At 36.0% G+C, this 57,671-nt stretch carries 41 protein-coding genes and 1 tRNA gene (2 of these 42 only partly in view); 21 read left to right on the top strand and 21 right to left on the bottom strand.

Features of this window, described 5'->3' with window-relative positions:
- Positions 1-303 carry the 3' portion of a lipocalin-like domain-containing protein gene (locus RHP76_RS05770; protein ID WP_280210581.1) on the top strand. It extends 153 nt beyond the left edge of the window, so the window shows 303 of its 456 coding nt (coding positions 154-456); the start codon falls outside the window, past its left edge; its stop codon occupies positions 301-303.
- A 24-nt stretch (positions 304-327) separates the two neighbouring features.
- Positions 328-792: a hypothetical protein gene (locus tag RHP76_RS05765; RefSeq protein WP_062675237.1), complete on the top strand. Its 465-nt coding sequence runs from the start codon at positions 328-330 to the stop codon at positions 790-792.
- 335 nt (positions 793-1,127) lie between these two features.
- Here RHP76_RS05765 and RHP76_RS05760 read toward each other — a convergent pair whose 3' ends face one another.
- The 5 genes from RHP76_RS05760 to RHP76_RS05740 all read right to left on the bottom strand — a co-directional run bounded on the left by RHP76_RS05760 (position 1,128) and on the right by RHP76_RS05740 (position 8,095).
- A complete protein-coding gene (locus RHP76_RS05760) occupies positions 1,128-1,466 on the bottom strand; it encodes an Mpo1-like protein (protein WP_311229696.1) in 339 nt (112 codons plus the stop codon).
- 157 nt (positions 1,467-1,623) lie between these two features.
- A complete protein-coding gene (locus tag RHP76_RS05755; protein ID WP_277695015.1) occupies positions 1,624-3,306 on the bottom strand; it encodes an APC family permease in 1,683 nt (560 codons plus the stop codon).
- 104 nt (positions 3,307-3,410) lie between these two features.
- Positions 3,411-5,675: a CocE/NonD family hydrolase gene (locus RHP76_RS05750; protein ID WP_311229695.1), complete on the bottom strand. Its 2,265-nt coding sequence runs from the start codon at positions 5,673-5,675 to the stop codon at positions 3,411-3,413.
- Between the two features lie 181 nt (positions 5,676-5,856).
- Complete coding sequence (locus RHP76_RS05745; RefSeq protein WP_311229694.1) at positions 5,857-7,509, bottom strand: CocE/NonD family hydrolase; 1,653 nt, start codon at positions 7,507-7,509, stop codon at positions 5,857-5,859.
- 28 nt (positions 7,510-7,537) lie between these two features.
- On the bottom strand, positions 7,538-8,095 hold the full coding sequence (locus tag RHP76_RS05740) for a hypothetical protein (protein ID WP_311229693.1): 558 nt from the start codon (positions 8,093-8,095) through the stop codon (positions 7,538-7,540).
- Between the two features lie 257 nt (positions 8,096-8,352).
- Between RHP76_RS05740 and RHP76_RS05735 the strand changes: the two genes are divergently transcribed.
- The 10 genes from RHP76_RS05735 to RHP76_RS05690 all read left to right on the top strand — a co-directional run bounded on the left by RHP76_RS05735 (position 8,353) and on the right by RHP76_RS05690 (position 18,610).
- Positions 8,353-11,316 (top strand): tetratricopeptide repeat protein, encoded by a 2,964-nt coding sequence (locus RHP76_RS05735; RefSeq protein WP_216444402.1) that lies wholly within the window; start codon positions 8,353-8,355, stop codon positions 11,314-11,316.
- 3 nt (positions 11,317-11,319) lie between these two features.
- Entirely contained in the window at positions 11,320-11,811 is a 492-nt protein-coding gene (locus RHP76_RS05730) for a hypothetical protein (RefSeq protein WP_311229692.1), read from the top strand.
- A gap of 35 nt (positions 11,812-11,846) precedes the next feature.
- Positions 11,847-13,610 (top strand): TonB-dependent receptor, encoded by a 1,764-nt coding sequence (locus tag RHP76_RS05725; RefSeq protein ID WP_120231554.1) that lies wholly within the window; start codon positions 11,847-11,849, stop codon positions 13,608-13,610.
- Between the two features lie 69 nt (positions 13,611-13,679).
- Positions 13,680-13,751: transfer RNA gene (locus tag RHP76_RS05720), tRNA-Arg, on the top strand.
- 700 nt (positions 13,752-14,451) lie between these two features.
- A complete protein-coding gene (locus tag RHP76_RS05715) occupies positions 14,452-14,724 on the top strand; it encodes a hypothetical protein (protein ID WP_131797530.1) in 273 nt (90 codons plus the stop codon).
- A gap of 88 nt (positions 14,725-14,812) precedes the next feature.
- The gene (locus RHP76_RS05710; RefSeq protein ID WP_311229691.1) at positions 14,813-16,081 is read left to right on the top strand and encodes a phage tail-like protein; all 1,269 of its coding nucleotides are present in this window, start codon (positions 14,813-14,815) and stop codon (positions 16,079-16,081) included.
- 121 nt (positions 16,082-16,202) lie between these two features.
- Positions 16,203-16,643 (top strand): transposase, encoded by a 441-nt coding sequence (locus RHP76_RS05705; RefSeq protein WP_123277698.1) that lies wholly within the window; start codon positions 16,203-16,205, stop codon positions 16,641-16,643.
- A gap of 10 nt (positions 16,644-16,653) precedes the next feature.
- On the top strand, positions 16,654-16,980 hold the full coding sequence (locus RHP76_RS05700; RefSeq protein WP_062675227.1) for a hypothetical protein: 327 nt from the start codon (positions 16,654-16,656) through the stop codon (positions 16,978-16,980).
- Between the two features lie 225 nt (positions 16,981-17,205).
- A complete protein-coding gene (locus tag RHP76_RS05695; RefSeq protein ID WP_311229690.1) occupies positions 17,206-18,135 on the top strand; it encodes a helix-turn-helix transcriptional regulator in 930 nt (309 codons plus the stop codon).
- Positions 18,136-18,277: 142 nt separating this feature from the next.
- Positions 18,278-18,610 (top strand): hypothetical protein, encoded by a 333-nt coding sequence (locus RHP76_RS05690; RefSeq protein ID WP_062675214.1) that lies wholly within the window; start codon positions 18,278-18,280, stop codon positions 18,608-18,610.
- 321 nt (positions 18,611-18,931) lie between these two features.
- Here RHP76_RS05690 and RHP76_RS05685 read toward each other — a convergent pair whose 3' ends face one another.
- Positions 18,932-19,417, bottom strand: a complete 486-nt coding sequence (locus RHP76_RS05685; protein WP_311229689.1) for a hypothetical protein — start codon at positions 19,415-19,417, stop codon at positions 18,932-18,934.
- A gap of 297 nt (positions 19,418-19,714) precedes the next feature.
- The gene (locus RHP76_RS05680; protein WP_311229688.1) at positions 19,715-22,108 is read right to left on the bottom strand and encodes a DEAD/DEAH box helicase; all 2,394 of its coding nucleotides are present in this window, start codon (positions 22,106-22,108) and stop codon (positions 19,715-19,717) included.
- A 793-nt stretch (positions 22,109-22,901) separates the two neighbouring features.
- On the opposite strand from RHP76_RS05680, the gene RHP76_RS05675 reads away from it, so the two are divergent.
- Positions 22,902-24,701 carry a BamA/TamA family outer membrane protein gene (locus tag RHP76_RS05675; RefSeq protein WP_120231538.1) on the top strand — a complete coding sequence of 600 codons (1,800 nt, stop codon included), beginning with the start codon at positions 22,902-22,904 and terminating at the stop codon, positions 24,699-24,701.
- A 208-nt stretch (positions 24,702-24,909) separates the two neighbouring features.
- Positions 24,910-25,479, top strand: coding sequence for a hypothetical protein (locus RHP76_RS05670; RefSeq protein WP_311229687.1), 570 nt, complete (start codon positions 24,910-24,912; stop codon positions 25,477-25,479).
- Between the two features lie 80 nt (positions 25,480-25,559).
- On the opposite strand, the gene RHP76_RS05665 is transcribed toward RHP76_RS05670, so the two are convergent.
- From RHP76_RS05665 to RHP76_RS05635, 7 genes are all read right to left on the bottom strand, one after another.
- Entirely contained in the window at positions 25,560-26,018 is a 459-nt protein-coding gene (locus RHP76_RS05665) for an organic hydroperoxide resistance protein (protein ID WP_062675208.1), read from the bottom strand.
- Between the two features lie 48 nt (positions 26,019-26,066).
- Positions 26,067-27,365, bottom strand: a complete 1,299-nt coding sequence (locus RHP76_RS05660) for an epoxide hydrolase family protein (RefSeq protein ID WP_311229686.1) — start codon at positions 27,363-27,365, stop codon at positions 26,067-26,069.
- Positions 27,366-27,636: 271 nt separating this feature from the next.
- Positions 27,637-28,443: an SDR family NAD(P)-dependent oxidoreductase gene (locus tag RHP76_RS05655; RefSeq protein WP_311229685.1), complete on the bottom strand. Its 807-nt coding sequence runs from the start codon at positions 28,441-28,443 to the stop codon at positions 27,637-27,639.
- A gap of 91 nt (positions 28,444-28,534) precedes the next feature.
- A complete protein-coding gene (locus tag RHP76_RS05650; protein WP_311229684.1) occupies positions 28,535-29,122 on the bottom strand; it encodes a TetR/AcrR family transcriptional regulator in 588 nt (195 codons plus the stop codon).
- Between the two features lie 242 nt (positions 29,123-29,364).
- Complete coding sequence (locus RHP76_RS05645; protein WP_288441619.1) at positions 29,365-29,958, bottom strand: outer membrane beta-barrel protein; 594 nt, start codon at positions 29,956-29,958, stop codon at positions 29,365-29,367.
- Positions 29,959-29,965: 7 nt separating this feature from the next.
- Positions 29,966-31,198, bottom strand: a complete 1,233-nt coding sequence (locus tag RHP76_RS05640; protein ID WP_311229683.1) for a PKD domain-containing protein — start codon at positions 31,196-31,198, stop codon at positions 29,966-29,968.
- A gap of 353 nt (positions 31,199-31,551) precedes the next feature.
- Complete coding sequence (locus RHP76_RS05635; RefSeq protein WP_311229682.1) at positions 31,552-34,551, bottom strand: reprolysin-like metallopeptidase; 3,000 nt, start codon at positions 34,549-34,551, stop codon at positions 31,552-31,554.
- Between the two features lie 195 nt (positions 34,552-34,746).
- On the opposite strand from RHP76_RS05635, the gene RHP76_RS05630 reads away from it, so the two are divergent.
- Positions 34,747-36,186 carry a helix-turn-helix transcriptional regulator gene (locus RHP76_RS05630; RefSeq protein ID WP_216444416.1) on the top strand — a complete coding sequence of 480 codons (1,440 nt, stop codon included), beginning with the start codon at positions 34,747-34,749 and terminating at the stop codon, positions 36,184-36,186.
- Positions 36,187-36,968: 782 nt separating this feature from the next.
- Here the strand turns inward: RHP76_RS05630 and RHP76_RS05625 are convergent.
- Genes RHP76_RS05625 through RHP76_RS05615 form a run of 3 tightly spaced genes read right to left on the bottom strand, consistent with a single transcriptional unit; the run spans position 36,969 to position 44,815 of the window.
- The gene (locus RHP76_RS05625; RefSeq protein WP_311229681.1) at positions 36,969-37,406 is read right to left on the bottom strand and encodes a hypothetical protein; all 438 of its coding nucleotides are present in this window, start codon (positions 37,404-37,406) and stop codon (positions 36,969-36,971) included.
- 27 nt (positions 37,407-37,433) lie between these two features.
- A complete protein-coding gene (locus tag RHP76_RS05620; RefSeq protein ID WP_311229680.1) occupies positions 37,434-40,256 on the bottom strand; it encodes a T9SS type B sorting domain-containing protein in 2,823 nt (940 codons plus the stop codon).
- A 50-nt stretch (positions 40,257-40,306) separates the two neighbouring features.
- Complete coding sequence (locus RHP76_RS05615; protein WP_311229679.1) at positions 40,307-44,815, bottom strand: GEVED domain-containing protein; 4,509 nt, start codon at positions 44,813-44,815, stop codon at positions 40,307-40,309.
- 776 nt (positions 44,816-45,591) lie between these two features.
- Between RHP76_RS05615 and RHP76_RS05610 the strand changes: the two genes are divergently transcribed.
- Complete coding sequence (locus tag RHP76_RS05610; RefSeq protein ID WP_216444421.1) at positions 45,592-46,317, top strand: response regulator transcription factor; 726 nt, start codon at positions 45,592-45,594, stop codon at positions 46,315-46,317.
- Between the two features lie 161 nt (positions 46,318-46,478).
- Here RHP76_RS05610 and RHP76_RS05605 read toward each other — a convergent pair whose 3' ends face one another.
- Positions 46,479-46,838 carry a hypothetical protein gene (locus RHP76_RS05605; RefSeq protein ID WP_034696561.1) on the bottom strand — a complete coding sequence of 120 codons (360 nt, stop codon included), beginning with the start codon at positions 46,836-46,838 and terminating at the stop codon, positions 46,479-46,481.
- Positions 46,839-47,090: 252 nt separating this feature from the next.
- Here RHP76_RS05605 and gndA point away from each other — a divergent pair, with 252 nt between their 5' ends.
- From gndA to RHP76_RS05580, 5 genes are all read left to right on the top strand, one after another.
- Entirely contained in the window at positions 47,091-48,509 is a 1,419-nt protein-coding gene (gene gndA, locus RHP76_RS05600; protein WP_311229678.1) for an NADP-dependent phosphogluconate dehydrogenase, read from the top strand.
- Positions 48,510-48,522: 13 nt separating this feature from the next.
- Entirely contained in the window at positions 48,523-50,004 is a 1,482-nt protein-coding gene (gene zwf / locus RHP76_RS05595; RefSeq protein WP_120232218.1) for a glucose-6-phosphate dehydrogenase, read from the top strand.
- 27 nt (positions 50,005-50,031) lie between these two features.
- Positions 50,032-50,742, top strand: coding sequence for a 6-phosphogluconolactonase (gene pgl / locus RHP76_RS05590; protein ID WP_311229677.1), 711 nt, complete (start codon positions 50,032-50,034; stop codon positions 50,740-50,742).
- A gap of 690 nt (positions 50,743-51,432) precedes the next feature.
- Positions 51,433-52,071, top strand: a complete 639-nt coding sequence (locus RHP76_RS05585; protein ID WP_120231525.1) for a TetR/AcrR family transcriptional regulator — start codon at positions 51,433-51,435, stop codon at positions 52,069-52,071.
- A gap of 716 nt (positions 52,072-52,787) precedes the next feature.
- Positions 52,788-53,426, top strand: a complete 639-nt coding sequence (locus RHP76_RS05580) for a TetR/AcrR family transcriptional regulator (protein ID WP_123279956.1) — start codon at positions 52,788-52,790, stop codon at positions 53,424-53,426.
- 64 nt (positions 53,427-53,490) lie between these two features.
- Here RHP76_RS05580 and RHP76_RS05575 read toward each other — a convergent pair whose 3' ends face one another.
- The 3 genes in view from RHP76_RS05575 to RHP76_RS05565 are tightly spaced (at most 18 nt apart) and all read right to left on the bottom strand, a layout consistent with a single transcriptional unit that may run on beyond the window.
- On the bottom strand, positions 53,491-55,017 hold the full coding sequence (locus RHP76_RS05575) for a peroxidase, FMP-type (RefSeq protein WP_120231524.1): 1,527 nt from the start codon (positions 55,015-55,017) through the stop codon (positions 53,491-53,493).
- 18 nt (positions 55,018-55,035) lie between these two features.
- Positions 55,036-56,490: a ferritin-like domain-containing protein gene (locus tag RHP76_RS05570; protein WP_311229676.1), complete on the bottom strand. Its 1,455-nt coding sequence runs from the start codon at positions 56,488-56,490 to the stop codon at positions 55,036-55,038.
- Between the two features lie 4 nt (positions 56,491-56,494).
- Positions 56,495-57,671 carry the 3' portion of a GMC oxidoreductase gene (locus tag RHP76_RS05565; protein ID WP_311229675.1) on the bottom strand. It continues 899 nt past the right edge of the window, so 1,177 of the gene's 2,076 nt are visible here — the last part of the coding sequence; the start codon falls outside the window, past its right edge; its stop codon occupies positions 56,495-56,497.

Raw genomic sequence — 57,671 nt, 5'->3', positions numbered from 1 at the left:
CGCCTGATGAGAAATTATGCGATCAGGGAAGATGGTTTCGCCATTTATAATTATGTAGAAGGGAAGTCGGGTGACTGCAGTCCATCTGAACCAAGACTTTCTTTCTGGAGAGTTGTAGAAAACAGGATCCAGTTTTATGTAGATGATAAAAATATCCTTGAAGAAGTGGAAGTAACAATCAATAAAGATCATACGATAACCTTTTCAAGCTATATTCCTGAACGGAAAAAAGTAGATGGAGACATCCTTGCAGAGAAGATAGTAAACACGGTTCATTACGACATATTTGAAAAACAATACTAACCGTAAACACAAAATTTTTAAGGTATGAATTATGTAACGGTCATCTATCTCGGAAATCTGGTATTGTATGCCATGTATTTCTTTGGAAGAATGGGTAGTGAAGTTGATGTTTCAGGACTGGATTATGCCGTTTCCGGAATTTTATCTTTATTTCTGATCTTCGCCGGATATCTGAATGCAAAAAAAGGAATGATCTACAGAACCGTCCTATGGATGTTTTTTGTGAATGTCTTCTTATTCGTTTGCTCCGGTTTGTTTGATCAGTTTGGAAGCGATTTTAATATTCTTTCTACAGGTAATAGTGACAGTTTTCTTTTTACATTGGCACTGCTTGTTTATAACGGATATCTTTTTCCTTTAACGATTATCCTTGACGGATCAGGTCTGGCTTTGATAGTTCCGGTTGTATTATCATGCATTCTGCCTTCATTGGGTTATCTGATTGGGAAGAAACTCCCTCAGAATAAACAGAATTCTACCAACATATAGTCATTGCGAACCGAAGGTGAAGCAATCTCAATCTAAAAGTAAAGGTCGGAAAACGCAAAGGCGCAAGTATTATTAGAAGGAATGCTTTTAAGGCGCAAAGATTTTATCTCCGATAAAATTTCAAAACTCTGTTTTGTCATTCCGGGCAAAGCAAGGAATCTAAACTTTAATATCCTCTACAGCTCTTGAAAACTAGGCAGATATTATTAAAAAAAATCTGCGAAATCTCCACAATCTGCGAGAAAAATAATATCATCATTTGCTGAAAATCTCACATTGTGCTAAGTCGAAATGCTCTTGCGTCTTCAAAATTAAGAAAGAAAAGAAACTAAAGGCTATTCCTGATTTTGAGGCTGGTTATTGGACGTAAAGAATTTCTGCTTCCCGATTAATAGTTCAAAAAACAGTCTGAAATCTGAGATTAAAGACCATAAAGGATATTTAAAAGTAGCCGGCTTATTCTTCTCAATCACGGCGTGGCTGAACCAGGCAAATCCGTAGCCTACAATTGGAATATACCATAGAAATCTTTCTTTTCCGGAACTGATGACATACCATAATACGAAAAATACGAGAAACGTTCCGATAAAATGGAAAATGCGTGTGCCTGTTTTACTATGCTCAGTAAGATAAAACTGGTAAAACTCTCTGTATGTTTTGATTCTTTCGGCCATGGCGATATAGTTTGTTGATTCTGTTGAAGTCAAAGCAATAATGCTGCCGATTTTTAAACGAGCCTGAAAAAGAAAAAGGCAAAACAGCGAATCAGTATTTCCAACGGGATTAACCTCTTTGCTATTTTGCCTTTTCGCAATTTTATTAAGAGCTTACTTAACTGTCTTTTAATTCTTTTCCAAGCTTGCTATTTTTATATCCGTAGCAGAAATAAATTACCATACCGATCAGGAACCACATTCCGAACCAGAACCAGTTCTCATGGCTCATTCCTGTAAGAAGATACAGGCATGAACTTAAACCAATCAATGGAATTAATGATAAATTCTTGATAAAAGCTACGACACATAGAATCAGGTTGATGATAATAAAAAAGAAAATAGAAGCTCTGAATTCTCCTTCATTAGGGTCTGACCAGTTCATAAGGTTATCAAAAAACTCAGGCTGCCACTGGTAGAAAGCCAGTAAACCACCAATGAAAATAACAGGGAAAATGATTTTTCCGTTCACATAAGGAAGGTGGAATCTGCCTTTAATTTTTTCTTTAGCTGGAAGCATTAGTACCCCGGCACATACCAGTACAAAAGCGAAAATAGTTCCGATACTGGTAAAGTCAAGAATAAAAGTTTTATCTGTAAACAGGATAGGAATACCTACCACAATCCCAGTAACGATAGTTGCGTATGATGGTGTTTTATACTTAGGATGTACTTTTTGAAATCTTGCAGGCATCAGTCCGTCACGGCTCATGGCATACCATATTCTTGGCTGTCCCATCTGGAAAACCAATAATACAGTGGTAATGGCAACAATTGCAACGAAAGAAACTACAAGTTCCATCCAGGCTACATTAGCATTTGTTTTTTCAAATATAAAAGAAAGAGGATCTCCAACACCGTCAAATTTCTTGTAATCTACCATACCTGTCAATACAAGCGTTAATGCAATATAGATCACAGTACACAGCACAAGAGAGATGATCATTCCTTTTGGTAAAGTCTTTTGTGGGTCTTTAGTCTCTTCAGAAAGAACACTTAAAGCATCAAATCCGATATAAGCAAAGAATACTCCGGATACGGCACTCATTACCCCGGCAAAGCCATTTGGCATAAAGGATGGTGTTCCCGTTGTAGGACTTACCGGAGTCCAGTTTTCAGTATTGATATACGCAAAACCAACCAGTATAACCAATATAATTACTCCAAGCTTTAAGATAACCAGAGAGTTATTGAAGTTTTTACTTTCTTTTACTCCTACATAACAAAGCCATGTAATTAAACCATTGATCACCAACGCCGGAATATCTACAATGAATTTCAAACTTCCGATTAATGGAGCGGTCTTCCATGCATTTAAGAGTTCCTTGTTTTCTGAACCATATTGAACGGCTTTTCTGGCTTCGGTATAGCTGCAGGTAAGATAATCAGGGATATGCATTCCGAGACGTCCTAAGAAACTGGTGAAATAATCTGACCAGGAAAAGGCTACGTAAATATTCCCGAAAGAATATTCCATGATCAGAGCCCAGCCGATAACCCATGCAATCAATTCCCCAAAACTGGCATAAGCATATGTGTAGGCAGAACCTGCCGTAGGAATTCTGCTGGCAAATTCAGCGTAGCATAAAGCGGTAAACCCACAGGCAAAGCCACAAATCAAATAGAGTAGTATTACACCGGGACCGCCTCTGAAAACGGCTTCTCCCAAACTGCTGAAACTCCCAGCTCCAATAATGGCCGCAATACCAAAAAATACAATGTCCCATACCCCTAAGACTCTTAAAAGCCCTGTTGATGTATCTGTATCTGAATAGATTTTTCTTCTAAAAAGTTGACTCATTCAATAACTATATTTGATTTGAAAAAAAGCAAATGTAATGATTTTTTATTTTGATGTTAACAGTTGTTAAAAACATTTGGGGAAAAATGCGCAAACAAAAGAATTTACTCTTTATAAATGGGAATTTCCACATAACTGTCGTTGTACCATTTTATTTCCAAAGGCTCACCTGCATCTTTTATAGTTTCATCACTTACATTTTTTCCTGTGCCATAATTGACCTGCCAGTTCTTATTTTTATTAACTCCTACCAGTAAGACCAGTTTACTTCCTTTTTCTATTTTTTTGCTGATGAAAAATGAATTTTTGATTGGGATCTGCTCCTTTTTGCCAGGTTTAAGCAGATGACGTTTGGAATTGTTTTTTGCATAGCTGGCTCGGGTAAGATGTGTAGACAGTAAAAATATCTTACCATCAGGCTGTACCTGATATAATAGGGTTTTGGGATCAAAATCCTTTTTGTTGATGGAAACGTTGAATATTCCAGATAAATTTCCGCTTATTGTAATATCCTTTTCCAGAATTTCACTTTCAAAATAAATAGAATTGGTTACATACACACTATCCTGTTTGCTTACTGTATGATAAAGATATTTCGGATTTCTGTCTTTAAAGTCAACCGTCTGTTGGGTAAATTGTTTAGTTCCGGGTTTCTCAAAAACTGAAGAACCGTTTTTACGATCCTGAAGATAAAATTTAAGAGAAGATGAGTGCATTTTATCAAGAGTAGGAACATGTTTCCATGTATTACTGTTCATGATCTGAAAATTGACTTTATCTTTCAGAAGTTCCGGTTTTTTGCCATCCTTCAGAATATAATCGAACCATGAAAAAGCAAGTTTATCAATACTTATTCTGGCTACAGGATCTATGAGTAGATTCCCATAACCGAAAACATAAACATAATTATTTCCATAGCTTTGAGCTGCTGCATGATCATAAGGTCCTATCACTAAATAATGGTTAGGATTTTTGTTGTATTTGTGATGTTCTTTATAATAATACAATGCTCCGATCTGATCAGCATCATTATAGCCTGTAGTCGTTAAAACAGGAATGTTTATTTTGGCAAATTCTTTTTTGTAAGGGACCATGTTTTGCCAGTATTTATCATAACCGGGATGATCCAGCCATCGTTGGAATATTGTATTGGGTTTCCCGCTTAAAGAATCAAGGGCTCTGAATGATCTGCCGCTTTTGTACCATGCTGTATTGATAGAGTCCCATTTTGTATCATTATTAAAGCTTGCTTCATCAGTCAGCTTATTATTGGTGACATACTGAATCCACTGGAGCATATAGCCCTTGAAGACATTATTCTGAGAAGGATAATCTATTCCGATTCCTACCGAAACCTGAGGCACAATGGTTTTCAAAGCCGGGTGCAGCTTTTTGGCAGCTGCCCATTGGCTGAATCCTAAATAACTTCCGCCTATCATTCCTACTTTACCATTGCTCCACGGTTGCTTGCTTACCCAGTCTATGACTTCATAAAGATCCTGCGCTTCATCTTCAAATGGATGATTGGGGTCATTGCTGTCTCTCTTTCCACGAGTATTAACCACAGCTCCTACATAATTGTAAACAGCTGCTCTTTTCCCCATCCCTGCATCTACAAATTCTCCGGCATAAATATTATTGGTAAGTATAACGGGAAGAGGAGAGGTGTTTTCTTTTTTTCGTACAATTGTAATGGTGAGTTTTGTTCCTTTTTTTAAAGTAAGGATTTTGGATTCGATGATGAATTTCTCCTGCTCCTTTACTTTAAAAAGCTGCATAATCTGGGGTTTGATGCTTGAGTAGGTCTTATAATTGACATAGTTTTTACATAAAGCCAGAGCGGAAGCATAGTCTATACTATCCTTATCTTTTTGTTTGTCAAGTGCTGCTTTCAGCCTTTTTTTATGATCCCTTACATCTGAATCAATATCCAGGGTAGGTCCTACTTTGGCAGTCAGTGGCTCGGATAAACTTTCATATCTTGTAGTAAAAGCCGCTTGAAGAGCATCTGGAAACGGAATATTTTTATCCTTTTCCATCAGCCTGGCCATACTATAGATTTCATGAACAAGATGTTTGTTCCCTGCCATGTTATGATCTGCATATTCCTTGCGGTAAGCGGTTACACTTGCAATTGAACTTTTGTAATCCTTTGCCGCGAGCTGTAAACGAAACAGGTTATCTAAAAATGTGAGTACATACTTCGGTTTGTTCTTAGGAGACTGATATTCAGTGATCACCTTTAAAGCGAGTTCGGGAATTTGTTTTTCCAAAATCACAGAATCTGTTGTTGCTGCTTTCGGAAAGTAAAACTTCTGTGCCTGCATTATATTGACAAAAAATAATGCTAAGAGTATCTTAAATTTCATTAATGGTATTTTTTGAGCTGGTGATGAAAAGTATCACATCAAAAAATGTTCTTAATCATCGTATTGCTCAATTGGTTATTTTTTAGCGGGCTAAATTAAGAATTTTTATCAGTAAAGAATGAAATGATCTTATTATTATTGTATTGCATATAGCCCGCTGAAATATATTTAGAAAAGGTTTTTAGTCTTTATAAACAGGAATTTCCACATAGCTGTCATTGTACCATTTTATCTCCATGGGTTCACCGGAATCCTTTACTGTTTCATCACTTACATCTTTACCGGAACCATAATTGATCTGCCAGTTAGGACTTTTATTCACTCCGACCAATAAAAGAAGTTTGCTTCCTTTCTCTATCTTTTTACTCATGAAATAGGAATTGTTAATCGGGATTTGTTCCATTTTATTCGGTTCAAGAAGCTGTCGTTTTTCATTGTTCTTCGCATAGCTGGCCCTCACAATGTGAGTGGAGAGTAACGAAGACTTTCCATCCGGTTGAATTTGATATAAGGAAGTATCCGTATCAAAATCTCTTTTATTGATAGAAACATTGAAGACTCCGGAAAGGTTTCCACTCATGATGATATCCTTGTCAAGAACTTCACTTTCAAAAGCGACAGAATTTGTCATTTTTATGCTGTCTTTTTTACTGACTTTATAATAAGTGTCTTTCTGGTCTCTGTTTTTAAGATCAACAATTTGTGTTGTGAAATTTTTGGTTTCAGGCTTATTAAATACAGAAGATGTGTTTTTTTTGTCCTGAAGGTAGAATTTCAAAGACGAATTATGCATTTTATCAAGATCGGCTACATGCTTCCATGTATTGGTGTTCATTACCTGAAAATTGATTCTGTCTTTTAAAATTTCTGGTTTTTTACCGCCTTTAAGAATATAGTCAAACCATGAGAATGCAAGATCATCAATACTTATTCTCGCCACAGGATCAATAGAGTTTCCATTCACGTAAGTAAATCCGAAACTTTGGGCTCCTCCATGATTATAAGGACCTATGACCAGATAATGGTTCGCATTTTTATTATACAGATGATGCTGTTTAAAATAATACAGCGCACCAATCTGATCATCATCATAATATCCCGTTGTAGTCAGAATAGGAATGTTGATTTTAGAAAAATCCTCCCTGTAAGGAACCATTTTCTGCCAGTATCCATCATATCCCGGGTGATCCAGCCATCGTTGGAATATTTTGCTTGGTTTACCACTTATTGTGTCTAAAGACCTGAATGCTTTCCCGCTCTTGTACCACTTTGTATAAATAGAATCCCATTTTACAGCATTGGCAAAATCAGCTTCATCTGTAAATTTGTTATTGGTCACATATTGTATCCACTGCAGCATATAGCTCATAAAGATATTATTCTGAGCCGGATAATCAATCCCGATTCCCACGGCAACCTGAGGAACAATCGTCTTTAATGCCGGATGCACTTTTTTTACGGCTGCCCACTGGCTGAAGCCTAAATAACTTCCTCCGATCATTCCTACTTTCCCGTTGCACCAGGGCTGTTTGCTGACCCAGTCTATCACTTCATAAATATCTTGCGATTCATGCTCAAAAGGATTGTTCACATCATTGCTGTTTCTCTTGCCTCTCGTATTCACAACAACCCCTACGTAATTGTATGTAGCGGCTCTCTTTCCAAAGAAACCATCAATGGGACCTGCATAGATATTATTGGTTAAAATAACAGGAAGTGGAGATGTGTTTTCCTTTCTGCGAACAATAGTGACTGATAAGGTATTTCCATTGATCTTAAGATCTTTCGTTTCAATAATGAATCTTTCCTTGTCTTTTGAAGCCAGCAGCTGCATGACCTGAGGTTTGATGCTGGAGTAGGTTTTATAATTCAGATAATTTTTTACATAGAGCCAGTGCCGTTTTGTAATCGATGCTGTCCTTATCTTTTTGTTTATCAAGAAGATTCTTCAACAGTTTTCTGGATGCGTTCACATCTCCGTTAAGAGCGAGTTCCAGTCTTGGAATCAGTTTTTCCGGAAGGCTTTCGTATTTTTGATTAAATACTTTTTGAAGGGCATTGGAAAATGAGGTATCGTTTTCTTCTTGCTCCATTTTTGCAAGGGCATACAGTTCAAATCCGATGTATCTGTAGTCTCCCATATTGTGATCCGCAAAGAGCTTACGGTTTTCGAAAAGGGAGGCCAATGAATTTTTATAATCATGAGCCACCAGCTGCAAGCGGAAAAGATTATCCATAAGGTCAACTGTATTTTCAGGTTTATACTTTGCAGACTGAAGGAGGGGAATCACTTGTTGCGAAAGTCCTGGAATCTGTTTTTCCAATATAACAGAGTCATTTACAGCTGTCTTTGGAAAATAAAACTTTTGTGCCTGCAGAAGGTTTACAAAAATTAATGCTAAAAGAATCTTAAATTTCATGAGATGGTGTGTTTATGGTATGTTTTTAGCTGCTGTTGAAAAAGTATCAAATTAAAATGTGTTTTTGATAACTGTTTATTAAAATTGTTTACATTTTATCAAACGAAAGTAGTAAATTTTATCATTGTATGGTGAGAAAATTTACATTGTTATCAAATAAGAATTAACTGTCATTAACACTGTTAAAACTTGCTTAAACAATAAGTTTTTAATATTTTCGTTAACTTATTTAGACTAATTTTCTTATATCAAGAAGAATGAAATCAAAAAAAATACTTTTAGCGGCTGCTGTAATTTATTTCGGAATCTCCGATGCTCAACAGTCCCAATATTTTACCCAGAAAGAAAATTACAGGTTCAATCTAGCCGAAAATCTTTATCAGACCAAAATATACAATGCTTCTCAATACGAATATGCAAGACAATATTTCTACAATCAGAATTTGTCCCGTTCGAAAAAGGAAGGCGCCCAGTTTTTTGATAATGTGATCGGTGTGATTCTTCAGAAAAATCATGCTGAAGAAGGGTTAACGGCTTTCATGAAAGAATATCCTAATTCTGCTTATTTTGCTCAGGCTAATCTTCCACTGGCAGATTACTATTTAGCAAAAAAAGATTTCGATAAAGCGCTGGAGACTTTGAAAAAAGTAAACCAGTATCAGCTTTCTAAAGAGGAGAATACCGAGTATATTCTGAAGCTTGGATATGCAAAATTCATGACGGGTGATTCCAAGGGAGCTACTGATGCCCTTGAAGAAGCTTATAAATCAGCAGATCAGTCCCAAAAAGGTGATATTGCTTATATGCTTGGGCATTTGTATTACAGCAACAGACAGAATGATAAAGCTTTCCAGTATTTTGATTCGATAAAGGATCAGGATAAGTTCTCCAAACTGGTACGTCCTTATTATGTACAGATGTATTACAATGATAAGAACTACGATCAGGCTATTACAGAAGGAACAGCTTTGTTGAACGAAAATATTTCAGATTCTTATAAAGCAGAAGTTCATAAGATCATTGGGGAGAGTTATTTCATGAAGAATGATTACACTTCTGCCTATCCACATTTAAAAGATTATCTGAGTGTACAGCAGAATCCATCTGAAAACGATTTGTATGAGATGGGATTTGTGGCTGCACAGCTGAAGAAATATGATGAAGCGGTTTCTTATTACAACCAGCTTCTGAACAGTAATTCTGCTTTAGCTCAAAATGCTTATTATCAGTTAGGAAATGCTTATCTGGCCGTAGATAAAAAACAGGAGGCTCTTTCTGCATTCCGTTCTTCTTATCAGATGGATTATGATGCGAAAGTGAAAAAACTGGCTCATGAGCAGTACGCTAAATTAAGTTACGATATCGGTAACCCGTTTGAAAGTCCTTCGGCGGTAATTCAAAGTTATATCAACGAAAATCAGAACGGAGCCAATGCCGCAGAAATGAGGTCATTATTGGTGAAATCTTATCTGTATTCCGGAAACTATAAAGAAACGCTGAATGCAATTGACAGATTACAGAGTTCAACTCCTGAGATCAACAAAGTAGACCAGGAGGTTTCTTATCTATTAGGAACGGAGGAATTCAACAAAGGAAACTATGACGAAGCTGAGAAATATTTCTTAAGAAGTCTTGGTTTTAATATTAATAAAGAATTCAACAGCAGAGCTTTGTACTGGCTGGCACAGGTGTATTACCAAAAAGGAAATTATCCTTCTGCCATTGTACGTTATGAAAAGCTTCTTACTGAAAACTTCCCTGAAAAACAGCAGCTGCCTTATGATTTGGGATATGCCTATTTTAAATCTAAGAAATTTGATCAGGCGGCTACTTATTTCAAACAATATCTTGCCAATCCGAAACCGGAATTTAAAAATGATGCAGAACTTCGTCTAGCAGATATTCATTATGCCAATAATGATCTGAACGAAGCCATTGCTATCTATGATAAAAATGAAGATGCTACGGATTATACTTTGTATCAAAAAGCAATGGCTCTGGGATTCAAAGGAGATACACAGGCGAAGATTAACAACCTTAAAAATCTTTTATCAAAATATCCGGATTCCGAATATTATGATGATGCTCAATACGAAATAGGAACAGCCTACGCTGCTCAGGATGATTTTGCCAACTCCAATGATTATTTCGGAAAAGTAATCAAAGGTTCTTCTGACAAAGATCTGATTGCTAACGCATCTATTTACAGAGCACAAAATTATATAGACCAGAATCAGAATGATAAAGCTCTTTCTGAACTGAAATCTCTGGGTGAGCAGTATAAAAATACGGCCTATGCTCAGAAAGTAGTTCAGGCTGCAAAACCTATCTTTACGAAAAACGGAGACGTTTCAGGTTATGAGACTTTTGCTAGAAATGTTGGGGTAAATGTAGATGCTGCTGAAATTGATGAGATCAATTTATCTACAGGGAAGCAGTTGTTCGCGAAGAAAGATTATAAGAATGCAATTTCTTACTACGAAAAGTATCTGACACAGAATCCTACAGGTGAAGGATTGTACCAGGCTAAGTACGAATTAGGAGAAAGTTATTATCAGACTAACAATTCAACTAAAGCTTTACTTGTTCTTCAGGAAGTTGCTGTAATTCAGAATGATTACCAGGATGATGCACAAACTCGTTTAGCTCAGATCTTCCTTGCACAGGGGAATACTACAGAAGCTAAAAAGTACCTTGAAGGCATTAAAAATTCTTCCAACATCAGCATTAAAAACTATGCGAATGTGGAATTGATGAAACTGTATGCAGAAGAAAATAATTTCTCTGAAGCGGAAAAATTAGCCAATGCAGTGATTGCTAATTCTAAAAACTCGGCAGCCGTTATTGAAACTGCGAAAGTGATCAAAGCAAGAAGTCTGATGAACTCAGGAAAAGATAAAGATGCACAGACTGCCTATTCTTCTCTTGAAAAATCATCCAATACTTCAGTAGCTGCAGAAGCTCTGTATGCAAAAGCCTATTATCAAAATAAAGGAAAAGCTTTCAAGTCTTCTAATGAGACGATCTTTAAGCTTGCCAACAACTATGCTTCAGAAGAATTCTGGGGAGCAAAAGCGTTGGTATTGATGGCTAAAAACTATATCGGCCTGAAAGATAACTACCAGGCAAGCTATACCTGTGATCAGATCATTGCAAACTATAAGGACTTCCCTGAAATTGTTGCAGAAGCAAAAGAAGTTAAAAAACAGATTAAGAAATAGTACATGAAGGTTTTTAAAATTACCATATATTCTTTTTTAATTTCTGCTTCACTCTGGAGCTGCATTCCTTCGTACAGTGCCTATCCAAAAGAGTATAACCACGCAAAAGCTGACTTCCAAAAACAAAAGGCTTTTGTAGTGAATAAGGATCTTAAGAAAGAATTTGAGATTTTAAAACATTCTGATATTTATGAAATTGTAGAAGACAGTACCAATGTATCTAAGATAACACTGCATCCGATGAAAACCTATACTCCTCCTTGCGGAAACCCAATGATTGGAAGTATGATTACAGTCGGGTTACTGCCTTCAACATTTCCTTATGATATTGTTTACAGTTATGATGTAGCTGAGAATAGTGCAACAAAAAATTATCAATACAAATTACAAGTTTATCAAAGCCTTTGGCTGTTTAATATATTCAGACTGGGGAGAACTTTTTCAAAACAGTCGGGGAAAGCTTTATTAGGCAGTTATATTGCTTCCAATAAATAAAAGCCCGTTATATATTTTTTTCAAATAAAGAAAATATGAACAAGAAAATTCAATTATTATCCATATTATTTTTAGGGTTCTCGTCGGTGGCGTTTTCCCAGATCAAGGAGGAAAAGCTGGTTCTTAACAAAAAAAGAGAGCCGGAAGTGAAGAAGATCGAGAAGAAAAAAACTTCTGTGGAAACCATCAAGAATTATCCGCCGGAAGAGAAATCGCAGACTCCTGTGAAGTATACCATCACGGATGTTCCTGCTGTTTCAGATTTTAAAACTTCAACTATTCAGGGAGAAGATGTAGCACCCAAATTTGACGGAACCGCTCAGAATAACTATTTTCAGTTTGGAATGGGTAATTATGGAAAAGTTCTGGTAGACGGAAACGTTTCAAAAACCCTTGAAAATAAGCTTGAAGTAGGAGCTGATGTTCATGTTTTGTCTACGAATGGTCTTAAAAAAGATTATGACTGGAAATCCGGGCAGACTTCTGCTAATATCGGAGCTTTCTTAAACTCTTACGGAGAAAAAGGGAAGTTTAACCTTAACGCTGAATATGGTTTAGACAGCTATAATTATTATGGAATCTACGCCATGCAGCCTACGGGAGAGCTTGATCTTAAACAAAAAGTAAATCAGTTTAAAGTAAACGGGTACTATGATTTTTATTCCAATGAAATCTTAAATGATGTAAGGGTAAAATCATCATTCCTGAAAGATCATTTTGATGCTTCGGAAAACCAGGTTTCCATTCTTGCAAACTTCTCCAAGCATGCTGTTGAATTAGGAAAATCAGGAATCAACCTGAATGCAGATTTGGGAGTAGGATTGGATGCTGTGAAGACAGATTTTGCCATCAGAGATAAAAACTCTTCCAACTTCTTCAATACCAGCCTGACCCCGAAAGTAACATTCAGCAAAGGAGATTCTTATTTGATGTTAGGATCTTCATTCTCTTTCCTGAATGCTAAAAATTCAGCAGAACTGGTTTCTCAGCAGAAAAACAATAAAACGTATTGGTTCCCGCAGGCGGAGTTCCAGTTTGCAGCTGCCAAAGAATTTAAATTCTACGGAGGGGTAGACGGAGGTCTGAAGCTGAATACCTATGGAGATATGTTGCAGACGAATCCATTCATCCTTTCTGACCAGTTTTTAAAGCCAACGGAGACGAAATATCATTTTTATGTAGGATTGAGAGGAGATATTGATGAAACGTTGAAATACGACTTCTCTGCAGGTTATGGAAAGATGAGAGATATTATGTTCTTCAAGGGCAACGGTCTTTTCGATAATACATCTGTAAACCGTTCTGCATATAATTTTGCCAATACATTCTCTGCAGTGTATGATGATGGAAACGTAAGTGATATCAAAGGGAGTGTACAATATTTCCCATTGGCCAATCTTATTATTGATGGAGAGTTAAGGTTTACAAAGTATGATCTTAAGAACTATGAAAATATTTATAACGTTCCTTTATTCAATGCAAGCATCGGGGCAAAATATACAATGCTTGACAAAAAGCTACTGTTAGGATTTAAAGGAATCTTTGCAAGTGACAGAACGACAAACTCTTATGCGATTGAAGGAGTAGGTGCTCCGAATGTAATTTACCAATCTACGGAGAATACAAACGATAAAGTAGGTGGATATGCTGATTTAAATCTTTCTGCAGAGTATAAAATTCACAAAAATTTCAGTATTTTCGCACTCGGAAATAATCTTCTGAGCTCAAAATACCAGACGTACAAAGGATATAAAGTCCTGGGTGCACAGATTCTGGGAGGAGTGAAAATTACTTTCTAAAACATGAAAGGCAATGATGATAAGTAATCAGGTATTACTTATTACTTATCATTCATTACTTATGAATACGGCTGCATAGTTTAATGGATAGAACTTCGGATTTCGGCTCCGACAGTGAGGGTTCGAATCCTTCTGCGGTCACAAAGCTCCTTTTTTAGGAGCTTTTTTTTATATTATGCCCTACACAACCCCTACTTACTATTTAATATAGATACCCTCAGAATTAGGGTGCTTTTGGTAATCCAGCCTGTTACTATTTTTATTGCTATTATTTCATCGTTATCTCTAATTCCTTTGTCTTTTATAGGTTTACCATTTCAACAACCGCTATGAACATCAAACAGTATTGAGAAACATGACAAACAAAATTTACACGACTGTAATTTATATCTACAGAATTGCTTTGTTATTGTTAGCATATCATTATAAATTGCACCATACAACAGACTCATTTTTATTTGAGTTTTCATGGTTATTAGTTTTTTTTCCTCAGAGAGATCTGAGGATTTTTTTACGGGTTATTTTCAATATAGAATTAGACGTTTTGTAATGTATTGTCAGATCATTGTAGGAATTGACAAGAGAACTTCTGTTGTTTATATCATCTTTAAGAGTGTATTAAATATTCAGAATTAAAAATGAATCTTACTGTTTTAATGGTTTAAAAATCAGCTTTTTATATTTGTTTTGTTGATGTTGATGGTATCTATGTCGTATGCTACAGCATACTGATGAGGTATCTGTAGCGTATATAATTTCTTTATTTCAACTTAAAATAAGATCAATTTTACCACATAATTCCAATGAGGTGAAAATGTATTTTAAGAACATCCGTTACACTATGGCAAAGGCATCAGGTATGTTTCTTTTGCTATGTTGTTTTTCTAATATGTATGCTCAGTTATACTTTGGGAAAGGTTATGATCTCAATATCAAAGACAGTGGTTCTTTCAAAGAAAATCAGGGCATATTACGAACTAAAGATAAGATGCTTGTCCCATTCAAAAATAAAATTTATCCAGAACAATCTCTCAAATTAAAGGAATTGGAAATGGCTTCTCTAATAGGAATGCAAATTCGGTCTCCTCCTTCTTTCAAATATATTTTATACTAAAATAATATAAACACAAATTTAAAATATAGTAACTCAGGAAAAGAGTAATTATAAGACTCTTTTCCTTTTTTCCAAATTATTGAACAAAATGAAAAGTAAATTTTACACAATTTTTGCCTTGGCAATTGGTACATTATCCTTCGCTCAAGTAGGCATTAATACACAAAATCCACAAGGAGTATTTAATATCGATGGTGGAAAAAACAATGCAGTAACAGGAGTTCCAACGGCAGCACAGTTAGCTGATGATTTTATTGTCACGACATCAGGATCTGCAGGCATTGGTGCAATTCCCGACGCTTCTGCTATTTTAGAGCTTAATGTAAGCCAGCTTGCATCAGGGAGCCAAAAGGGATTTTTAGGTCCAAGAGTAGCTTTAACAGCGTATAATGATGTGTCTACAATTCCCAATCCTGCACTTGGTTTATTAGTCTATAATCTGGGAACTCAGGCTACCTTTACTTTTAAGGGATATGTTTATTGGGACGGAACCCAATGGAGACCTTTGGACGGCCGTTCGTTACAGACGGGAACAATAAGCAGTTTGAGATGTACTGACGCAACACTAAGCCCACTTACCTATACTGCCGGAACTCCTTACCAAGGTACCATGTCGATTCCTTATTCAGGAGGCAATGCAGGAGTATATGGTTCACAAACGATAGGACCTGTAAACGGTCTTACTGCAACACTTCCACAGGGTAATTTTGCGCAAGGATCAGGTACTTTAAACTATACTGTTTCCGGAACACCAACAGTATCCAGTCCCACTACAACAACATTTCCCATTTCGATAGGAGGGCAGAGTTGTAGTGCAACAGTAGGCGTTGGGAAAGTGCTTGCACCTGGAGAATATCAGTTCTTTAATTATACATTACCAGCGACGTATGTAGGATTGCTGAGCACACAGGTTGGCGGAACTTATGATGCTATTTTAGGTGGAAAATTAAAATTAGACCTTAATTTTAATGCAAGTTCCAATCAGGGTTCAGGAGCTGTTACCTACAATCCTCGTTTGGTAAATGCCTCCAGTTCTAATATTAAAGTATGGTATTCTGCATTATCAAGTGTAGACCGCTTCCGCCGTTCGAACGTTTTATTAGCACCCGGAGGTTATATGGAAACGGATAACGGAATTTATCTTAACTGGGGAGACAATATGAATAGTAGTTCTACTTCTGTAGCAGCTACCAGTTCCAGTGATGATTCTCAGGAGATCGAAACGGTAGATGTGATTGTTGATGGAATCTGGTATAGAATAATCGTTTTTGTTTCTGTAGATAATTTAAATGATACTGATCCCAGCAATAATATCCGACGTGTTTTTATGACAGCACAAAGAATGTCTGCTTATTGATTTGATATGAGAGTATAAAATAGAACAGATGAATGCTCCTTAAATCATTATATCCGGCAGATGATTCTGTCTGCCGGTTTATAAAATATCCTCAATTCAACGATTCTAACAATACAGACTAATGAATTTTAAAGAGATTCCAATAGGACCATTAATTGAAAAAGAAGTTGCAGAGTGTGATATAGAACTATCCCGTATCTGTAGCTTTATGAAATGTACAGAGCAGGAAATACGAAGAATGTACAAGGCTACAAGCATAGAAACAGAAAATCTGTTGAAATGGAGTAAATTATTAGAATATGATTTTTTCAGACTATATTCACAACATCTGATATTATATGCTCCTGCAATAGCAGGTAAAAACACAGAATATAAACAGAACAAAAAAACAGGTTTACCCCAGTTTCGTAAAAATATTTATACGAAAGAAATCATTGATTTTATTCTGAGACAAATAGAGTCGGGAGAAATGTCAAAAACAGAAGTAATAGAACATTATAAAATTCCGAAAACAACACTGTATAAATGGATATGGAAGTATAAAGGCGAAGAAAATAAATAATAAACATCTTATGGGAAAATTAATACCTGATTATAAAAGAATCTATAATGATATCATTGTAAAAGAATTTCCGGAAAAAAAAGATTCCTGTCAACGGTTATTACAAAAAGAAAGCTTATCAGTTGTGGATATTATGGAACTGAATGAAAAAATTTTTGGAACTCCGGATAGGGAAGCTTTTGCTGCCAGCCAGAGACATCGGTCATTTAGAAAAAAGGATATACTTAAAATACTTGATTATCAGAAAAAAAATAAACTCAACAATATCCAGCTTGCCTCTCACTTTAAATTAAGTCGTAACACAGTAACTAAATGGAGAAAAAATTTTCTAATCTAGAAATGTGTTATAACAATAGATCAACCCAAAATATGTTAGCTTTTTAGCTATGAGAGATATAAAAGATAATAATAGGAGGTCTGAAAAGGAGCTCCTTTTCTGTATACCTAAAAACTTATCGTTTGTTTTTTTTGTTGTTTTTAAGAGTAATTAAAAAATATTAATTTTTATATGGATAATTATTATCTTTTGAGTAATTATTTATTAGTAATGTTGCGTAAAATATTGAATTATATAAAAGACCTGCATATTGATCCTGATACGGACATGCTTAAGCGTATTGATGCTCAGAGATTAAATTTGTTTGCATTTTCTATCGGAGTTGTTTTGCTTCTGAGTGGATTAAGAGATTTGTTATTTGGCTTCAAAGCTTTTTTTGGAGGACTATTTGTGCTCGGTGGAATTTTTCTTCTTCTTTTCTTTTTTACGAAAGCACGCCAGAATATTTTGATATGCTTTACTGTTATTGAGCTTTCTATGATATTGGTTTTTTATTTTTCATCCACATCAGGCTTCGAAAATGGTTTGTCTTTATATTATTTTTTGCTTCTTAATACTTCATTATTTGTTTTTAATACAAGGGAAAACTCGAAGTATATCGTCGTGGTTTTTGCTACTGCATTTATTCTTTTTCTGATAAGCCATTATTATGATTTTAGGATATTCAGGGTTGCAGGAACGGAAAATTTAGAGTTTTCAAAAAATCAGAGATTCTTTACTTTTATCAATATGTTTGTATGGTTTGGAATTCTTGGCTATTTTATCCTGTCAAAGCACTTTATGATTTTGAAATTATACCAGAAGGTCCTTCATGGTGAAAAAATAATGGCGGGTATGCGTGAAAAGCTCAACAGAAAAGATGATATAGATTTGGAAAACCTGGTGAAATTTGCCATGAATGATGATATCGCTTTTATACCCAAAATGAAATCTTCATTTCCCAACTTATATGATAGCCTTACTGAGATAAACCCGGATATTACAGCAGATGAGTTCAAACTATGTGCTCTTCTTAAGCTGGGTTTCACTACAAAAGATATAGCGGAATACAATTGTATTTCGGTGCGGACAGTTCAGACGAGAAAAAGCAGACTTAGGAAATCATTCAGAATATCTTCTGATACAGATCTTTATAAATGGATAGATACTTTATAGTGGGAAATATATCAGTAATTTATAAAATCATAATGGAATGAAAAAAGAAAGATAAGCATATGCTGGAGCTCCTCGAAAATAAACAGAAGACTCAAGTTGAAATCATTAATCATTACGGAATTCCCAAATCAACATTGAATAAATGGATAAGCAAGTACAAGCAATAAATACGGGACCTAATTATAAAAGAATTTACCATGATTTCATAGAATCTAAATGTCCGGATAAAAGAGAATATGTAAAGAAATATCTATCAAAAGATACCCTGTCTTTATCCGATGTTTTGAAGATTAATAATATTATCTTTTTTGATGGATTCTCTGAAAGTCAGAAATTCAAATCCTATGATAGACAGACTATTTTTGAAATTCTTGATTATCAGAAAACACATAAATTAAATAATAGCCAGCTAGCCAAACATTTTAAATTAAGCAGAAATACGGTTACAAAATGGAAGAGGATATTTTTAGTATAATCTGCATTTTTCCATTATAAAAAAGTAGTAAGGGGAGTATTACTTCGTTTTTTTTCTAAGTTTTTAAGAGTATATCCATCGGATATACTCTTTTTCCTCTTAATTCCCAAAAGTTTGATATAGAATGCTTTCTGTGGAATGTAGTTTTTTATCTACAAATATTGGTTTTTATTATATCTGTGGTCTTTTATCTTTGCGAACTATTTTTATCTACGGTAATAATTATGGGAAGTTTAAATCCGATTTATTCTTTAGAGATTAAAGCATTTCTGAAACAAAAGGTGAACGTTTTTTTATGAGTAAAAAATAAAGCTAAAGTCTCTATTTCTTTGCCTGTAGATAAAAGTTATCCATATAAACCGCCTGATGTACTCCATTTAGCATAACTTTCAAACCTAAATGTGAATCTTTTTTCAAAGAAACAGTAAATGTTTTTTTGTCACCTGTTATTTTGGAAGGTTTAGTAATTGAAACATAGGTTTTTACATCAGAAGGGTTGTCTACTGAAAAAAGTTCTATGGTAGTTTCTCCTCCATTATCAGAAAGATCAAGAGACAGTGTATAGATTCCAGCTTTGATTTCCGGTGTTACCAGATACATGTTTTCTCCAGGATTGTTCATTGAATAGAATATAATTCTTTTATCACTTGCATAAAGCATAGCTTTTCCGGATTGAGCCATCCAGCATTTATTGATGTCTTTCCAGGTATCAAAACTTTCTCTAAGAGTGGCTACAGGTTTACATTGTGCATGTGCTGTTAGAAACCCTCCTATAACTGCTATTCCCGTAAGTACAATTTTTCTCATGTGTTATTTTTATTTATAATGAGTAAAAATAATTAAAAAAGCTTAGACCGGATGCTATTCTTTTATGATTTAAGTTAGCTTCCACTAATAATTGGTGCAGAGAAAATTAAAATAAAATCATAAAATACTGTAAAATAGTTTGATAGAGGGGTGGTGTGCATTTTGCAGAATTTATGATTTAAAATTAAAATAAGCTTTCCGATGGCAGAAAGCTTATTCAGTTTTAAGCAAAATATAATTATAAACAAGACTTAAAAATAAAATAATTCTATTCCTTCGGTTATGAGTGAGATCATATTAATTTTTTATCTCTTTTCCGCAATTGATAAGTTCGGTGACAAGCTGCCCACTTTGCACTGCCCAATAATTTTTGTCACACACTACAATTAAATTCCGTTTAGCTCTACTCACAGCAGTATTAACCAGATTAAGGCCTTTGGAAACAGGAATAGTAGTGTCAACAAACCATTTATCATAGGTGTCAACAATACTTAAAATTACAGTATCCCATTCTCTGCCCTGAGAACCGTGAACAGTGAGGATTTTCAAATCATTTCTTTCTTGTGGCAAAGAATTGTTGAGTAATCTTATTTGTTTTTTATACGGGGTTAAAATGACAAAATCCTCCGTTCCATTTTTTTTAAGGTTATGAACAAGCTTGCTTATTTCTGAAACTTCATTCATTGATACTCTTGATTTTGGTCCTTCATTTTTTTTAGCATTAATATACTGTATCTGGGTTTCTCCTTCCGGATTATTGGAGCTAAAGTTGTTTTCATAAACATATTTAGATAGAATCTGAGCCAGATTATTTCCGAACCTATAGGTAGCATTTAAAGAAGTCTTGGAAATATGTTCAGATTTGAATTCCGAATTGTCCAGGTACTGATTTCTGGAGAAATCCTTTGATTTCGAAAAAAGAGTGTCCAGGAAAATGGCTGACTGAGCCCATAAAAACATATTATAAAACTTGCCATCCCTTTCAATACTGCTGTCGTTAATTTCACAAACCGGAGGTAATTGCTTGTGATCCCCCAGAAATGAAATGGGCGTTGAATGATTAAACAATGTCAAAGCTTTAATAATATTGGCATATCCTGCTTCATCCAGAAAAATATGCTCAACATTTAACTTTGATTCTGTGTAACGTCCAATATAGCCATCTAAAGTGCATCCAATGATATTGACGGACTTCAAACGTTCTTCAGTAGAGGAAATAGCTAGTTTAGCTCTTAAATCAACATATCTTTCCAATTCAGATTCTATTACGCCCGGGCTGTGATTTTTGTATTCTGAAAATAGATGCGTGTCAACTTCTAACTTATCTCTTTTTTGAAGGAGTATGGTATCTGCCTTTTTTTTAGTTTTTTTTATATTTGTGACAGACAGTTTAGAAAGAACAGACTGAACTTCCGGAAGAAATTTGGTCTGGTTAATCAGATTAGTGATTTTTATAGATACTTTTTTCTGAATCTCAGCTAAATCTCTCTCTTGAACCGTTCTTTTCTCACTGATTTCAGAGAGTTCATATTTCAAATATTCCAGATCTTTATTGAAATCATAAATTCTCTTTCTACTCTCATAAACTTCCTTTTCTGCACGCGTTGGTTTACTGCTGAATGCTTTGATAATCTTATGGGAAATAGAATTTATTTTAGCAATATTTTTTTCCAGCTGTTGAGTTTCTTTAATGCTGTTTTCAGAGAGTAACTTAACCTCTATCTCCTTTTTTCTGAATATGATATTCACCTCAGCCAATGAGTCTGTATCTCGTTTTATACGCGCAGAAAATTCAATTAAATCATCAAATTCAGGAGTTAAGTCTATAAATCTGTCAATGGCTTGCTGCTGATTTTTAAAATTTAGCATTCGTTCCAGAATATCAATTTGTTTATCTATTTCAGCCAGCTTTTTTTGAACCCCTTTTTCTTCACAGACTTCGGGAAATTCTTCCGCAAATTTTTTGGAGGGCGTTCCCAGGCGTATAATTTTTTTTCTGTCGATCCCAGCCTTATCAGTCATTTTAATGATCCCTTTTAAAACTTGCTCAATCGCATTATTGGTGGGAGCTAAAATGGCAATTGTATCCCCTTTTCTGATATAATGGAGCACTGCATAGGCAAGAACAAATTGGGTTTTCCCTGTGCCGGGAGCTCCCCAAACATAAGAAAAGGGATTCGTGAAAATATTTTTTAATGACTGTTTTTGGTTTTCGGAAGGCAGAAGATTTTTCTCAGGAAAAAAGTCAATATTCTGAAAGTCCTCTGAGTATTTCGAAGTTCTCGTAGGTAGGGAGAGATTGCTTCCATTATGTACGTACCAGTATTTCACTCTTTCAACCAGGAACTTCAGATCAGAGACCACTTTAAGGTCATTTCTTTGTAGCCCAATGAAATCCGGGGATATTTTGTCAGAAGGTTTAATTAAAAGTATATTTTTATCATTGTCGTATTCAATAATTTTAATTTCTGTGGAATCATAATCTTTACCATTGCGGAAATTCCTGAAAAAAACAGCTTCTGTATCAAAAAGCTTTGCAGACAAACGAAGCTTAATCACAGTATACCTGCCTGGCAAATATTCTAAATCAAAAACATCAACTTCCTGGATGCCTTTATTGTTATTCTGTAGATATTCATAATAGTTTTGGCAACTGTCTATTGCTATTTCTCTTATTTCTTCTGCTGTCATTTATTTGACATTTATAAATATTATTCTGCTATTTGCGGGTTGGTGTTTGTAAAATTAACTTGTAATGGGGTTATCTCATTATGGTTTTCCGTAAAAACAAAACTAATGATCTTCTTAAAAGTAAGAATAAGTATTACTATATTTATTAAGGTTCTGGAGTTTTTTAAAAGAATTTGAACGAGTTAAAAAAAAGAAATAGAAAAAATAATATTCTTTATAATCACGGTTACAGAAAGATTGGGTGGCAGTGATTTATTTCTTTTTTAAGCTATAGAAGGAAAATTTTTATAATTTTAGCTTATTATTTTATAATCTGAATGGAATACACCTATAAAACAAACACTTTTTTTCTTTTAAAAACTGTAATTTATACCATTGGATTTCTAAGTTTAATAGCAATGTCAAGACTTTGGATAAGGTCAAATGAAAATTGGAATCAAATAATAGAAAATGATTTTATTCCGGCATTAATAGTCAGAAGTATTTTTTTGACATTGGCAGGATTACTATTTTTAGGATTATCTTCAATAGTAAACAAAATTTACAGGAAAGAAAGCCCTTTTTTGAAAGAACTGGTTATTCTGCTGTTGTTTTCTTTCACGCTGAATGTAATACTGATGTTAGGCTTAATCTGACATGAATTTATAATAAAATACAGACACTCTTTTATTTATAAAATGAGACTATCGAATAAAGTGGGCTTTATATCGAAAAATTTCTGAAATGTGGTAGGTATTGAAGCTTTATTGGCGTATTAATTGATACAAGAAACTTTATTGAATTTTGATGACTAATGGCTAGAACGACTGTAACTCTGATTTTCCTTTTAAGTGGTTTTTTCTTTTTAAATGCACAGGAAAAGAAAGATTCGCTGTATTACAAAATAGAAGAATTTTCAGATAAGAGAAAAGTTACTAAATTCATTCACCGTTTTATATTTCGTAGAGAGCCGGATTCCACTTCCGTGAAGTCCAATACTGAAAAGCTTTTACAAAATACTTATAACAAAAAAATTATCAGAAATGTCAGGATAGAAACCATTGACCCTTTTGGATACAGTTCTAAAGACGGTAAGGAAATAGGCAAATGGTATGATTGGGTAAAGGATCACCTTCATTCCAGTACCAGAAGATCAACAATCAATAATTTTTTGCTTTTTGAAGAAGGAGAAGAATATAACGCACAAAAGCTCTATGAATCAGAGCGTTTGTTGAGAACAATGCCTTTTATCAACAGAGTTAATATCAGTGTGTCCGACAGCACTTCCAGTAAAGATTCTATAGATGTTGTCGTAAAGGTATTGGATTCCTGGAGTCTGAAGCCGAGAATCAGTTATTCCGGAAGTAAAATTGGTTTGGGAGTTACTGAAGAGAATGTACTGGGACTGGGACACACCCTGGATTTCCTTTACAGAAATGATTCAAAAGAAAAGCAGGATTATCTCTTAGGAAGCTATACCACTTATAATCTTTTTGGTACTTATATCAATGCCCAGATTCTTGGAGAACGGGACTTTTCGAGAAATGAGAGAATTAATTTCAGCCTCAGAAGAGACTTTTTCTCTCCTTTAACGAAATGGGCGGGAGGTTTTACATTTGAATATTTTATGCGAAAGGTTTTACTTCCGACAGAAACGGATACTGCTTTCCCTGAAGTTCAGATTAAAGTATACAGTCAGGATTTATGGGGAGGTTATCAGATTCCGGTTTCATCTGATCCCCGTGAGAAGGTATCCAGCAATATTGCCATCATAGGAAGATTTCAGAACTATCAGTACAAAGACAGTCCGGGAATTGATCAGTATCAATATTTCAGCTCTTACAACAGTTTTCTGATGTCTGTCGGATTTATTCAGAGAAACTTTTCAGTTCAGAAGAATATTTTCCAATATGATTTGCCGGAGGATGTTGCTTATGGCAATTCTGTAAACGTCATTGCCGGAGGATTATCAAGAAATAAAGAAGTGAATCCGTATGTGGGAATTTCAGCATCTTATGGGCGTTTTACAAAACTGGGATATTTTACAGTGAAAGCACAGTTTGGAAGGTTTTTTAATGAAGACAGTCAGAACAGGGAATCTTTCCGCTTTGATGGAACTTATTTCACCAACCTTATGGACTGGAAATTTGCCAAAGCAAGACATTTCTTTTCTCCAACATTAGCCTTGGGAAATCCACAGCATAATTACTCGTATAAGGATAGGATCAACCTTTCTTCTGCAGATGAATTTCCTGTTTATAATTCTGATTATATTGGCACAAAAAAAATAGTGTTAAGATATCAGCTTCAATTGTTTATCAATAAAACCTGGAAGAATTTCCATTTCAGCCCTTATTTAACTACTGCAGTGGGTTGGCTGGGAATGCCCGATGATAAACTATTGAAGACCAAAGCCAATACAAAAATCGGAATAGGTGTTTTAATTAATAATCCCTATCTTGTTTTCAACAGGATTCAGATTTCTTTCATGTATTATCCACGTGTTCCTTTTGATAATAATTCTGTTTTTGATTTTAACAGTAACAGAAATAATCTTTTACCAATGAACAGTTTTGCAACGGATGTTCCTCATTTTGTCAATTTTGGAAATTAATAATAGAAGATCAATTGGTGCTTAATATCCTGGAAATAAGTCGTTTTTCAGATATTATATACGATTATTCTTTTTGATATAATATTACCCATTTGGGTAATTGACAGGTTGTTATATTATCACAAAATTTGTGATAAATAGACTGTATGCTGTAAAGTATATTCAGATGTAGTTTAAAAAAATCATAACAACTTCAAAACTAACCCCTATGAGACCTTTGAATTTTTTTTTATTATTGACCGCACTCTTTACATCTGTTGTGATGTATGGACAGCAGACTAACACGATACCGACTGTACCAAAGCCAATTCCTATAACCGATGCTGAAAAATGGATTGCAATTTCTCCTATTCTGCTCTTCCTTTTAATTACCTGTCTTGTCTTTTTTAAACTTAAAAAAGATAAAGTCTCTTTAAAAGATCTCCTTTTGGATAAGGATGCGAATGTTCAGATAGAGGTAGAAAAAACAAAACAAAGAGTGGCTTTTTTATCTGCTTCTACTGAAAGTCAGCAGGCAATGAAGGCCGCAGATGCAACAGCTGGCAATGGTGAAGATCCCAATGCCTCAAAACCTAATACGAGTGTAAGCCGTTTTCTTGCATTTATAAGCGGTTTGGTGTCTGTAGGTCTGGCATGTGTTCTCACCACCTTTGCCATCTGGAACTATTTTGATGTAAGCAATTTTCCCAACCTGAATAATCTCGTTGGTGTTTTACTGACCCTGGGGATTGGAGTGGTGCCTTATGCGTTTAACAAAATCACTACAGCAGCTAAATAGACAGATTTTAAAACAATAAAAAACCTTCCTTGCTTTTGACAGGGAAGGTTTTAATCAAAATGCAATAAACATTCTGAAAACTAAACTACTACATCTATTTTTACATTGATATTTCCACGGGTTGCTTTTGAATAAGGACATGTTGCATGGGCTGTTTCCACAACTTTTCTGGCTTCGTCTATTGCAAATCCCGGTAAAAGTACCTGTAAATGGGCTTGCAGGAAAAATCCATCATCATTGGTGGCCAGATCTACAGAGGTATTGACAGATAAGTCCGGAGGAAGGGTAACTCCCATTTTTACCGCACCTAAATGCATCGCACCGATAAAACATGCCGACCATCCTGCTGCTAACAGCTGTTCCGGATTGGTTCCGTTTCCCTTTGAACCGGGAGAAGTTAGTTCAATACTAAGTTTGCCATCACTGCTTTTTGCTTCTCCGTTACGGCCTCCCGTTACAACGACATTACCGGAATACAGCACTTTACTGATATTGACTACGGTTGTATTTTCTACTTCCTGAATGGTATTTAATTCCATATTTTTATTATTTAGATTAAACGATTCTGTTGATTGATCCTATTATTGTTAAAGTTTTTTTCTTAAATCTTTGAAAGCGGCTCTAAGCTCTTCTGTAAAGATCTGCGGCTGTTCCCAGGCTGCAAAATGTCCGCCTTTTGAAGCTTTATGATAATAATATAAAGTAGGATAAGCTTGCTTCGACCAGCTTTCCGGAGCCTGATAAATTTCGTGAGGAAATACCGAAACAGCTACAGGAACTTTAATGTCTTTGGTCTTCTGCGCCTCAGCACTGAAATTATTCTTGTTATTTTCCCAATAGAAACGTGAAGAAGACGCTCCGGTATTGGTAAGCCAGTAAAGGGTAATATCATCCAGGATAGCATCACGGCCAATGACATTCTCGGGATGAAGATCACTTTCACTCCATTCTGCAATTTTTTCGTAAAGGAATGCTGCTAAGGCTGTTGGAGAATCAGAAAGCAGATATCCTGTTGTCTGTGGACGTGTTACCATCATTCCCCCGTAAGCTGCATTTCTTCCAAAGAATGTACTCATTGCATTGTATGCTTTTGCTTCTGAGGCAGAAAGTCCTGACGGGGCGGGATCACCGGCATTGATTGGTTTTACAAGTTCGGCAGGAATGGTAGCCGGCATGGTAAGGTGGATTCCCAAAAGACCTGAAGGAGCCTGTTTTGCTAATGCATCAGAAATAACAGAACCATGGTCACCACCTTCAGAAACATATTTTTTGTAGCCGAGTCTTTTCATCAGTACATCCCATGTACGGGCAACGCGGTCAGGGTTCCAGCCAAGCTCAGCAGGAATCTCTGAAAAACCATATCCCGGAATGGCAGGTATAATTACATCAAAAGCATCACTTGCTTTTCCTCCGTATTTTACAGGATCAGTCAAAGGATCTATTGCATTGATAAACTCCAGCGGAGAACCAGGCCAGCCATGGGTAAGAATTACAGGCATTGCATTAGACTCCTTTGAACGTACATGGATAAACTGGATATCAAGTCCGTCAATTTTTGTTACAAATTGGGGAAGCGCATTCAGCTTATTTTCTACTTTTCTCCAGTCGTATCCGTTGCCCCAATAGGTGATAAGTTCTTTTAACTGCTCAAGCTGGATTCCCTGAGAAGCATCTTTCACAGTCTCTTTATCCGGGAAGCGGGTTTCGGAAATACGTTTTTTAAGATCATCCAGCTGAGATTGTGGAATATTGATGTGAAAAGGACGGATACTGGTATCATTTTTTGATAATAGAGTAGCAGTATCATTTTTTTGCGCCTTAGAAATAGCAGGTGTACCTAAGATAAAAGTTGCTGCTAAAAAAATTGTTGAAATTGTTGTTTTCATTGCTTTGCTGTATTAGATTTTAAATCTGTTTTTTCTTTTTGATGAGACAAAATTATACCCTGAGATACGCCTGCGAAACGAGTAATGTGTTCAAGTAGTCATATTTCACAGTGAAACAGACATTGCAGATGGTGAACAGGAAACAATATGAAGCAGATGAAAAGTAATGCTAAGAAAAATGACTGAGATATTGATCTCAAAAAGGATAAAAAAATAAGCTCCGTTCTTCTATAAAAACGGAGCTTATTTTGTGAAAACATTTTTTTCGATGTTATCCGTGAGCTTCTACAGATACATCATTCCATTCTTCCCATACTTTTAAGCGCTGTTCGTAATTTTGTTTTACGAAAGGAAGTGCTACTTTTCCAAGCAATAAACGCAATGGAGGATTTTCAGTTTCTACTAACTTTATCAATGCAGGAGCTGTAGCTGCTACGTCTCCAAAAGAAGTTTCAGATTCTGAGAAAGCCTTTTTAACACCATCGTAAACAGGATTACTTTGTGTATTAATTCCTGTATGCCAGATATTGGAAGCATAGCCATTAGGTTCTACCAAAGTTACATTAATTCCAAAGCCTTTTACTTCTGTTGCTAAAGTTTCGCTTAATCCTTCCAGTGCAAACTTAGATGCATTATAAAGTCCCATGGTTGGTAAAGTAGCCAATCCTAAAATAGAAGAAACCTGAATGATATGGCCACTTTTCTGATCTCTCATAATGGGAAGCACCGCCTGTGTAAGCCATAAAGTTCCAAAGAAATTCGTTTCAAACTGTGCTCTTGCTTCCTGTTCGTTGGTTTCTTCCACCGCACCTGTTAGTGCATATCCTGCATTATTAATCAGAATATCAATGCTGCCGAAGTGTTGGTGTACTTTCTGAACTACTGATAATGATTCCTCTCTTTTATCTACATCTAAGGTTAAAGGCAATACGGAATCTCCATATTTTTCTTTTAAATCATCAAGCGTTTCTACATTTCTGGCTGTTGCAGCCACATTGTATCCTTTGGCTAAAAAGGCTTCTGCCCATGCTTTTCCGAAACCTTTTGATGCACCTGTAATTAAAACTGTTTTTGACATTGTTCTGTTTTTTAAATTGTTATGATTATATTTTTTAAAAGAATTATTTCATATGTAAATGACCGATCGGTCATATTTTGGATAAAAAAAATTACACTGTATTTTCTTCAATCATTTTTTTTAGATTTTTGACGATAGTTATCATTTTATCGTTATTACCAGCCATTCTTGACATTAAGTGTCCACCTTCAAGCATGGCAAACAAAACTGTTGCAAAACCTTCCGCATCCCATTCCGCTCTGAATTCTTTATTGGAAATTCCTTTTTCTATAATACCGGAAATTAATTTTTCTCCCTGTTTTATTCCATTGTTTACCTTTCCTTTAACGACTGGATTGGTATCATCAGCTTCTGTTCCAAAGTTTAGCAGGGGACACCCGCCAACTACAGGTGGATGGTTGGGATCACTAAAAAAATCAATATAGGCGAATAACTGTTCCCTGGAAGTTTTAAATCTGCTTAAAGTTTTTTGAAGTTGATCAGTCAGCATTTGCATATTATGCTCAACAGCAGCACAGGCAAGAACTTCCTTATTTTCAAAATGAACGTACATACTGCCTTTAGACAACTTGGTGGCCTCCATAATATCACTCATAGAAGTAGCCGCAATCCCTTTTGTATTAAAAATAGGTGCTGCTTTTTCTATAATGAACTGTCTGGTTTCCTCCCCTTTTGCCATAATAATAGTAAATAATGATGCAAATATATGACCGATTGGTCATAAAAACAAATTTTCTTTGATTTAATTCTGAAAAAATTATCAGTTAATAATAATAAAACAGCCAGAACCTCTATGATAAGACATTTTGTTTCTATTTATCATACATTTATCTTTACTATTTTTTTTTAACTTGAAATAAGGTATACAAGGTTAAAATCTTATTCTGTTTTACTGATGATACAACAGAATAAGATTAACAATTAAAGCTGATAGCTGATCCCTAAATTAATTATACCTTTATATCCAAATCCTAATTCTGCAAACCCTGCAATTTTTCCACCTATTCTTATACCTGCTCCTATCACCTGAAAGTTGAAAGAACTGCTTTTGGAAGATACACTTTGAACATCTGACTGATTAGGACTAAGTTTTTCATTTGAAAAAGTATATCCTAAACCAACCCCTGAATACATTCTGAACTTGGGTTTCGAGATATAGGAATAAGTACTATTGACAGCCAGTGTATATATATCATTCTTCTGGCTCGCTACAGTAAGGTTTTGTTTATTAACAGAAGCTGTATATCTTTCATAAACAAGATCTGTACCGATGGTCCAATTATCTTTAACTGCATAATTGTAACCAATAAAAAGAGCTCCGGAATGTTTTTCATCAGTAGTTTTCGTTTCACTAAATGGTGTTATTATAATATCTGTGAAGACTTTGCCGATTTCGTTGGAAGAAAGAACACCATAACCTGCCTTGATCTCTGAAGTGCCTTTTTGCTGGGCATTGAGCAGAACTACATTAGAAATTAAAAAGCAAATTAGAGTTTTGTTTAGATTGTTTGTCATAAAGTTATTACTTAAATATTTTGATGTTTTTTTGTTGATTGTTTTGGAAAATGATGTTTACGATATACATTCCTTTCTGATACTGTGAAAAATTTATCTTATGATCAGCGATTTCCGTACCTGAGATGCTGGAAACCCTTATTCCTTCACTATTGTAAATGATTATTTCTTTTACCTTTTCCTTACTTATGATATAGGCAACATCTTTCACAGGATTAGGGTAAAATATAAGCTCAGGCTGTACATTCATATCCGCAGTTCCCAAAGACCCAATAGTAATTGTTTTACTGACAGTTTCTGCACAGGAGTTTTTGTTGACCGTAAGTGAGACTGTATAAGTTCCCGGGGCAGTATATTGATGAACAGGATTCAATGAAGAATCGGTGATGCCATCGCCAAAGTTCCATGATACAGATGTGTAATTGGCGGAATGATTGGTGAAATTTACAGTTGTTCCGTTAATTCCTGCTATAAAATCCGAATGAAGGTGAAACGTATTACTATTCCATTGTGGCGGATTATTAAAAAAAACAAGATCTGCAATATTCTGAAAGTTTTCGGCTGTGTTTTGAGGCATTCCGTTATAAAAAGTGGATGGAAATACATGATCCTGAAAAATTGCAGAATACATAGTGGCTGCCACAAGATAACTTCCTTTAGGTCCAGGATGAATATCGTTATAAGATCCGTGAAGAGCCAGATACTGGGAAGAATTGTAATAATGTCTTGCAGATTCTCCGGCAGGAACCATTTCCACCTGCATCAGGTTAGACATCTTCGTAATGGAATCCTTAATTTTTTTCTGAAAAGCAAAATAGGTGTTGTATTCATTGGCAGATGGAACTCCATAGGGAATTTCATACAGAAAAATCTTAGAGCAAGGACTGTATTTACGAATAGAATCCCTGATTTTACGGCCGCGTTCAGCGGTTACAGAAACAGGGTAAGAATGACCTGCAGATTCCGCAGTTCCGGGCTGCATGATCACATATTTATAGTTTTTAGATCTTATCTTTTGATACAATGAAGCATCATCTACATGATTCACAAATCCGGTTCCTCCGGGAGTATGTGTTGTTACAGATAGATTTTTCCCTTTTGAAGCCGCTATATTTTTAAAAATTTCAGGCATGTCATTAAAATAGGTGACGCTGTTTCCTATAAACAGAATCTCATCAGACTGGCAGAATGATAACACTGAAAAACCAGTGCATATAAGAAAGAGTAGTTTTTTTATCATAGAGTATTTTTTTGAGAGTTATTTAAAAAAGGTACCTGCAGAAAACCACTTATCATGCAGGTACACAACACAAACGATGATTAAAAATGTTTTTTTATCAATATAGAGCTATATACTTTTCTTTATCCGTTTTTTAATTATTAAACCTTTTAAAAGTACCTGCAGGAAACCCAATCTATACTGCAGGTACTGCATTAAAAGGTGTTTAAAATGAAAATGTTAGTTTATTTACTTTGTTAGAGATTTTGATTTACTATGAGTTAATGACTGGGTTTATTTTTTTTATTGACTTAGAAAAGTACCTGCAGGCATCACTTATAACCTACAGGTACACGGTACACTAATTATTACAACTATTTCTTGATTAGTTTTGTATGATAAGTCGCCTTATCATCTTTTATTGTGATCACATACACTCCTTTGATCAATGAGGCAACACTGATTCTTTTTCCGTCCGGTTTTCCTTCCTGAACAAGTCTTCCGTCTGCACTGTAAATTTTGTAATCAGCTTTACCTTTCAGATTTTTTACCTCTACAAATGTATCCGCAGGATTAGGGTAGATTTCAAGATCAGAAGATGACTGAACGGACTCCTTAACTCCTAGTGCTGCATTGATCTTTACAGAAAAATCCCATACCGAACCACGGGAGAAAAGATCACCATTGGCATCTACGAAAGGACTTGCACATGCATCAGCTGAAGCATTGAAAAATCCGCTGGCTACTCTCATTCTTAATGTTTTGTCACCATTGTAAGCATTGGCCGGAACTGCAAATGCAAAACTTCCCTGATGTCTTTTATTGGCATCCGGAGCTGCGCCGTTAATCCCAATTCTTTCTGAAGCTTCAAATACTCCGTTTCTGTTGTAATCAATCCATGCCTGTACCCAATCCTGATAGTTTCCTCCAGCACGGTTAGCATACACAATATAGTTCATATTATATTGCGCACCCTGAGTAAGCTGAATCAGTTTGGCAGGGTCTTCCGAATAATCTTTATAAGCGTGCTGAACGGTTGTCCCATTTCCAGCTAAATCCACATTGGCTAAAGTCACTCTTAATATTCCACTGAAATACGGACTGATTGTAGTGTTTCCTCCTGTAGTCATCAGGCAGTAATCATATCCGGTGCGCAATCCTTTTGTTTTAAAATTATACACAGGAGAAAATGCTCCGGGAACATTATTAATCACAGTGGCTACACGAACTTCATAAGAGGTTTCATCTTCAAGATTATTTAATAGCACAGAACTAACCGGGCTGGCAGCATTGGACCAGTTTGCTGTTCCTGCTTTCCTGTAATTCACGGAATAGGTTGCTCCCGGTACATGGTTCCATGAAACAGTTGCTGAGGTTTTTAATATATCATTATCGAACGCGGTAAGTCCCGTTGGTGGATTATTTAAAGAAGCGGGAGCATTTCCTACAGTCACTGTAGGAGAAACTGCATAAAATATATTTCCTACTGCTGAAATTCGCAGTTTAATATTTCCCTGAAGCGCAGCAGGCATCTGTATTTCAAAACTTCCGTCATTAGGCGTTGAAGCCACCAGTTCTGTCCATGCTGATCCGTTAACCAGATCGGTTGTATATTCAATCTTTACATTGGCAGCATTATAGGGAGCAAGGTTGGTATTGGCAACATCCCAGGAAATGGTATTGGAAGCATTATTATACAACGTAGTAGAAGGAGTTAATCCTTTGAATTTGAAAGGTCCGTCATTTCCAACGGTTACTGTATTTTCTGCAGAAATCGTTAAAGGTCTGTTCGGGTTATTATCACGTACTGTTACCGCGTAATGTAATACTCTGGGAATGTATGAAACTGTTTCCCATGTGTCTTTATTCGTCAGTTTACCACTCATTACAACAGGCAGGCTAGGGAAATATCTTCTTCCCGAAGCCACTGCAGGAAAAGAACGGGTAAGTGAACCTTCAGGATTGAATCCCCAGCCGCTGTCTCCTGAGATTGAGCTTGTAGAGCCTACGCTGTCATACTGTTCCCAGTTATAGGTAAACTGATCCCCGTTGGCATCTACTGCATTGGCATCCAGGTAGTAGGCTGTGCCTTTGGGAATAGTATAGGAAATCAGCGGGGTAATAGCTGGTGCATTATTGGCAATATTCTCAGCTACGCCGCACCCAACTTTACCTTCAAGGTTGTTAAGGATTTGATTGATGGACGAATAGTGGAAATAGGCATCACTGTTCATCTGAACATTATTGGCTGTGATCCCTGCATAGGCCATAATGGTTGTTCCTCCTCCCGGTTCTATATTGACATCTGAGCTTTCAGTAACTGTAGAAAAAGTGTGGTTACCTCCAAGCTGATGTCCCATTTCGTGAGCTACATAATCAATATCAAAGGTGTCTCCCACAGGATTCTGATTTTGTGTAAACGCAGAACCTTTACCTAACGGTTCTGCTGCGGTAGGGTTGGTACATATACATCCTATGCATCCTGCATTTCCATTTCCTCCGGCGGCATTAAAGACATGTCCTATATCATAATTGGCATTGCCTACCTGAGCAGTTAAGGTTTGTTGAAGCTGCCCGTTCAAATCATTGGTGTATGGATCATTAGCCGGATTGGCATAGATGATATTGGGGAAATTCTGTATGGTAAGATGGATTGCAAATTCTTTTTCAAAAACACCATTGACACGAGTCATAGTAGCATTCATCTGGGCAACAGCTCCTGCCATCCCTCCGAAATGAGTAGTATATTCACCCGTTGCAGACAAGGCAAGTCTATAGGTTCTGTATCTTGAGGCTGCAGGTCTTCCGGTAATATTGATTCCGGCAAGTTTATTTTTTCCGGAATTCTTTAAAGATTTGATGTCCAGTTCCTTTTTGCCTTCCATACTGCAGCTAAAGCCATGCTCAGACTCTGTTCTTTCGGTTTTATAGAATACTCCATAGGTTTTTTTATCTGTTGTGACAGGTTCTATAAACTGGAAGATACCGTCTTTAATAATCATTGACTGTATTTCTGTAGGGGATGTACTGAATCTTACATATTTTGAGGGGTCATCAATTCCCACTCCTACATAAGATCCTAATCCATATTTTTCAGCCAAGGATTTTTCCATCACAGGATTGCTGTACACCGCAAACTTTTCTATGGTTCCTTCTGCCGTTGGTAATTGAATCGTTACTGCTCTTGCATTGGCGCCGGTTTCCTCAGCGTTTTTTAATAACTGTATTAATGCATTAATATCAGTTTTGTATGCATACTTGATTTTTACCTCTCTTCTGATCTCAGACACTTTTTGTGAAGAGGTTTCCCATCTTTGGGCATTGGAAAGACAGAAACCTGAAATCAAAAATAATGATAATAGAGTTTTTCTCATTTTAAAAATTAGGTATTTAAATAGTGGTATTGCGAAGAATGAATATAATATTCGGGTATTCAAAAGTAATTGCTAATTTTGTATTACAAACAATGATATTTTGCGATTTTCATACATTGTGTATGTAATACGTATGTATTTTTTGTTATATAGTAATAGTGTAGTATAATATTGTATTTTAATTCTGATCATATTATGATGAAAAAACTGACTGTTTTATTCTTTTTTATTTCTTCCTTTTTCTATTCACAGCATACAGAAGAAGAATTAAAGAATGTGCTGTTTGATATCGAATTTTCTACTGCCGGATCAAAGGAAATTGAGAAGATTGACAGTCTTATTAAGGTGTGTAAGAAGAATTCTTATAATGATTGTGTTGCATTAGGGTATCTTAAAATTGCCAATATCTACAACCGGAACAGTGATATGAAAAGGTCTTTTTATTATACTGATAAAGTGGAAAAAGAAAACCTTATCAATTCAGATACAGATTTTGAGGTTATATTTTATCTCCATCTTCAAAGGTCACTGCTATACCAGAAATTAGGAGAAAGAATGACTTCTCTGAAACAATTGGACGAAATATATCATAAGGTGAACGAAACCGATAATGCTTATTTTATTTATCTGATTAACTGGCAGTACGCAGGAATATACAATGAAATTAATAAAAAAGAATTAGCATTAAAACATTATAAAACAGCATATAAGTATTCTAAAATTTACAGAGAAAACAAAAATAATCTCTATAGGATAGACAAGAACAGATTGAGCAACAGTTATAAAACCTCACCGTATCTTGGCGGAATGTATCTTGAGCTCAACAAACCTGATTCTGCAAGAATATATATTGAGGAAGCCATCCAGAATGGGAAAAAGATCAATGAAATAGGGATACAATACATTACCTCGTATTATGCTTCCAGGTACTTTAAATCTCTTAATAAAATTCCTGAAGCCCAGCATCATTTATGGATCTGTAAAAATATTGCTGATAATTATTATAAAAGCGAGAATTATCAAAAGTCGGTCGCAATGGAGTTGAAGAACCTGTATGAAAGCACAGGACAGAAAGACAGTATCGCTTATTATGCTAATTGGCTGTTGGATATAGAGTCTTCAAACAGCAGACAAAAACAAACATTGAATGATGCTGTAGATAAACAGAATGAATTGGAAAATAGCAATAGAAAAAAGGAAACAAAAAAACTTTTCTTCATCCTGTCGTTGAGTATTGCCGCATGTCTTCTTTTTATATTTCTTTTCCTGTATTATTATAGAAAGCACAAAAGTAAAAATCTGGATAAAATTGATATCCCTCATCAGCCATCTGTAGATGAAAGTGCTTTTAAAGAACTTATACAGCTTGCCAAAGAAAATAATCCTGAATTTTTAACCCGTTTCAATGAGTATTATCCGCACTTTTCAGAAGAACTGCTGAAAGTTTTTCCTTTAAAAATATCAGAAATAAGATTCTGTGCCTACATCTATCTGAATTTTTCTACCAAAGAAATTGCTGAATATACTTTTACCTCAGTGAGAACCGTACAGACCAAAAAATATAATCTAAGGAAAAAACTGAATATTCCCGGTGATATGGATATCTATGTATGGTTTTCCAAATTGCTGAAATAAACCTTTAAATAGTCATAAAAAACAGAAGCTATCTCATTAATGAAATAGCCTCTGTGCAAGTAAAATGTGTTTTGAACGTTTCGTTTAAAAATGCCTGCAGAAAATAACACAAACCTGCAGGCAGAAGATATCCTAAATATTAAAAACTATTTTCTGATTCTGAAAAAAGTGCTATTTCTTAATTGTTTTAATCGTTTTTGTAATTACGTTTATCATTTTTAAAGTAACAAGATATAATCCCGTTTTAAGTCTTCAGATACAACTGAGATGAAGGCTGTTCAATCGTTTTAACTGTTTTTCCGGAAGCATCAATAACCTAAACCGACAATAAATTTTTCATATTATGTATGGGGTTTTTAGGGGTTATGTGATAAGATTTTATAATCGGCTATCTTTTAAACTTTGATCAATTTTCTACTTTATATAAAAGCATAGAATAATTTTCGGACAAAAGTAATTGGTAATTCTGTAATTTAAATGGTTTTTGTTTGCGCTTTTGCTATGTTGTGTATGTGATACGTAGGTGGTTTCAGTGGTGTGGTAGTAGGATAGTATTCATATTGTAATTAAGATATTGCTGAATATACCCACACCTCAGTAAGAACTGTGCAGACCAAGAAATACAATCTAAGGAAAACTGAATATCCCCGGTGATATGGACATTTATATATGGTTTTCAAAACTATTGAAATAAAGATTAAGAATATTGTGAAAAGCAACAGAGACTATTTCATTTCGAAATAGTCTCTGCTTTTAAATTAACTTCCGATTGATATCAGTAATTAATTTCTTATAGTTGAAATATGGATGTTTTTCTGTCCGTTGGAATCTATAAGTTCAATGTTGTCAATCATTTCATTATAAACTAAGGTAGTGGTATCATTAAACTGATATCCTTCAATAAATACAGGTCTGTCTTTGGGCAGATTGTTCTGCTCATTCAACATTTCCAGAGATAAACTATCTGGATAGCCGGCATTTTTTTTAAACTTTATTTCTATTAGGCCGTTATCAGCCAGATAATCAAACTTCTTTAAATGAGGAGGTAAACTGGCTTTGGTTTTAAAAACGTTTACCTTTTCAATACTGTCCTTATAAAGATCAAACATACTGGCAGTTCCGATGGTGTTATTGTAAACAGCAAACTTTACATAGGTGTTTTTCTGTGCGATGAGCATACCTGAAAAGCACACGAGAAATATATATAATAGCTTTTTCATAATTAAAATTGATATTTAAATGTTTAATTAATTTCTGTTTTTTACCATGATCCATCCCGTATATTTTATCGGAGTCTGTTTTTTGTTGGTCTCATTCCAGCCCATATCAAACCAGTAGTTGCCGGTAGATACTTTCTTGCCGCCAATGCTGCCATCCCATTGATATCCGTTTAATTTGCTTCCTTCGTGGATCTTGCTTCCATATCGGTCATAAATACTGAATGTGAAATTAGGTTTCCCGGCCAAAGCAGAATAATCCAGTACATCATTTATTCCATCACCATTAGGCGTAATGATATTAATAAGATTGGGAACTGTAATTTCTACCTCTACAGGAGTACAGTTATAAGCATCTTTTACATAAAAAGTATTGCTGCCACGCGGAACATTGGTAAATACATTTTCATTCTGCCAGTTGATATTATCCATCGAATACTGATAAGGTGTTGTTCCTCCAATGGCAGTCAGGGTAACCGTATTATTGCTGATGTTAATATCTGAAATTACAGGATTTTCTGATGGATAAACCTTTACGGTTTGTCTTGTCGTACATTCTCTCGTTTTCAGATCTACCCAATAAGTTCCCACTCCCACATTGCTGATGGATGGTGTTGTTGCTCCCGTACTCCATAGATAAGAAGTATATCCGGGGCCGGCATCCAGTGTGGTGGTATTTTCCATACAGATAATTTTATCCTTTAGTACCTCTGAATAGGTAGGAGGGATAACGGTAAGCGTTACTTCGGCAATTCTGTAACATCCGTTGGCATTGCTTACCTTAACGTAAACCACTCCGTCTGGTGCTGTATAATTAGCTGGAGTCAGAATTTCATTGGTTCCGTTATGGGCATCAGCAGGAGAAGGATAATATTGTTTAATAGTTCCAGGTTGTACGTTTACTCCTGCTGAGGTTAAGTTGAATACACCCAGTACAGGATTAGATGGTTCAAAACAAGATCTTAGAGCAGCATCTTTAACGATAGGGCTTTCAGAAACCGTTAAGGTTAAGGTTACCTGTTCACAATCTGTAAAATCAGGATTGTTTCCACAAAACTTATAAACAATAGTGTCTGTACCCATATAGCCGAAATTAGGAACATAAGTAATTACTCCCGCCGGATCAATGGTTGAGGTACCGTTTGCCGGAGGTGTAATAATAGTTACTGTACTCGGAACATAACTTTGAGTTGAATTGGTAAACTGAGGGACTATAGCCTGATAGCCTTCGCAGACAGTCATTGCTTTAGTAGACTCTTCAAGACATGTAAACACTTTGTAAACCGGGGTGATGGCCGGAGTACAAGATCCTACTGCTATTTTTACGGTATAATTTCCGGAAACCAGAGGGGTGTAAGTATTTGCATTGGCTCCTGTAATAGGATTGCCATTCAAATACCACTGATAGCTATCATAGCTATCATCCACTTCCAAAACAATACCAGGAATACATTCTCCTGTCTGTTTTGCAATTAATGGAATAGAAGAGAACCCTGCAAAATATCCTCCATATCCGGACGTGCTGTATCCTCCATTAATCCCTGCAGTTACAGCTTTATCCGAAATAACCGTTACATTTCCGGTGATAGAAGGGATGGCATACGTTACCCAGCTGTTATTACCTGTTAAGGGAAAAGGACCTTCTGAAGCGAGTGGCGGAACTCCGTTTACGGTTACATTGGCTCCCGCTTCAGTTAAAATATTCAGTTTTACTACAGTTCCGTTCGGAACAGTACTTGTGGTACCTGTGCCGGTTGGCATTTCATTGATCTTTCCGATTTCATCAATTTTTCTGGGTAAAAAACAGTTTAATGGTGGGATGTAGTTGTAACCACAGGTAGCACTGCTGTTATTTACTGAAACCAATTGATACAGATAAACATTTTTTGAAGTCGTTATAAACATATTAAAATGTCCGGAATTTCCCTGCTGAACATAATTGTTTCCTGTGATCCTGTAAAAATCACCACTGTTGATCGTTGCGATAGGTGTAGTAGAACCATTAATGAATATCTGGGTATGGTCTTCCGTTCCAATAATGATACCTCCTTCCAGATCATCAGAGGAAGATCTGGTTCTTACCATGGCAAAAGTACTTCCAAGCCTTTCTGTTGGTACAGATTGATCAAGGATGGCATCAGATCCGGAACTTGTATTATTTCCAAAATTTCCATTGACATTTCCATTGGTAAGCGTAATGGGTTTATCGGAAACAATTTTGGCTCCAATAAAAGCAGACTGGTTTTGACCTCCCGTTCCAGGACCTCCTGCAAAAATAAAAGACTGTCCTTTATTAAGAGTAATAGTCTGTGTATTGGTAGCTGGTGCTGCTCCAAAGAACGTCACGTTTCCACTCCATGTAGCAGTTACTACAGTATTGTTTTCTGTAGCCAGTATTCCTGCTGTGAAATTATATCCGGTAAGTGATGAGGTTGTAGGAGTTCCGGCCACGTAAAACTCTTTACCAATCCCGGCTTTCCCTTTACTGGTTATAATTTCGGCGTGTGTAGTGTTGCTTACTATTCTTAATGAACAGTAGAACGGCTTTGTCCCTTGTACATGTAACCCTTTAGTGATAACACTATAAGCGTCTGATGTAACATTGGCGGCGATAGCAGATATGGGTACAACAAAGGTTTGCGGAGCATTTTTGCTGATTGTGACAGTGCCAATCGGAGTATTGTTATTATTAATTGTAACAACAAAAGGGGTGGCAGAGTCGGTAGACAGATATAATGCCTGTGTATAACTTGTGGAGGCGTAATAAGGTGCAAACCAATGGTCTGTATCCCTTTGAGCCGAAATAGGAATGCTCATTAGGATAAATAATAAACTAAATATAATGTTTTTCATGAATTACAGAATTTTGATTCTAAAAATTGAAATTTCATTGACAAAAAAGATTAGGATTCTTTAATAAACTTCTTCTGAACGGTTATTCCTCCATCTTCTATCTCGATCATATACATCCCGTGGATAAGATTGCTCACATCAATAGCATTGTTCAGAATGATTCCACTTGATATCAATCTTCCGGCAGCACTGTAAATTTTATATTGAGCTTTGAAGCTTATGTTTTTTACATACAATACTGAACTTACCGGGTTGGGATAAATGTGGATATCTGCCTGATTTAGAGAGTTTGGTACAGGTTGTTTAGATATTCTGACCGTATAATCTTCCACCTCACCTTCTTTGAAATTCGTACAGTTCACAGGAATACCATCCTTCTGTAAAGCGACTCTCATCACAACATATTTATAATCTGTCATACTTATGAAGGCATTGTCAGGAACAGAAAAAGTTGTACTTGCTGTTGGGGTTCCATTAGGTCCGTCTGCCAGAATTCTTTCATTGATGTCAAATTCTCCGTTTCTGTTGAAATCGATCCAGACTGCAACACCAGCGTTAGTTCCTGAACTTAACGTTTTATCAATGGTAATCTGATTACCTTTTGATCCTTGAATTAAATCAATAAACTTTAAAGGATTTCCTGTGAAATTTGAATACGTAGAGGCAAGAGATTCATTAATCATTTCCTTATTGCCATTTGGTTTTACAGTAACCTTTGAAATAAATTCTGTTGTAGAATTGGCTGCTGACATCGGGCAGTAGATGACGGTCGGAGTTGTAAAATAATACAGTTTTGTAAAATTTCCCGGTACTCCGTTACAGATATTGGCTACCTGCATTTCGTATTTAGTGAGCTCCAGCAAAGCAGTAATGGTGTAAGTATTTGTAGGAACTACAACCTCTGTCCAGCTCGGAATACCTACTTTTCTGTACTTCAGTATATAAGTGGCTCCCGGAAAAGGATCCCATACAACCTCTGCCGTTGTTGGCATAATCTGAGTGATCATAAGCCCCGGAGGAGGAATTTCACATATTCTTTCTGTGGTAAATACTTTTGGATTGGACCACGGATTGGCTGTTGTTTCTCCATTACAGATATTGGCAACCTGTACTTCATACGTTTTAAATGAATCAAGATTTTGAATCGTGTATGAATTTGCAGGTGGTTGAGGGATCGTTGGTGTATTCCATGGGCCGGTACCTACTTCACGCCATCTTAAAATATAAGAGGCACTTGGAACAACCGGATTCCAGGTGATCAAAGCTGAGTTTGACGTTACATTACTTATCGTTACAAATGGTGGAGTAGGATTACATCTCGTTGTAAATGTTTTAATAGGCGTGTAAACTCCGATTCCTGTACCGCCACAAAACGCTGCAATTCTTACCTCATAAGTCGTAGCAGGAGTTAAAGCGTTGATTGTTACAGGTGGATTCCCTCCTAAAACAGAAAGGTTTAAAGGAACCCATGCAGAAACAGGGTTTGTAACAGGTCTGTATTCTAAAATAAAAGCATTATTATTAGTAGCAGTTGTCCAGTTGATATTTACAGAGTTATGGGTAATATTGGTGAATACGGGATTTCCGGGTGTTGCATTACTGCATGGTCTTAATCTTACCGCATAATCTTCTACTTCACCATTGGCTGGATCTGCACACATTACAGGAGCACTGGTTCGTTTCATTACCACTCTCATCGTTGTTGTTAAAGATCCTGTATAAACTCCTGTTGAAGGAACATCAAAAGTTGCTGTTATTGGAGTGGTGGTGCTGGCAGCGGACGTCATTATTTTTTCAGCATCTGTGAAAACTCCATCTCTGTTCCAATCGATCCATGCATTTACAGCATCGGCATATTGAGTTCCTGCCCATTCTTTAGAAACTGACAGTTGATTTCCCTGAGAACCGATTTCAAGATTAATAAGGGTAGCAGCAGATGTGTAACTGATATAATTTGTTTGAACTGATGGGTTATCCATTACCGGGAAGTTGACAGGGGTAACTTTCACATTTGAAATGTAATCGTTAATTCCTGTTCCGGTCATACTACAATACGTTAACGGTGGAGTTGTAAAACTTACGCTTGGAGAAAAAACTCCCTGGTTTCCATTACAGATGGTTGCAATTTGCACCTGGTATCCGGTTTGCTCGGTGAGTCCTGTTATGGTATAAAAGCTTTGTCCTGCCGGAAGTGTCTGTCCTGTTGCAGCTGGAAGCCATGCTCCTGTACTTCCTTGTCTCCATCTGATAATATAAGTAGCATTAGCAGTAGGAATCCATGATACATAGGCAGAATTATGAGTAAGGTTATTCACCGCAATAGTAGTAGGAGCAGCTGTAGTACAAGGCTGTAAATCTATAAATTTTACATAATAATCTTCCACTTCTCCATTGCTAGTGAAAGGTCCGCAGGCATTGGCTGGAGTGAGAGAATATACAATAACACGCATTTTTACTTTACTTGTTCCCAGATAGGCATTGGCAGGAACATCAAATGTAGCAGTAACGGGAGTGGTGCTTGAATAGCCAAGATTCATGATTCTTTCTCCTCCGGGACTCGTTGCCGGATTATTATCAAAAATACCATCCCCGTTAAAATCTATCCATGCATTGGTAGAATAAGTTCCTGATATAATTGACCTTCCTACAGACAGTGTATTGTTAACTGAATTTCTCAGGAGTGTAATGGTCTTTGTAGGATCTGTAGAATAATCCGTATACGTTGTTGGCCCTGAGTTATTACTGGTTAAAGGTACATTCGTACCAATCATGGTGATATTGTTGATATAACCGTTCGTAACTGTTGCCGTTGCTCCATTACAGTAAGTCAGTGCAGGTGTTGTAAAACCTACAGGAGCAGAAAATGTCCCTTGCGTTCCACAAATGGTTGCAATCTCTACCTCGTATTGGGTCTGTTCAGTTAAAGAGGTAAGCGTTACACTATTAGTAAAAGGAGTTGTTACATTGATTGTTTGCCACGTAAGGGAAGGAGGTATTCTGTATCTTACAACATATGTGGCATTGGCTGTGGCAGTCCAGGTAACATTGGCTGAAGTTGCTGTAATATTATTTACTGCAATATTGGCTGGAGGAGTGTTGGTACAACTTGGTAACGTTGTTCCTGTCAATTGTAACCTCGGTAATACAGCATATCTGCTTGTTGCAGTTGGAAGATTTGCCGGATCCGGATTGGTCGTTGAATTGTAATAAATCATCCCACGGTTATTTCCTGCAGAATAACTTCCCCAGTTGGCGGTACATGATGTTCCTGTTGAATTTTCATCAACACCTATCACTACATTGCTTACACCATCCCATAAGAATGGTGTGCTTAGAGGAATTTCAACCCATGTCCCAGCTACCATTGCCGGTAAAGTGCCAGAATATACCTGTGTTAAAGATGGGGTAGAGATCCAGCTTGAAGTGGTTGCAAAATCTGTTTGTGAAGTATTCCCCATATACACTACCCATTGATTGTAATTAGCTTGGGTTGCTGCAGTTGTGGAAACAAAAAACCTGATGGCTGTTATATAATTATTGGTTCCTACTGCGGCTCCAATCTCTGAAGCCAAATAAATCTGTTGGGAATAATTAAATCCTGAACAGGAATATACAGGTAAAAAAGCATGAGTAGCCGTACCTCCTCCAATCTGCCCTGGAGTAAAAGGAGCGCCTGCAACCCATGGTGATTTATCCGTTGCAGAACAGACAGATCTTATCCACCAGTAATAGGTAGCACCCGAAGTCAGAGAGCTGATGTTAGCACTTGTTCCGGGATTGGGTGTGCCTGGTGTTGCAGCTGCAGGAGGAGTACTGTTTGTACTGTAATAATATTCATAGCCATTGGCCGGAGCTGGTGCCGGAGCAAGGGGAGCAGCCCAGTTCAGTGTTGCAGAAGTAGGTGCAATATTAGATACAGGCAGAGTAACAGGTTCAAAACATGTAGGAGCTTGTATTACCTGAACTTCATCTAATAATACATCATCATAAAAATCACCATTTCCTGCTACATCCTTATCAACGGTAAATTTTAATTGAATGGTTGCACCCACATAGCTTGCTGCCAGAGGAACACCAACTGTTCTCCATTCAGGAGAATTGGTATCACCAGACCAGACCTGTATCCATCCGGAGCCGTTATTTACAGCAAGTTTTAGCTGATTGTTGTCGGCAGCAGGTACTGTACCGTTGAGTCCGGTTAAATGATCTTTAAACCATTCAAATTTGATATAAGGATTGGTTAACCCCGCTAAGTTGATCTGAGGGCTTATCAGTTCAACTGTGTGTTCACCTGCATAAGGTGAAGATGCATCAACCCATGCAAAAGTTCCGGCAGGTTTCCCTCCGTTTCCGGTGGCTCCATATCCGGCTGATCCGGAAAATTTCCACTTAACATTAGCGTTTGTAGAAGTGGAAGAGGGGTTTTGGCTGACCCAGCATGTGGGAAGTGCTCCACTACTGAATGACTGTAAGAACGGCACGGGAACTGGTGCACAGGTTTGTCCCCGGGCATGTGCAAAAGTCATTAAAAATAAGATAATGGGTAGAATTTTTCTCATATAGTTTCATTTTAAGTTAGAGTCTGTTATTCAATTTACTTAAGTTCTTCTTCGAAAGAAATGGGGAATCCTTCTATAGATTTGGTTCAGAAATCAATAGAAAAATCCTCAGTTTTTCAATCACAGAGACAATAATTGGTTTAAAGTGTATTATCATGTTTCCTTATCACCTCTTTTTATAAAAAGTGATCAACGGATAAACGGAAAAGTAGTAGGGTCTAAGTAGGTGGGAATAATGGCAGCTGCAGAGTTGGTGGTCTTTTTATATTTTTTTATAAGAATCACTCACTTTACTGCACGGGTTGTTGTATTTTTTAATGTGTTTTGATTTCTTTCATTTTTATATAGTTTTCTTAGTTTAGTTTTTATGATTGTGACTTGGGGTAAAAATAATTTAATAAAAACTTAATATGACTATACTTTTGTATAGTTTTAAATCAAAGATTGATGAATTAATAAGAAACTGATCTTCCCAAAATGCTTTCAAAACAGAAAAATACAAGTTTCATTTAAAAATAATGATTTATATAAATATTTTTCTTCCATTCTTTCTCTTTTTTTTATCTCCCTACAAGTGCGGAAATGTAATTTTCCGGGTATTGAAAATGTAATAAAATGAAGTTGTATAGATTTTTTTATTATCAAAATAAATGATTTATAGTTTTTAGTTTAATTATAATTAAGTTTTGATAGATTTTTTATTTAGCTTAATTATGAATATGTTTGCAAAAGTCACCTAATAAAAAAGTTTTATATCTTATTATCATGTCAAAAATATGAGTGATAAAAATAATTCATTACATGCCGGAAAGGCATCAGAGAAGTATCTTAATGTACTAAAAGCGGTATCGGAAACCAGTCTGGGCTGTGTTTATATTGCAGATCTTAAAACAAGAAAATTAGAGTTTATTTCTGAGAATCCTCTTCTTTTTTCTGGTTTAAGTGCTGCTGAAGTTGAAAAGATGGGTTATAATTTTTTTCGTAAATACACCAAGAAGGCAGATCTTGACATATTAAAGAAAGTAAGTACCAACGGATTAAAGTTTTTTGAATGTCTTTCACCTGAAGAAAAAAAAGTACATACCATTACCTATGATTTTCATCTTAAATATGCCAACAGTGTAGATGTGCTTGTCAATCATAAGATTACACCTATAGAACTCTTTGATGATGGAGAAATTTCCAAAATAGTCTGTGTAGTGTCCTATTCTCTTAACCGGTCTGCGGGAAATATCAGGATCGTTTCTAATACCTCAGAAACCTATTGGAAGTATAATCTCTTCACTGGAAAATGGACAGAAGAATCTAAAGTTGCCCTAAAATTAAGGGAAATAGAAATAATACGGCTTTATCTTCAAGGATTAAAAATAGAAGAAATTGCAGAACAATTGTTTGTGTCACCAAGTACCATAAAGTTTCACAGAAGCAAATTGTTTGAGAGAATTGGAGTGAAGAATATCATCGAAGCAATATCCTACGTAATAACGAATAATTTGATTTAAACTATACTTTTTTAAATATTTCCAGCTCGAAATAGCTGAGAATCAAAATAGAACGCTCAGTATAACTTACCGTTTTTAATTAAAAACCGGTTGATTTATGTGTATTGTTTTCTGAACATTCTCCCTCTGCAAAATGATAGAAGGAGAATGCCCGGAACAGCTTAATTAAGCTGATAATTTGTAATTACTAAACTCAGGATGAAATGAACATAATTCTGTTCCACCTCTTTTCTGTTAATCAGTTTGTTTTTGTATTCATAAGAGTTCAGGTCTCTGGATAATTTCTGATATGTTTCAAAATCATCACCCTTTATCTTTACTCTTATATTACCGTCTTTTCTGTTGATAATGACATTATCTAAAGTTCTTACTTTAAATAAAACCTCGCATAATGTAGGACGAGCCTTCATTGACCCGATATATCTTTCAACTATATTAATCTTGAACGAATCAAATATGATATTATTAAAAACGATTTTAGAATTAGGCTCCTGAGTGTTGAGTTCAAGTTTATAGTTCATTACTTTATAAATTTTGGCAAATATAAGTTTAATTATGCCAAAAAACAGACTGTTTTAATAGATCATTCCCATATTAATGATCGAATTTTATTCTGTAAACACAAAATCATGTGAAAATGTGAATATTAGGGCCTTATAAATGAGAGAAAAACAAAAGTGCTCTCAACTTTTTATTTCCTTTTATTTTTTTCATAATAGGCATTTCCGTAATTTTATTGTCTGTATAACAAAATTCATATTAATACCAATATAATGGAAAGATATAGTTATGGGATGGTTGGCCTTGGAGTAATGGGGCGGAATCTGCTTTATAATATCGCTGACAACGGGTTTTCAATCGCAGGATTCGACCTTGATCAGGAAAAAGTGAAAGAATTAGAAGGCGGAGCTGCTTCAGAAATGAAGGTAAAAGGTACAGGCTCTTTAGAAGATTTCGTATCCGCACTGGAAGTTCCAAGAAAAATTATTCTTATGGTTCCTGCAGGAAAACCTGTAGATGCTGTGCTGGAAAATATTACCCCACTTTTAAGTGAAGGTGATATCGTGATTGATGCAGGGAATTCTTATTTTGAAGATACCAACAGACGTGTGGCTGATCTGGCATCCAAAAAACTGCATTTTATGGGAATGGGAGTGTCAGGAGGTGAAAAAGGGGCCAGAAAAGGACCAAGTATAATGCCGGGAGGTGATCCGGAAGCCTTCAAACTTCTGAAACCAATGCTGGAAGCTATTGCTGCAAAAGTAGATAACGAAGCATGTACAGCATACATGGGAAAAGGATCTGCCGGAAACTATGTGAAAATGGTACATAACGGTATTGAATATGCAATTATGCAGCTGATCAGTGAAGCTTATGATCTTCTTAAAAGAGGAGCAGGTCTAAATAACGAACAGCTCCATCAGGTTTTCAAAGAATGGAATAATGGTGAAATGAACTCATTCCTTATTGAAATCACCAGAGATATCTTTACCCAAAAAGACTCATTAACAGATAGCTATCTTGTAGATCAGATTTTAGATAAGGCAGGAGCGAAAGGAACAGGGAAATGGACTTCTGAGCAGGCTATGGAAATAGGAGTTTCTATTCCTACTATTGATATTGCTGTAACTTCAAGAATTTTATCTGCCTATAAAATCGAAAGAGTTCAGGCTTCAAAAATATATGCCGATAACGAAATTACAAAGCCGGAAAATACAGAATTATTCATTAAGGAAGTAGGCGATGCGCTTTTCCTTTCTACCTTAATCAGCTATGCACAAGGTTTATCTTTACTGGTAAAAGCATCTGAAGAATACGGCTTTGAAATTCCATTGAAAGATGTTGTGAAAATCTGGAGAGGAGGATGTATTATCCGTTCAGTTTTGCTGGAGAAATTCTATTCTGCTTATACCCAAAACCCTAACCTTTCTAATATTCTGCTTGATAAAGAAATTTCAGAACTGGTAAAATCAAAAATCAAAGCTTTAAGAAAAACAGCAGGATATGCCGTTGCCAACGGAATCTCAAGTTTGGGAATCCAGACGGCTTTGGGATATTTTGATGCCTATACTACAGAATCTCTTCCTGTGAATCTGATCCAGGCTCAGCGTGATTATTTCGGAGCTCATACGTATCAGCGTATCGACAGAGAGGGAGTTTTCCATACTTCTTGGCAAAGTGCAAACAATTAAAAATTCGGAAGAAATGAATCAAAATAGAATCTTGCAGCCAACAACTATCGTTATTTTTGGTGCTACAGGAGATCTGGCAAAAAGAAAACTTTTTCCGGCATTTTATAACTTATATATCGATGGCAGAATGCCCAAAGGCTTTAATATTGTAGCATTGGGAAGGGCAGAAAATACCAACGAAAAATTCAGAAATTATATCAGAGAAAACCTTGAAAGTTTCTCAAGAAAAAAAGTAACTTCTGAAGACTGGGCAGGTTTTCAGGCTCATATTACTTACTTTCAGCATCAGCTGGATGAAGAAAGTTCTTATCAGAATTTACAGCAAAAATTGCAGGATTTTGATTCCGTGTATGGGATAAGAGCAAACAGGTTATTTTACTTATCCATCGGACCTAATTTTATTACCACGATATCCAATCATATCAAAACGACATCATTGGCTTCTGATCCGAAAAGAGATCGAATTATTATTGAAAAACCTTTTGGTCATAATAAACAGTCAGCCATTGAATTGAATAGTCTTTTGGCTAAAACTTTTGAAGAAGAACAGATTTATCGTATCGACCACTATCTGGGGAAAGAAACAGTGCAGAATATATTAGCATTCAGGTTTGGAAACTCAATTTTTGAACCGTTATGGGATCATAAATACATAGAATCTGTACAGATTACAGTAGCGGAAGAAGTTGGGGTAGAGACAAGAGGAGCTTTCTATGAACAGACAGGAGCATTAAGGGATATGATTCAGAACCACCTGTTGCAGATTCTCTGTATGGTGGCTATGGAACCACCGGCTTCATTGCAGTCTGGTGAAATCAGAGACCGGAAAGTTGATGTTCTGAAATCTATCCGTAGAATATCTTCCGATCAGGTTGACCATTATGCGGTAAGAGGTCAGTATGCCAAAGGAATCATAAACGGAGTGGAAGTGAAAGGCTACCGCCAGGAAGATGGAATTGCTTCGGATTCCAATACAGAGACTTTTGCAGCTATCAAATTTTATCTGGATAACGAAAGATGGCAGGATGTTCCTTTCTATGTCCGTACCGGAAAGAAAATGAAAGAAAAGCACTCTTACATTACCATCCAGTTTAAACCGCTTCCTCATTCAACGTTCTCAGACAGTCCGCATCATTTATCAGCAAACAGGCTTATTATTAATATTCAGCCCATGATGGATATCAGGCTGCAGTTCATGACCAAAAAACCTGGACTGACACTGGATTTGAAACCTGCAGAAATGATTTTTGATAATTTTGCCTGTAAAGAAGATACTCCGGAAGCTTATGAAACCTTGTTACAGGATGCTCTTTTAGGAGATCTTACTTTATTTATGCGTTCCGATCAGGTGGAAGAAGCCTGGGATGTTGTCACAACTATCCAGGAAGCCTGGGAAAACAATAAAGATTTATCTTTCCCAAATTATAAAGCAGGAAGCTGGGGGCCGGAAGACGTTAATGCTTTGGTGGAAAGACAAGGGCATAGCTGGGTATAAAACAATATAAATTTAAACAGACAAAAAATGAATATTACAGTATTTGACGATCTGGAAAAACTGTACAAAAAGGCTGCAGATGTATTTGTTGACCTTTCAAAAAAATCTATTCAGAAAAAAGACCGTTTTGTTGTGGCGTTAAGTGGAGGTTCTTCACCTAAAGCCATTTTCAAATTACTGGCAACACCGGAATATAAAGAACAGATAGAATGGAATAAAGTCTACTTTTTTTGGGTAGATGAAAGATGGGTTCCTTTAAACGATGATAAAAGCAACTTCCGGATGACGGATGAGGCACTTCTTAATCAGGTTCCGGTAGATCAAAATCATATCTTTCCTATGTATGCTGAAGGAATAACTGCTGAAGACTATGCCAAGGCTTATGAGCAGCAGATCAGAACTGTTCTTGGTGATGAAGGTATTTTTGATTTTATCCTGCTGGGAATGGGTGATGACGGTCATACTGCTTCATTATTTCCGGGAGAAGAAGTTTTAAATGAAAAAGAAAAATGGGTGTCTGCCTATTATCTTAAGCCTCAGGAAATGTTCAGAATCACGTTGACTGCTCCTATTATTAATAACGCGGATCATATTCTGGCTATTGCATTTGGTGAATCCAAAAAACATGCGCTGAATGAAGTTTTGAATGGCGAATATAATCCTTCATTATATCCAATGCAGCTTATTGAGAAGAAGGATGGTTTTCAGTTTTTTACAGACGAAAAAGCAAAAAGTTAATATAACTTCTACCTTAAAAAATAAGAGACTGTCCACGGACAGTCTCTCTTCATATCAACTATTCTAATACCGGCTTCCCGGTAAATACAATTTTCTCTACATTAAAACGAAAATAACGTACGCTAAATGAAAACAGCATCATTAGAGAACTCATGACGCTGCAGCATTTAGTGTTTTTACCTTAGTTGCTTTTGTTCGAAATTTTTAATTTTTCCAACTCCAATGGTGCTTCTATGTAAAATGGTTATTAGTTTTGAACAAATATACAAAATAAGACACTTCACAGTGTCTAAAAATTAAAAAAAATGAAAAATATTTTGATCAGCAATTCGGAACCTTAAGAAAACCCTTACGAATACGGCATTATAAGAAAATAATAAAATTGTAAAAAATAGATGGAAGTATATAAAGACGACAAGATGATAAGCGACCGCTAAAAATTTCATCATTACTAAAAGCAACACCATTACATAAATAATGATGCTGCTGAAGTAATGTTTCACCTCAGTATTGAATAGTAAAATATGTATACTGAGGGAACTAACGGTGCAATCTGATCTCTCTCAACCTCACAACTCTGATTGTCTGTTATAAAAATGGTTATTAGTTTATGCAAATATATAAATTTAGACACTAAAAAGTGTCTAAAATGAAAAAAAATTCATAAACTTGTACGATTGAAAGTTTATCATGGAAAGAAAGTCTGTAGCAGGAAGTATACGGAACAAGGAACGCAGTAAAAAAAAGTTTTTGGATGCAGTGGGAAAGATACTGAGAACGAAAGGGTATACTGCCTTGAAAGTGAATAATATTGCTGCTACAGCAGGGGTGGATAAGAAAATGATTTATTCTTATTTTGAAGGTATAGATGGCTTGATTGATGAGTACATCCGGTCACAGGATTACTGGAGCAAAGTAAACATTAAAGAGATTGAAAAAATAAAGCCCAAATTGGATGATGGAGGGAAGTCTTTCATGGAAGAAATGCTTTTATCTCAATTTGACCATGTTTATTCCAGTAAAGAAGCGCAAAAATTCCTTCTTTGGTGTTTATCGGAACCCCGCAAATCTTTAAAAAAACTTACAGAAACTCAGGAAGAAAACAGAGAGCATATTTTTAAACTTTTGATGGATTCACATTTTAAAGATAATGCTGAAGATGTACGCTCTATTGTGGCCATTATGGTTTCAGGACTTTATTACCTGAATATGTTTTCCTCTCTTAATGGAAGTATTTTCTGTGGGATAGATGTCAACACGCCTAAGGGAAGGGATCAGATCAAAAAAGCCATTACTTTCATGTTGCATCATACCTACGAAAATCTCTAGAATTCTTCAATTTGAAAATTAAACTTCCTTTAAAAAAACAAAACCATTAGAAATCTAATGGTCTGTCTATAAGTTGTGTTTCTACCTTAGTTGTTTCGTGTTTGAAATTGTCTTAAAGTATGGGAACTCAATAATACAATTTGATTGTCTTATTTTTCAACCTAATAGTGTTTTAAAATATATAGTTGGTTTTAGTTTGTACAAATATATAAAATAAGACACTGTGTAGTGTGTAAAATGATAAAAATTTTCTTAATTTTATTTAATGTTCTGAAATTCAGTATTTTATTTTTTGTTGTAAGAGTAAAAATTTCTTTTAATTAATCTTTTTCAATAGGTTTAACCTGTAAATACAACAGAATTTCTATTTTATAGAAAGTATATGCTTCCTAAAAAAGAATAAGTGGTAAGAAATATCTATAAAAAAGTATTTTATTTAATATCATTCCATTTTTTTGAGATGAAAAAACAGCATCACTATAGAAAAATGATGCTGTTGGTTGTGTTTTTACCTCAGTCGTTGATGTTCGAAATATTTTAAACTGAGGGAACTAACGATACAATCTGAATAGTTTTTAATTTTTCAACTTCAATAGTGTTTTGTATATAGAATGGTTTTAGTTTTTGCAAATATATACAAATAGATTAAATTAGACACTTGTTGGTGTCTAAAATGATAAAAAAAATCCTTAAACTTGTATATTGAATGTTTAGTCATGGAAAGAAAGTCAGCATCAGGTAGTATTAGGAATAAGGAACGCAGCAAGAAAAAGTTTTTGGATGCCGTAGGAAAAATACTGAAAACGAAGGGATATGCAGGATTGAAGATTAATGATATCGCTGCAACTGCCGGGGTAGATAAGAAAATGATCTATACCTATTTTGGCGGGATGGATGGCCTCATGGACGAATATGTTCGTACACAGGACTTCTGGGTAAAAGTAACCAGCGAGGAAGTGGAAAAGATGAAACCGAATCTTGAAGATGGAGGCAGAGAATTTATAGAGCATATGCTTCTTTCACAGTTTGATTATGTATACGCCAATAAAGAAGCTCAAAAACTATTGTTGTGGACTATTTCTGAGCCCCGAAAATCATTAAAAAAACTGATTGATACTCAGGAAGAAAATGGAGAATATATCTTCAAATTATTAATGGAATCACGTTTCAAAGATAAAATGGATACCTACCGTTCTATTATGGCCATCATGGTTTCAGGACTGTACTACCTTAATATGTTTGCATCTCTGAATGGCAGCCTTTTCTGTGGTATAGATACCAATACACCTGAAGGACGGGAAAAAATCAAAAAGGCAATATCTTTCATGGTAAAACAGACCCATGATAATCTATAAATCTATTATAAATAACATAAAAAAGGGGCAAATTATTGTCCCTTTTTTTGTATGATACTGTAATCTATCCTTTATGATAAGGGCATCCTGAGGCTGTATCAGAATTTCCGTTGGTATTATAAAACTGTTCTTCAATAACCTTTCTCTGATCCTCAGGAATGTCCTGTATCTTACGAAGGGTATTAACCTGAATGTGAGGCCAGCTTGTAGTACCTCCGTCGTTCCCGAAATCAAATTCAAAGAATACAATTTGTTCATATTGAAGCTGAAGAATTTCTTTTCCATCTTCAATTACTGTTTCAATCCACATATCCATATCCACTTCAACAGTCGGAACGAAACGGTTGACAAAAGGAACATTTAAAACTCCTCCCTGTGCTCCGGTTTTCATTTTGGAAGACATTCTTACATGAACATAATTGCTGACGTGTTGACCTCTTAGCGTATCTCTTAATCTCAAATCAGGGCGCACAGAGTAAGGATATAAATCATCAGCCAGTATCCTCTGGGTATAAATTTTGTTTGAACCCTCATCATTCTTATCGTCTAGAGTTTGATGAACCCACTCAGGCGCTGGTTGATCAAGATCAATGATTTCCTGGGGAGTTACTCCTGCATTACCCATTGTACGTGAAATTGAAAGATGATTGGTTTCCCAGGCCTCTTTACCGTAAGGGAATTGGGGAGAACCTTCAATTAGATAGTACGTTTTTTTATCTTTATTTTGAGGGATGATATCTCCAAGCAAAGTAATAGTGCTGCCATGAGGAATTACTCCGCTTCGGGAGATAGAGTAGTCCGGGATAAAATAAGGACCGTCAAGCCCAGCTCCCGGCTTTATTTCCTGTGCCGGAATAATCTCATAATAAGGTTGTCCCGGCTGCAACTGGCTTTGAAGAATATATTGTGGATTGGCTTCTCCGTCTGGTGTTATCCTTAACAAAGGCTCATCTCTGTATTCGCCGGTATATCCATATTTAGCATCCTCTGTTGAAATGGCATGAATACCACGGTCTCTTTCAATAGATTCTTTCGTTGCTGCATGATTATAGACATCACTCAGCCATAGGTACATTCCATTTTCTTCGTGGATAGGTGTATATTTCAGGGCCTCTGGTCCTGGGACAGCATTAACACTTTTAATGCTTTGTTCATATTTAACTGCTCCGCAGAAAAGTTCACTGGCACCGCCGCGGTTGCGTACTCCTCCGGGAACGATGGAAAATGTCAGTTTCTCAATATATTCTTCACAGGTAAAAGCAAATTTTCCAGGTATCGTTCCTGGATTGGTTCCGGGGGAAGGCATGATGGTAGTATGTACTCCGCTTGCTAATGATGGTTTTGGAACATCTTTATTGTAATTGACATTATAGCTTACCCAGGTACCCTCCAGTGCAGCCAGAATTCCATAATCTACATTGTTTTCAATGGCCTGCAGTTTGTCTTCTCTGAATGGTCTTACCGGATCATCAATAAGAAGTTTAGAATATCCATCCATTACTTCAGCCAGATTAACTTCCTTCTGACCCGGCATTTTGCGGAATAACTGTTCTCCTCCCGCTTCCGGACTTTCTTTTTTTCTTTTAAGCATGATATATCGTTTTTATGGTTATAGGTTGATGTATTCGAATGTTGGCCCGGCGTTAGTCTGCGCATCCAATGGTTGTTTCATCAGATTAACAGCCTGCTCTTTCAGGGCATACATATACATAATAGATTTTTCCAGTTCTCTCTGATTTCCTTCGACAGCACTTTGAATGGCATCTAATAAACGTCTGTAGGTTTTATTAAACTCAACAGCCTGTGCGTGTAATTCTTTATTTTTTACATAGTCTTCCAACTTCGGATTAGGTTTCATAGGATAGGTTTCATTCCAGTCTACAGGAAGGTCTTTTCCTGTGGGTGGAGTTGTTACAGGCATCATTCCGTTTTCATCCATGAAAGGCTCATAGTTTCCTCCCAGATAGAAATGCTCATGGAAAACTTCTTTGAATCTGAAATAATGTGCCAGTTCTACTCCTTCTTCAAACTGGGAGGGGTCAACATCAAAAATAGAATCATCAGCACCTTCACCTTGCCCTTTGATTTCTTGGAAAACAGCAATTACTCCGTCCAAAGCCTCTACAGAATGTAATTTTCCTCCACTTCCGTAATATTGTTCCGGACGGATCTGTTTTGCCGGATTTCCGGTGAAAATTCCTCCGGTATTTAATTCCTCAAAATTTGTCGGAAGTTTTCCATGATCTTTGTAATAAGCAATGATTTGGAAAATAACTATATAGAAGAATAAGACATCATAATATTCACCAATGGTGTGTACATTTTCCATGATGAAACCCTTCATGTTTTCAAGCGTCCAGAAGTTGTTTTCCTGTATGGCAGTTCTTTGAGAATATAATGCAGAAGTGTCCGCTTCGTGATCATATTTCGGAGCTTTTACCAAAGGTTGGCTTGGACTTTCAATCGCAATAAATGTGGCAATGCTGTTGCTTGAGAATGTTTCCAGTCCTACATAGAAATCAACGTTCATCGGTAATTTCATCGGATAAGTAGGATAGTTTTCCTGTTTGTTGACAGAAGGCTGGATGTCAATTGCATTCAGAACATTACAAACCATAATCAGGTGAAGCATCTCTTCTACAGCAACACTTCTGATAATTTGTGAAGCCAGAGCATTAGTCCCATCCTTGATCGAATACAAAGCCGTAAGGTAAGGAGGAATTGTAGAGTGTTCGATAAGAATGGCCGTTTGCAATAGGTCTTGTAAAACAGGTTTATAATCAATTTCTGTTATCCCTCTTTTTAATTCTGAAACTCCAGAATCCAACTCAGATTCCAGATAAGCATTGAAATCTTTGATCTGATCATTAAGCAAAAGATTCGTTAAGGTTTTACTGTGATGTTTTAACCCTTCTATCCAATCTTCTTTGCTAAGTGTTGAATCAAATAATAGAGAAGGTAATGAAACGGCTTCAGTAACAACGGCGCTTCTCGCTGCCATTCTTCCTGCGGTTAATAACGTTTCCTGGGGTTGTGCTGTTTTATTGATAAGTCTTTGTCTCATGGTGTTATTTTTTAAGTTGAATTTCAAGATCAGCCAGAATAGATTCTACTGAACGGATCGTGAATGCTGATAAGGTTAAAGTAGGGTTTGAAGTTCCCAGAGTCGTCATATTTCCTGCTCCTACGATGTATAAGTTCGGGTGATCCCAGGCTTTACAATAGCTGTTGGTTACAGAATCTTCCGCTTTAGAACCCATTCTGTGAGTTCCTACGATGTGGCCGGCTCCGTTATAAGAATATCTTTCTCCATTGTACACCACAGAATTCTTGTCTTCTGCAGTATATTTTGTGAAATCCTTAATGTTTAATTTGTTAAACATTTGATCGGAAGCTTTTTTTGCCTGCTCCATCGCTTTCATTTCATACTCTGTCAGTTCATAATGAATAACAGGACGGGGAATTCCCATTACATCCAGATATTGATCGTTAATGGTAACTCTGTTATTGGGATTGGGTAACTGTTCTATTTCAAAATGGAATAAAACCTGTTTTGAAAGTCTGTCGGTAAGCTCTTTTCTTAATTCTGCCCCAAAAAGATTCTTTTCGATAAAGTAGGCTACATCTGAGCCTGGAGAAAATGCCGGCCATCCCCATCCCCAATTGTCAAGCGGAGAAATCCATGCTGAGAATTCACCTCTGAAGCCTCCGTCACGGAAAGACGAAATGTTTGTGGTAGAACCAGGGCCTCTGTAAGGATAAACCGGTTCAGGGAAAAGTCCCCAGGTAAGCATTACCATGTGATCCATTAGGTTTCTTCCCATCTGATCACTGCTGTTGGCCGCCGTTTTAACAACATTGTTAACCGTATATTTGGAGTTCAGTAGAATTTTTGGATTTTCAAAAGCATTAGCAGCCAGAATCACGATAGCATCTGAAGTATCAATGGATTCTTCAACAAAATCTGTTTTCTCTTTTGAAGTGTATCTTCTTAAATGAACCTTGGAGATTTTATCTTTATCATTTTGGTCTATGCTTAACCTGTAAACCACACTCTGCGCCTGGATCTGCATGTATGGATTACGCTTAAGATTTTCGTTGTCATTAAGTTTATATAAAGCTTTTTTCAATGTTTTTAAAGCATTATACTTCGCCTGAACAGGGCAGATCGGAACACAGGAAGCATTCCCTTCACAACGTTCTCCCATATAAGGATTCCAAACAGAACCAAGCGCTTTGTATTCT

It is taken from the genome of Chryseobacterium sp. SG20098 (genome assembly GCF_031844745.1).
GTDB classification, from domain to species: Bacteria; Bacteroidota; Bacteroidia; order Flavobacteriales; family Weeksellaceae; genus Chryseobacterium; species Chryseobacterium cucumeris.
The sequence above is the reverse complement of the archived record's forward strand: the minus strand, read 5'-3'. Positions and strand labels throughout refer to the sequence as shown.

Coding starts and splice junctions, on each gene's coding strand:
- RHP76_RS05765 (WP_062675237.1), top strand. CDS start 328: ATGAATTATGTAACGGTCATCTATCTCGGAAATCTGGTATTGTATGCC.
- RHP76_RS05760 (WP_311229696.1), bottom strand. CDS start 1,466: ATGGCCGAAAGAATCAAAACATACAGAGAGTTTTACCAGTTTTATCTT.
- RHP76_RS05755 (WP_277695015.1), bottom strand. CDS start 3,306: ATGAGTCAACTTTTTAGAAGAAAAATCTATTCAGATACAGATACATCA.
- RHP76_RS05750 (WP_311229695.1), bottom strand. CDS start 5,675: ATGAAATTTAAGATACTCTTAGCATTATTTTTTGTCAATATAATGCAG.
- RHP76_RS05745 (WP_311229694.1), bottom strand. CDS start 7,509: ATGCAGCTGCTGGCTTCAAAAGACAAGGAAAGATTCATTATTGAAACG.
- RHP76_RS05740 (WP_311229693.1), bottom strand. CDS start 8,095: ATGAAATTTAAGATTCTTTTAGCATTAATTTTTGTAAACCTTCTGCAG.
- RHP76_RS05735 (WP_216444402.1), top strand. CDS start 8,353: ATGAAATCAAAAAAAATACTTTTAGCGGCTGCTGTAATTTATTTCGGA.
- RHP76_RS05730 (WP_311229692.1), top strand. CDS start 11,320: ATGAAGGTTTTTAAAATTACCATATATTCTTTTTTAATTTCTGCTTCA.
- RHP76_RS05725 (WP_120231554.1), top strand. CDS start 11,847: ATGAACAAGAAAATTCAATTATTATCCATATTATTTTTAGGGTTCTCG.
- RHP76_RS05715 (WP_131797530.1), top strand. CDS start 14,452: ATGGCAAAGGCATCAGGTATGTTTCTTTTGCTATGTTGTTTTTCTAAT.
- RHP76_RS05710 (WP_311229691.1), top strand. CDS start 14,813: ATGAAAAGTAAATTTTACACAATTTTTGCCTTGGCAATTGGTACATTA.
- RHP76_RS05705 (WP_123277698.1), top strand. CDS start 16,203: ATGAATTTTAAAGAGATTCCAATAGGACCATTAATTGAAAAAGAAGTT.
- RHP76_RS05700 (WP_062675227.1), top strand. CDS start 16,654: ATGGGAAAATTAATACCTGATTATAAAAGAATCTATAATGATATCATT.
- RHP76_RS05690 (WP_062675214.1), top strand. CDS start 18,278: ATGGATAAGCAAGTACAAGCAATAAATACGGGACCTAATTATAAAAGA.
- RHP76_RS05685 (WP_311229689.1), bottom strand. CDS start 19,417: ATGAGAAAAATTGTACTTACGGGAATAGCAGTTATAGGAGGGTTTCTA.
- RHP76_RS05680 (WP_311229688.1), bottom strand. CDS start 22,108: ATGACAGCAGAAGAAATAAGAGAAATAGCAATAGACAGTTGCCAAAAC.
- RHP76_RS05675 (WP_120231538.1), top strand. CDS start 22,902: ATGGCTAGAACGACTGTAACTCTGATTTTCCTTTTAAGTGGTTTTTTC.
- RHP76_RS05670 (WP_311229687.1), top strand. CDS start 24,910: ATGAGACCTTTGAATTTTTTTTTATTATTGACCGCACTCTTTACATCT.
- RHP76_RS05665 (WP_062675208.1), bottom strand. CDS start 26,018: ATGGAATTAAATACCATTCAGGAAGTAGAAAATACAACCGTAGTCAAT.
- RHP76_RS05660 (WP_311229686.1), bottom strand. CDS start 27,365: ATGAAAACAACAATTTCAACAATTTTTTTAGCAGCAACTTTTATCTTA.
- RHP76_RS05655 (WP_311229685.1), bottom strand. CDS start 28,443: ATGTCAAAAACAGTTTTAATTACAGGTGCATCAAAAGGTTTCGGAAAA.
- RHP76_RS05650 (WP_311229684.1), bottom strand. CDS start 29,122: ATGGCAAAAGGGGAGGAAACCAGACAGTTCATTATAGAAAAAGCAGCA.
- RHP76_RS05645 (WP_288441619.1), bottom strand. CDS start 29,958: ATGACAAACAATCTAAACAAAACTCTAATTTGCTTTTTAATTTCTAAT.
- RHP76_RS05640 (WP_311229683.1), bottom strand. CDS start 31,198: ATGATAAAAAAACTACTCTTTCTTATATGCACTGGTTTTTCAGTGTTA.
- RHP76_RS05635 (WP_311229682.1), bottom strand. CDS start 34,551: ATGAGAAAAACTCTATTATCATTATTTTTGATTTCAGGTTTCTGTCTT.
- RHP76_RS05630 (WP_216444416.1), top strand. CDS start 34,747: ATGATGAAAAAACTGACTGTTTTATTCTTTTTTATTTCTTCCTTTTTC.
- RHP76_RS05625 (WP_311229681.1), bottom strand. CDS start 37,406: ATGAAAAAGCTATTATATATATTTCTCGTGTGCTTTTCAGGTATGCTC.
- RHP76_RS05620 (WP_311229680.1), bottom strand. CDS start 40,256: ATGAAAAACATTATATTTAGTTTATTATTTATCCTAATGAGCATTCCT.
- RHP76_RS05615 (WP_311229679.1), bottom strand. CDS start 44,815: ATGAGAAAAATTCTACCCATTATCTTATTTTTAATGACTTTTGCACAT.
- RHP76_RS05610 (WP_216444421.1), top strand. CDS start 45,592: ATGAGTGATAAAAATAATTCATTACATGCCGGAAAGGCATCAGAGAAG.
- RHP76_RS05605 (WP_034696561.1), bottom strand. CDS start 46,838: ATGAACTATAAACTTGAACTCAACACTCAGGAGCCTAATTCTAAAATC.
- gndA (WP_311229678.1), top strand. CDS start 47,091: ATGGAAAGATATAGTTATGGGATGGTTGGCCTTGGAGTAATGGGGCGG.
- zwf (WP_120232218.1), top strand. CDS start 48,523: ATGAATCAAAATAGAATCTTGCAGCCAACAACTATCGTTATTTTTGGT.
- pgl (WP_311229677.1), top strand. CDS start 50,032: ATGAATATTACAGTATTTGACGATCTGGAAAAACTGTACAAAAAGGCT.
- RHP76_RS05585 (WP_120231525.1), top strand. CDS start 51,433: ATGGAAAGAAAGTCTGTAGCAGGAAGTATACGGAACAAGGAACGCAGT.
- RHP76_RS05580 (WP_123279956.1), top strand. CDS start 52,788: ATGGAAAGAAAGTCAGCATCAGGTAGTATTAGGAATAAGGAACGCAGC.
- RHP76_RS05575 (WP_120231524.1), bottom strand. CDS start 55,017: ATGCTTAAAAGAAAAAAAGAAAGTCCGGAAGCGGGAGGAGAACAGTTA.
- RHP76_RS05570 (WP_311229676.1), bottom strand. CDS start 56,490: ATGAGACAAAGACTTATCAATAAAACAGCACAACCCCAGGAAACGTTA.